This window comes from Aromatoleum toluolicum (assembly GCF_012911005.2).
Lineage (GTDB): Bacteria > Pseudomonadota > Gammaproteobacteria > Burkholderiales > Rhodocyclaceae > Aromatoleum > Aromatoleum toluolicum.
This window is the reverse complement of record NZ_WTVS01000001.1, coordinates 171,838-229,022: the sequence shown is the minus strand read 5'-3', so window position 1 is coordinate 229,022 and position 57,185 is coordinate 171,838. Positions and strand designations below refer to the sequence as shown.

General features: G+C 64.1%; 51 protein-coding genes and 2 pseudogenes (2 of these 53 only partly in view). 39 read left to right on the top strand and 14 right to left on the bottom strand.

What is annotated here, in order from left to right; translation table 11 throughout:
* The 23 genes and pseudogenes from GPA27_RS01035 to GPA27_RS00925 all read left to right on the top strand — a co-directional run.
* Positions 1-1,227: the 3' portion of a long-chain-fatty-acid--CoA ligase gene (locus GPA27_RS01035; RefSeq protein WP_169136894.1), read on the top strand. The gene continues 441 nt to the left of window position 1, outside the view; only the last 1,227 of its 1,668 coding nucleotides appear in the window; the start codon falls outside the window, past its left edge; the stop codon is at positions 1,225-1,227.
* Between the two features lie 266 nt (positions 1,228-1,493).
* Positions 1,494-3,161: an acetolactate synthase large subunit gene (gene ilvB / locus GPA27_RS01030; RefSeq protein ID WP_169136892.1), complete on the top strand. Its 1,668-nt coding sequence runs from the start codon at positions 1,494-1,496 to the stop codon at positions 3,159-3,161.
* A 2-nt stretch (positions 3,162-3,163) separates the two neighbouring features.
* Entirely contained in the window at positions 3,164-3,478 is a 315-nt protein-coding gene (gene ilvN, locus GPA27_RS01025; protein ID WP_169136890.1) for an acetolactate synthase small subunit, read from the top strand.
* 99 nt (positions 3,479-3,577) lie between these two features.
* Entirely contained in the window at positions 3,578-4,711 is a 1,134-nt protein-coding gene (aroC, locus tag GPA27_RS01020) for a chorismate synthase (protein ID WP_169136888.1), read from the top strand.
* A 59-nt stretch (positions 4,712-4,770) separates the two neighbouring features.
* Positions 4,771-5,952: an MFS transporter gene (locus GPA27_RS01015; protein ID WP_169136931.1), complete on the top strand. Its 1,182-nt coding sequence runs from the start codon at positions 4,771-4,773 to the stop codon at positions 5,950-5,952.
* Positions 5,949-6,764 (top strand): M48 family metallopeptidase, encoded by an 816-nt coding sequence (locus GPA27_RS01010; protein WP_169136886.1) that lies wholly within the window; start codon positions 5,949-5,951, stop codon positions 6,762-6,764. Before GPA27_RS01015 ends, GPA27_RS01010 begins: the two co-directional genes overlap by 4 nt.
* A 95-nt stretch (positions 6,765-6,859) precedes the next feature.
* Positions 6,860-8,269, top strand: a complete 1,410-nt coding sequence (leuC, locus tag GPA27_RS01005) for a 3-isopropylmalate dehydratase large subunit (protein WP_169136884.1) — start codon at positions 6,860-6,862, stop codon at positions 8,267-8,269.
* Positions 8,270-8,344: 75 nt separating this feature from the next.
* Positions 8,345-8,983 (top strand): 3-isopropylmalate dehydratase small subunit, encoded by a 639-nt coding sequence (gene leuD, locus GPA27_RS01000; protein WP_169136882.1) that lies wholly within the window; start codon positions 8,345-8,347, stop codon positions 8,981-8,983.
* A gap of 34 nt (positions 8,984-9,017) precedes the next feature.
* Complete coding sequence (gene leuB, locus GPA27_RS00995) at positions 9,018-10,070, top strand: 3-isopropylmalate dehydrogenase (protein ID WP_169136880.1); 1,053 nt, start codon at positions 9,018-9,020, stop codon at positions 10,068-10,070.
* 27 nt (positions 10,071-10,097) lie between these two features.
* Complete coding sequence (gene asd, locus GPA27_RS00990) at positions 10,098-11,231, top strand: aspartate-semialdehyde dehydrogenase (RefSeq protein WP_169136878.1); 1,134 nt, start codon at positions 10,098-10,100, stop codon at positions 11,229-11,231.
* 235 nt (positions 11,232-11,466) lie between these two features.
* Positions 11,467-12,162, top strand: a pseudogene (locus GPA27_RS29400) (type IV pilus assembly protein FimV); the annotation flags it as partial.
* Between the two features lie 946 nt (positions 12,163-13,108).
* Complete coding sequence (locus tag GPA27_RS00980) at positions 13,109-14,263, top strand: FimV C-terminal domain-containing protein (protein WP_256222722.1); 1,155 nt, start codon at positions 13,109-13,111, stop codon at positions 14,261-14,263.
* Positions 14,264-14,272: 9 nt separating this feature from the next.
* Positions 14,273-14,929, top strand: a complete 657-nt coding sequence (locus tag GPA27_RS00975; protein ID WP_246260886.1) for a CbiQ family ECF transporter T component — start codon at positions 14,273-14,275, stop codon at positions 14,927-14,929.
* On the top strand, positions 14,926-15,720 hold the full coding sequence (truA, locus tag GPA27_RS00970; RefSeq protein WP_169136876.1) for a tRNA pseudouridine(38-40) synthase TruA: 795 nt from the start codon (positions 14,926-14,928) through the stop codon (positions 15,718-15,720). The genes GPA27_RS00975 and truA overlap by 4 nt, the downstream gene beginning before the upstream one ends.
* A complete protein-coding gene (locus GPA27_RS00965) occupies positions 15,721-16,344 on the top strand; it encodes a phosphoribosylanthranilate isomerase (RefSeq protein WP_169136874.1) in 624 nt (207 codons plus the stop codon).
* Positions 16,331-17,542 (top strand): tryptophan synthase subunit beta, encoded by a 1,212-nt coding sequence (gene trpB, locus GPA27_RS00960; RefSeq protein ID WP_169136872.1) that lies wholly within the window; start codon positions 16,331-16,333, stop codon positions 17,540-17,542. Before GPA27_RS00965 ends, trpB begins: the two co-directional genes overlap by 14 nt.
* A gap of 41 nt (positions 17,543-17,583) precedes the next feature.
* A complete protein-coding gene (gene trpA / locus GPA27_RS00955; RefSeq protein ID WP_169136870.1) occupies positions 17,584-18,399 on the top strand; it encodes a tryptophan synthase subunit alpha in 816 nt (271 codons plus the stop codon).
* Positions 18,396-19,265 (top strand): acetyl-CoA carboxylase, carboxyltransferase subunit beta, encoded by an 870-nt coding sequence (accD, locus tag GPA27_RS00950; protein ID WP_169136868.1) that lies wholly within the window; start codon positions 18,396-18,398, stop codon positions 19,263-19,265. The genes trpA and accD overlap by 4 nt, the downstream gene beginning before the upstream one ends.
* Positions 19,266-19,280: 15 nt before the next feature.
* On the top strand, positions 19,281-20,558 hold the full coding sequence (gene folC / locus GPA27_RS00945; RefSeq protein WP_169136866.1) for a bifunctional tetrahydrofolate synthase/dihydrofolate synthase: 1,278 nt from the start codon (positions 19,281-19,283) through the stop codon (positions 20,556-20,558).
* 8 nt (positions 20,559-20,566) lie between these two features.
* Complete coding sequence (locus GPA27_RS00940; RefSeq protein WP_169136864.1) at positions 20,567-21,262, top strand: SPOR domain-containing protein; 696 nt, start codon at positions 20,567-20,569, stop codon at positions 21,260-21,262.
* Positions 21,263-21,281: 19 nt separating this feature from the next.
* Positions 21,282-21,773, top strand: coding sequence for a CvpA family protein (locus tag GPA27_RS00935; protein WP_169136862.1), 492 nt, complete (start codon positions 21,282-21,284; stop codon positions 21,771-21,773).
* Between the two features lie 10 nt (positions 21,774-21,783).
* Entirely contained in the window at positions 21,784-23,307 is a 1,524-nt protein-coding gene (gene purF, locus GPA27_RS00930) for an amidophosphoribosyltransferase (protein WP_169136860.1), read from the top strand.
* 19 nt (positions 23,308-23,326) lie between these two features.
* Positions 23,327-24,496 carry an O-succinylhomoserine sulfhydrylase gene (locus GPA27_RS00925; protein ID WP_169136858.1) on the top strand — a complete coding sequence of 390 codons (1,170 nt, stop codon included), beginning with the start codon at positions 23,327-23,329 and terminating at the stop codon, positions 24,494-24,496.
* A gap of 54 nt (positions 24,497-24,550) precedes the next feature.
* On the opposite strand, the gene GPA27_RS00920 is transcribed toward GPA27_RS00925, so the two are convergent.
* From GPA27_RS00920 to GPA27_RS00900, 5 genes are read right to left on the bottom strand one after another with little or no spacing between them, the layout of a single operon-like run.
* On the bottom strand, positions 24,551-25,267 hold the full coding sequence (locus GPA27_RS00920) for a UDP-2,3-diacylglucosamine diphosphatase (RefSeq protein ID WP_169136856.1): 717 nt from the start codon (positions 25,265-25,267) through the stop codon (positions 24,551-24,553).
* A 38-nt stretch (positions 25,268-25,305) separates the two neighbouring features.
* Positions 25,306-25,800, bottom strand: a complete 495-nt coding sequence (locus tag GPA27_RS00915; RefSeq protein WP_169136854.1) for a peptidylprolyl isomerase — start codon at positions 25,798-25,800, stop codon at positions 25,306-25,308.
* Positions 25,801-25,820: 20 nt separating this feature from the next.
* A complete protein-coding gene (locus tag GPA27_RS00910) occupies positions 25,821-26,399 on the bottom strand; it encodes a peptidylprolyl isomerase (RefSeq protein ID WP_169136852.1) in 579 nt (192 codons plus the stop codon).
* 41 nt (positions 26,400-26,440) lie between these two features.
* Entirely contained in the window at positions 26,441-27,610 is a 1,170-nt protein-coding gene (locus tag GPA27_RS00905; RefSeq protein ID WP_246260885.1) for a L,D-transpeptidase family protein, read from the bottom strand.
* A gap of 35 nt (positions 27,611-27,645) precedes the next feature.
* A complete protein-coding gene (locus GPA27_RS00900; protein WP_169136848.1) occupies positions 27,646-28,830 on the bottom strand; it encodes a nuclear transport factor 2 family protein in 1,185 nt (394 codons plus the stop codon).
* A 204-nt stretch (positions 28,831-29,034) separates the two neighbouring features.
* Between GPA27_RS00900 and cysS the strand changes: the two genes are divergently transcribed.
* On the top strand, positions 29,035-30,417 hold the full coding sequence (cysS, locus tag GPA27_RS00895; RefSeq protein WP_169136847.1) for a cysteine--tRNA ligase: 1,383 nt from the start codon (positions 29,035-29,037) through the stop codon (positions 30,415-30,417).
* 113 nt (positions 30,418-30,530) lie between these two features.
* On the opposite strand, the gene dnaJ is transcribed toward cysS, so the two are convergent.
* The 3 genes from dnaJ to grpE all read right to left on the bottom strand — a co-directional run bounded on the left by dnaJ (position 30,531) and on the right by grpE (position 34,414).
* Positions 30,531-31,658 carry a molecular chaperone DnaJ gene (gene dnaJ / locus GPA27_RS00890; protein WP_169136845.1) on the bottom strand — a complete coding sequence of 376 codons (1,128 nt, stop codon included), beginning with the start codon at positions 31,656-31,658 and terminating at the stop codon, positions 30,531-30,533.
* A 116-nt stretch (positions 31,659-31,774) separates the two neighbouring features.
* Positions 31,775-33,706 (bottom strand): molecular chaperone DnaK, encoded by a 1,932-nt coding sequence (gene dnaK, locus GPA27_RS00885; protein ID WP_169136843.1) that lies wholly within the window; start codon positions 33,704-33,706, stop codon positions 31,775-31,777.
* A 129-nt stretch (positions 33,707-33,835) separates the two neighbouring features.
* Positions 33,836-34,414 (bottom strand): nucleotide exchange factor GrpE, encoded by a 579-nt coding sequence (gene grpE, locus GPA27_RS00880; protein WP_169136841.1) that lies wholly within the window; start codon positions 34,412-34,414, stop codon positions 33,836-33,838.
* A 172-nt stretch (positions 34,415-34,586) separates the two neighbouring features.
* Here grpE and GPA27_RS00875 point away from each other — a divergent pair, with 172 nt between their 5' ends.
* A complete protein-coding gene (locus tag GPA27_RS00875) occupies positions 34,587-35,948 on the top strand; it encodes a serine/threonine-protein kinase (RefSeq protein ID WP_169136839.1) in 1,362 nt (453 codons plus the stop codon).
* 19 nt (positions 35,949-35,967) lie between these two features.
* On the opposite strand, the gene GPA27_RS00870 is transcribed toward GPA27_RS00875, so the two are convergent.
* The 4 genes and pseudogenes from GPA27_RS00870 to hrcA all read right to left on the bottom strand — a co-directional run bounded on the left by GPA27_RS00870 (position 35,968) and on the right by hrcA (position 39,685).
* Positions 35,968-37,032, bottom strand: coding sequence for an SPM autocatalytic domain-containing protein (locus tag GPA27_RS00870; RefSeq protein WP_169136837.1), 1,065 nt, complete (start codon positions 37,030-37,032; stop codon positions 35,968-35,970).
* A 144-nt stretch (positions 37,033-37,176) separates the two neighbouring features.
* Complete coding sequence (locus GPA27_RS00865; RefSeq protein ID WP_169136835.1) at positions 37,177-37,527, bottom strand: phage holin family protein; 351 nt, start codon at positions 37,525-37,527, stop codon at positions 37,177-37,179.
* Positions 37,528-37,529: 2 nt separating this feature from the next.
* Positions 37,530-38,627 carry a ferrochelatase gene (gene hemH / locus GPA27_RS00860; protein WP_169136833.1) on the bottom strand — a complete coding sequence of 366 codons (1,098 nt, stop codon included), beginning with the start codon at positions 38,625-38,627 and terminating at the stop codon, positions 37,530-37,532.
* A 30-nt stretch (positions 38,628-38,657) separates the two neighbouring features.
* Positions 38,658-39,685 (bottom strand): annotated as a pseudogene (gene hrcA, locus GPA27_RS00855) (heat-inducible transcriptional repressor HrcA).
* An 84-nt stretch (positions 39,686-39,769) separates the two neighbouring features.
* On the opposite strand from hrcA, the gene GPA27_RS00850 reads away from it, so the two are divergent.
* Entirely contained in the window at positions 39,770-40,654 is an 885-nt protein-coding gene (locus GPA27_RS00850; protein ID WP_169136831.1) for an NAD kinase, read from the top strand.
* A gap of 35 nt (positions 40,655-40,689) precedes the next feature.
* On the top strand, positions 40,690-42,354 hold the full coding sequence (gene recN, locus GPA27_RS00845) for a DNA repair protein RecN (RefSeq protein WP_169136829.1): 1,665 nt from the start codon (positions 40,690-40,692) through the stop codon (positions 42,352-42,354).
* 34 nt (positions 42,355-42,388) lie between these two features.
* Here the strand turns inward: recN and fur are convergent, their stop codons facing one another.
* Positions 42,389-42,826 carry a ferric iron uptake transcriptional regulator gene (fur, locus tag GPA27_RS00840; protein WP_169136827.1) on the bottom strand — a complete coding sequence of 146 codons (438 nt, stop codon included), beginning with the start codon at positions 42,824-42,826 and terminating at the stop codon, positions 42,389-42,391.
* A gap of 120 nt (positions 42,827-42,946) precedes the next feature.
* Between fur and GPA27_RS00835 the strand changes: the two genes are divergently transcribed.
* From GPA27_RS00835 to greA, 5 genes are all read left to right on the top strand, one after another.
* Positions 42,947-43,363 (top strand): outer membrane protein assembly factor BamE, encoded by a 417-nt coding sequence (locus tag GPA27_RS00835; RefSeq protein WP_169136825.1) that lies wholly within the window; start codon positions 42,947-42,949, stop codon positions 43,361-43,363.
* Positions 43,364-43,401: 38 nt separating this feature from the next.
* Complete coding sequence (dapB, locus tag GPA27_RS00830; RefSeq protein WP_169136823.1) at positions 43,402-44,208, top strand: 4-hydroxy-tetrahydrodipicolinate reductase; 807 nt, start codon at positions 43,402-43,404, stop codon at positions 44,206-44,208.
* A 169-nt stretch (positions 44,209-44,377) separates the two neighbouring features.
* Positions 44,378-45,520: a glutamine-hydrolyzing carbamoyl-phosphate synthase small subunit gene (gene carA / locus GPA27_RS00825; RefSeq protein ID WP_169136821.1), complete on the top strand. Its 1,143-nt coding sequence runs from the start codon at positions 44,378-44,380 to the stop codon at positions 45,518-45,520.
* Between the two features lie 54 nt (positions 45,521-45,574).
* Complete coding sequence (gene carB, locus GPA27_RS00820; RefSeq protein WP_169136819.1) at positions 45,575-48,802, top strand: carbamoyl-phosphate synthase large subunit; 3,228 nt, start codon at positions 45,575-45,577, stop codon at positions 48,800-48,802.
* Positions 48,799-49,275, top strand: coding sequence for a transcription elongation factor GreA (gene greA / locus GPA27_RS00815; RefSeq protein ID WP_169136810.1), 477 nt, complete (start codon positions 48,799-48,801; stop codon positions 49,273-49,275). Before carB ends, greA begins: the two co-directional genes overlap by 4 nt.
* A gap of 82 nt (positions 49,276-49,357) precedes the next feature.
* Here the strand turns inward: greA and GPA27_RS00810 are convergent, their stop codons facing one another.
* Positions 49,358-49,825 carry a YhbY family RNA-binding protein gene (locus GPA27_RS00810; RefSeq protein WP_169136808.1) on the bottom strand — a complete coding sequence of 156 codons (468 nt, stop codon included), beginning with the start codon at positions 49,823-49,825 and terminating at the stop codon, positions 49,358-49,360.
* A 39-nt stretch (positions 49,826-49,864) separates the two neighbouring features.
* Between GPA27_RS00810 and GPA27_RS00805 the strand changes: the two genes are divergently transcribed.
* The 7 genes from GPA27_RS00805 to pstA all read left to right on the top strand — a co-directional run.
* Positions 49,865-50,488 (top strand): RlmE family RNA methyltransferase, encoded by a 624-nt coding sequence (locus GPA27_RS00805; protein ID WP_169136806.1) that lies wholly within the window; start codon positions 49,865-49,867, stop codon positions 50,486-50,488.
* A gap of 118 nt (positions 50,489-50,606) precedes the next feature.
* Positions 50,607-52,502: an ATP-dependent zinc metalloprotease FtsH gene (gene ftsH, locus GPA27_RS00800; RefSeq protein ID WP_169136804.1), complete on the top strand. Its 1,896-nt coding sequence runs from the start codon at positions 50,607-50,609 to the stop codon at positions 52,500-52,502.
* Positions 52,503-52,576: 74 nt separating this feature from the next.
* A complete protein-coding gene (gene folP / locus GPA27_RS00795; RefSeq protein ID WP_169136802.1) occupies positions 52,577-53,410 on the top strand; it encodes a dihydropteroate synthase in 834 nt (277 codons plus the stop codon).
* A gap of 63 nt (positions 53,411-53,473) precedes the next feature.
* Positions 53,474-54,835 (top strand): phosphoglucosamine mutase, encoded by a 1,362-nt coding sequence (gene glmM / locus GPA27_RS00790; protein WP_169136800.1) that lies wholly within the window; start codon positions 53,474-53,476, stop codon positions 54,833-54,835.
* A 158-nt stretch (positions 54,836-54,993) separates the two neighbouring features.
* Positions 54,994-55,986: a PstS family phosphate ABC transporter substrate-binding protein gene (locus GPA27_RS00785; protein ID WP_169136798.1), complete on the top strand. Its 993-nt coding sequence runs from the start codon at positions 54,994-54,996 to the stop codon at positions 55,984-55,986.
* A gap of 67 nt (positions 55,987-56,053) precedes the next feature.
* On the top strand, positions 56,054-57,013 hold the full coding sequence (pstC, locus tag GPA27_RS00780; RefSeq protein ID WP_169136796.1) for a phosphate ABC transporter permease subunit PstC: 960 nt from the start codon (positions 56,054-56,056) through the stop codon (positions 57,011-57,013).
* A gap of 10 nt (positions 57,014-57,023) precedes the next feature.
* Positions 57,024-57,185: the 5' portion of a phosphate ABC transporter permease PstA gene (gene pstA / locus GPA27_RS00775; RefSeq protein ID WP_169136794.1), read on the top strand. Its footprint extends 762 nt past the window's final position; only the first 162 of its 924 coding nucleotides appear in the window; its start codon is at positions 57,024-57,026; the stop codon falls past the right edge of the window.

Below are 57,185 nucleotides of genomic sequence, written 5' to 3'. Positions count from 1 at the left end.
GTGGTGACCAGCCTCGGCGAGTTGCTCGGTTTCCCGAAGGGCATGCTGGTCGATTTCGTCGTGCGCCACGTAAAGAAGATGGTGCCGTCATGGAAAATTCCAGGATGCGTGCGCTTTTCCGAGGCGCTGGCGACGGGGGGGCGACATCCATTGCAGACGGTGGAGATCGGTCATGATGACGTCGCCTATCTCCAATATACCGGCGGCACGACAGGCGTGGCGAAGGGCGCAGTCCTGACGCATGGCAACATCATTGCGAACCTGCAGCAGGCGCATGCGTGGATCAAGCCCTACCTGCGCACGGAAGGGGAGATCATCATCACGGCATTGCCCCTGTATCACATCTTCTCGCTGACGGCGAACTGTCTGACGTTTTTCAAGGTCGGTGCGATGAACGTGCTGATTACCAATCCGAGGGATATTCCGGGGTTCGTCAAGGAACTCGGTAAATACCGATTTACCGCGATCACCGGTGTGAACACCCTGTTCAACGCACTTCTGAACAACGAGGACTTCAGCAAGCTCGATTTTTCGTCCCTGCACATCACACTGGGCGGCGGCATGGCCGTGCAACAGGCAGTGGCCGAAAAGTGGCGCCGCGTGACCGGCCGCCCGCTCGTGGAGGCATATGGTCTGACGGAGACGTCTCCGGCGGTGACGATCAATCCACTCGACCTGCCGCAGTTCAATCACTCCATCGGACTGCCGGTCTCGTCGACGGAGGTCAGCGTCCGCGGCGATAGTGGCGAGGAGGTGCCGCTGGGGCAGCCGGGCGAGCTGTGCGTGCGCGGCCCGCAGGTGATGCGGGGCTACTGGCAGCGGCCGGAGGAGACGGCCAATGCCTTCACCGCGGACGGTTTCCTGCGTACCGGCGATGTGGCGACGATCGATGAGCGCGGCTTCGTCCGCATCGTCGATCGCAAGAAGGACATGATTCTCGTGTCGGGCTTCAACGTCTTTCCGAACGAGGTCGAGGATGTCATCGCCAGCCATCCGGGGGTGCTCGAGGTGGCCGCCGTCGGGGTTCCGGACGAACGGACCGGTGAAGCAGTAAAAGTGTTCGTCGTGCGCAAGGATCCTGCGCTGACGAAGGAGGACATCGTCGCGCACTGCCGGACGAATCTGACTGCCTACAAGGTGCCGCATCAGGTCGAGTTCCGCGAGGAGCTGCCGAAGACCAACGTCGGCAAGATCCTGCGACGACTGCTGCGCGACGGGCAGGCGTGAGCAATTGTGCTTGTGTTTCCGTTGGGTCTATGTTTAGATTCATGTGCTAACTGTTTGTTCTTATCCCGATGACCAATCTGGTTCGTGCCCTCGTCGTAGTAGCTCTGTCCGTACGCGTAGTAGTACGCGTAGGCGGTCGCGCGTCTCGAGGGTAAGGGCAGAAGCAAGCAAGAGATTCCAACCCCCGCCGGCGCGCAAGCCCGGCGGGGGTTTTGTTTTTTGCGCCGCCGGTTTTGATGCCCGACACCGAACCGAAGGAGCGCAACATGATGCAGATGACCGGCGCCGAGTTGATCGTGCGCCTGCTTGAACGGCAGGGTATTCGTACCATTGCAGGGATTCCCGGAGGGGCGATCCTGCCCCTGTACGATGCCTTGTCGGGTAGCGACATCATCCGCCACGTGCTCGCGCGTCACGAGCAGGGGGCAGGCTTCATGGCGCAAGGCATGGCGCGGGTGTCGGGGCGTCCCGAGGTGTGTTTCGCGTCCAGTGGTCCAGGTGCGACGAACCTGGTGACGGCGATCGCCGATGCGCGACTCGATTCGATCCCGATGGTCGCGATAACCGGGCAGGTGCCGCTGTCGATGATCGGCACGGATGCCTTCCAGGAAGTCGATATCTACGGCATGACGGTGCCGATCACCAAACACAACTTTCTCGTTCGCTCCGCGGCGGAACTGCTCGAGGTCATCCCGCAGGCGTTCCGCATCGCGATGTCCGGTCGGCCCGGGCCGGTGCTCGTAGACGTTCCGAAGGACGTGCAGAATCAGCTGGTGAGCTTCGAGGCCTACCCCGAGCCAGCAGTGCCGGATCCGGTGCCCGCGCTGGACATGGTTGCGATCGAGTCGGCGGCGAAGATGATCGACGAGGCGGAGCGTCCGGTGCTGTATCTGGGTGGGGGTGTCGTGCATTCGGGGGCCTCGCGGCTCGCCGTCACGCTGGCGGAGCAGGCCGGACTTCCGACTACGATGACGTTGATGGCGCTGGGCACGATGCCGGTCGATCATCCCCTGTCCATCGGCATGCTCGGCATGCACGCCGCGCGCTACACGAATTTCGTTCTCGAGGAGTCGGATCTGCTGATCTGTGTCGGCGCACGCTTCGACGATCGGGCGATCGGCAAGGCGGCACAGTTCTGCCCCAATGCGCAGATCATCCATATCGATATCGATCCGGCCGAACTGCACAAGATCAAGGCCGCTCATGTTGCGATCAACGGCGATGTCGCGACCGCGTTGGAGGCCTTGTTGCCGCGCGTGAAGCACAATCTTCGCAAGCGCTGGCTGTCCCATGTGGATAGCCTGAAGTCACGCTTCCCGATGGCGATGCCGGGGCGCGACGATCCGCGCACCCACTACGGTCTGGTGCATGCGGTTGCCGCCGTGCTCGATGACGAGGCCGTTATCGCGACCGACGTGGGGCAGCACCAGATGTGGGTCGCCCAGGCCTATCCCTTCCGCCGCCCGCGCCAGTGGCTGACCTCGGGCGGCCTCGGGACCATGGGATTCGGCGTGCCGGCGGCGATCGGCGCCGCGCTCTCCGAACCCGATCGTACCGTGGTGTGCTTTACCGGAGATGGCAGCTTCAAGATGAACATCCAGGAGCTTGCGACGCTCGCCGAGGAGGGGCTGAACGTCAAGATCGTGCTGATGAACAACAACTCGCTTGGCCTGGTGTACCAGCAGCAAAACCTGTTCTACGGCAAGCGCGTGTTTGCGTCGAAGTATCGCGGCGAACCCGATTTCCTGAAGATCGCGGAGGGCTTCGGCATCGCGGCAGTGGATCTGGACAGTTCGCCGAATCCGCGTGCGACGCTCGCGCAGGCGCTGCAGAGCCGTGGGCCGTGCCTGATCCATGCATCGATCAGCCGCGAGGAATTTGTTTATCCGATGGTGCCGCCGGGCGCTGCCAATACTGAAATGATCGGAGGTTGAGAATGATCGAACAAGTCGCCGAACCCTTGCAGCAACATGGCTTCGCCAAGGTGGTGCTGGAACTCGAAGTGAATAACCATCCCGGCGTGATGAGCCACATCTGCAACCTGTTTGCCCGCCGGGCATTCAACGTCGAGGGCATCCTGTGCATGCCGATGTCGGACACGAGCCGCAGCCGCATCTGGCTGCTGGTGTTCGAGGATCAGCGTCTGGAGCAGATGGTGCTGCAGGTCGAGAAGTTGGTCGATGTGCGTTCGGTGCGCCGCCACGGTGCCGAGCACGAGGTATTCGAGCGTCTGGAGAGATTCTTCCATTGATGCCGGACCGGGCGGCCCGGTTCGCCTGCCGGAAGGAGCCAAACTGCGCTGTGCTAAACTGCAAGGCTCCTTCCGATTCACGTTCTGGTCGAGATTGCGATGTCCGGCAACACCCTAGGCAAACTCTTTTGTGTCACCTCCTTCGGTGAGTCCCACGGCCCCGCGATCGGCTGTGTCGTGGATGGGTGTCCGCCGGGACTGCCGATTTCGGCCGAAGAGATCCAAATCGAGCTCGATCGCCGCAAGCCGGGCACTTCGCGGCATGTGACTCAGCGTCGTGAGCCGGACGAGGTAGAGATCCTGTCCGGGGTGTTCGAGGGGGTGACGACCGGTACGCCGATCGCGCTCCTGATTCGCAACCAGGATCAGCGTTCGCGCGACTACGGCAACATCGCAGAGACTTTCCGTCCCGGGCACGCGGACTACGAGTATTGGCAGAAGTACGGGATCCGCGACTACCGCGGGGGTGGTCGCTCGTCTGCCCGCGAGACGGCGGTGCGGGTGGCTGCCGGCGCGATCGCGCGGAAATGGCTGCAGGAGCGCTACGGCGTCGTGATCCGCGGCTTCATGTCGCAGCTCGGCCCCATCCGGATCCCCTTCGAGAGCTGGGATGAGGTTTTGCGTAACCCGTTCTTCGCGCCCAACGCCGGGATCGTTCCGCAACTCGAGGCCTACATGGACGAGCTGCGCAAGTCAGGGGATTCGATCGGCGCGCGTATCGACGTCGTCGCCACGGGCGTTCCGGTGGGCTGGGGGGAACCCGTTTATGACCGCCTCGATGCCGACATTGCGTATGCGATGATGGGCATCAACGCCGTGAAGGGGGTCGAGATCGGTGCCGGCTTCGAATGCGTGACACAGCACGGCACCGAACACTCCGACGAGATGACCCCCGAGGGCTACCTGACGAACAACGCAGGCGGCGTGCTCGGCGGCATTTCCAGCGGCCAGGACATCATCGTGAGCATGGCGGTGAAGCCGACCTCCAGCATCCGTCTCGATCGCCGCTCGATCGACAAGCAGGGCAATCCGGTGATCGTGAATACGCACGGGCGGCACGACCCCTGCGTCGGCATCCGTGCGACCCCGATCGCCGAGGCGATGCTGGCGATCGTGCTGATGGATCATGCGTTGCGCCATCGCGCGCAATGCGGAGACGTGACGACCGAAACGCCCCGGATCGAACGGCTGGCGCCGCAGGGCGTGCAGCGCGTCCCGCCGCCGCGCGCGTGAGCGGGCCGGATTCTCGGTGTTGAGTGCCGTCGCGGGCCGCCGGGCTGTGCGGGGCTGAATTGCACCCGGGCGTCGCAGGGGTTCCCTACTGGCGGCTCTCGGCCTACTACTTCTCCTATTTCGCGTTCGTCGGCGCGTTTTCGCCCTATTTCACGCTCTACCTGCAGTCGATCGCGCTCTCGGCGACCGATATCGCGCTGTTGATGTCGTTGATGCAGGTGATGCGCGTGCTTGCGCCGAACATGTGGGGCTGGCTTGCCGAGCATCATGGGCGACGGATCACCATCATCCGCGTGTCGGCGTGGGCGAGCCTCGTCGGATTTAGCGTGTTCTTCTTCACGATGCGTTTCGAAGGGCTGTTCCTGGCCATGGCGCTGATGGCTTTCTTCTGGAGTGCCTCCCTGCCGCTGGTCGAGAGCCTCACGTTTGCCCATCTGGGCGCGCATTCGGGGCGATACGGCAGCATTCGCGTGTGGGGATCGGTCGGGTTCATTGCGGCGGTGCTCGGGCTCGGCTACCTGCTCGATTTCCTCCCGCTCGATTCCGTATTGTGGATGACTGCGGCGATCCTCGCGGCGATCGCCTTGTGTGCGGCAGTGCTGCCTGAGGCTGCGCGACCGCTAGCCCATCGCGAGAGCGCGAGCCTGCATGAGACGCTCCGGCGCCCCGAGGTTCGGGCGCTCCTGGTCGCCTGTTTCCTGATGTCGGCCGCGCATGGGGCGCTATACGTGTTCTATTCGATATTTCTCGTCGATCACGGTTACGACAAGTCCGTGGTGGGCTGGATGTGGTCGCTCGGCGTGATCGCGGAGATCGTGGTCTTCATGTTCATGCCGCGGCTGCTGCGTCGGCATTCGATGCGCGCGATTCTGATCTTTGCCTTTGCGTGCGCGGTTGTGCGGTTCGTGGCGATCGGTTGGGGTGTAGGCTCGTTTGCCGTGTTGGTGTTCGCTCAGTTGCTGCACGGAGCGACTTTCGGTGCTTACCACTCTGCGGCAATCGCGGCGGTGAACCAATGGTTTCGCGGCAAGCTGCAGTCGCGTGGGCAGGCTCTCTACGGAAGCATTTCGTTTGGTGCCGGCGGGATGCTGGGGGGGCTTGTGAGCGGATTCACGTGGGAAACCGTGGGGCCGGCGTGGACCTTTACTCTGGGTTCGCTGTTCGCGCTGGCAGGCCTCGCCTGGCTGTTACTTGGCTGGCGCAGCGGTGCGGAGTCGTTGACGGAAGGAGGGCTCGGATGAAGCATGGATTTGCGACGATGGTGTCGGTTGTAGCGGCCGCGTGGCTCGTGTCCGCCTGCCAGACGGTGCAGACGACCGGCGGCGGCGCCGTTGGCGTCGATCGCGGCCAGATGATGATGGTGTCGGCGGCAGAGGTCGAGCAGGCCTCCGGCAAGCAGTACCAGCAGGTGATCGGCGAGGCGCGTGAGAAGGGCTTGCTCAACCGTGATCCGGCGCAGCTTGCACGCGTGCGTGCGATCTCCAGTCGCCTGATTCCTCAGACCGTCTCGTTCCGCCGGGATGCGGCGCAGTGGCACTGGGAGGTGAACGTGATCCGCTCCGATGAGCTCAACGCCTGGTGCATGGCAGGGGGCAAAATGGCGGTCTACTCCGGCCTCATCGATCAGCTGAAACTCACCGATGACGAACTTGCCGCGGTGATGGGGCATGAGATTGCGCACGCCCTGCGCGAGCATTCGCGTGAGCAGATTTCGAAGGCTATGGTGACCAGCGTGGGGGCGTCCGTCGCCGGTGCGCTCCTCGGCGTCGGACAGCTCGGTACGGATCTGATGGGCATGGTCGGCAAGGTGACCTTTGAGCTGCCGAATTCGCGTCTGCATGAAACCGAGGCTGATCGCATCGGCGTCGAGCTTGCGGCGCGTGCGGGTTACGACCCGCGGGCCGCGGTCAGCCTCTGGGACAAGATGGGCTCGCGCTCGAACGGCGGTCCGCCGCAGTGGCTTTCGACTCACCCCGGGCACGACACGCGGCGCAGGGATCTCGGCGAGTACGCGCAGCGGGTCATGCCGCTCTATGAGCAGGCGCGCCGCTGAGGGTGGCGCCGCAAAGGTCCGGCCCGCCTATCCAGTCGGCGACGCGTGTGAAATAATCGAAGACCCTTTCCTTGTCTTTCCGCGGAATTTATTGGATGGAAGCCCAGACGCTGTACGAAAAGTTGTGGTCCAGTCATGTCGTCCACCAGGAGGCCGACGGTACTGCGCTCATTTATATCGACCGCCACCTGGTACACGAGGTAACCAGCCCGCAGGCCTTCGAGGGGCTCAAGCTCGCCGGACGCAAGCCGTGGCGCGTGAGTTCCATCGTCGCAACCGCCGACCACAACACGCCGACCGATCACTGGGAACGGGGCATCGAGGATCCGGTTTCGCGCCAGCAGGTCGAAACGCTGGACGCCAACATCCGCGAGGTCGGCGCGCTAGCCTATTTCCCGTTCAGGGACTCGCGCCAGGGCATCGTGCATGTGATCGGGCCTGAGAATGGCGTCACGCTGCCCGGCATGACCGTCGTCTGCGGTGATTCGCACACCTCGACGCATGGTGCGTTCGCCTGTCTGGCGCACGGTATCGGCACGTCCGAGGTGGAGCACGTGATGGCGACGCAGTGCCTGCTGCAGAAGAAATCGAAGACCATGTTGGTGAAGGTCGACGGCAAGCTTGGGCGTGGCGTCTACGCGAAGGACATCGCGCTCGCCGTGATCGGCCGGATCGGGACAGCGGGCGGCACGGGTTACGCGATCGAGTTCGGCGGCAGCGCGATTCGCGCGCTGACGATGGAAGGTCGCATGACCCTGTGCAACATGGCGATCGAAGCAGGTGCGCGAGCGGGTTTGGTCGGTGTCGACGACATCACGGTCGACTATCTTCGCGACAAGGCGTTCGCGCCCAAGGGCGAGCTCTTCGACAAGGCGGCAGCCTACTGGCGGACGCTGAAGTCCGATGACGGGGCGCGTTTCGATCGCGTCGTCGAACTCGACGCCGCCGAGATCCTGCCGCAGGTCACCTGGGGCACCTCCCCCGAGATGGTCGAGACGGTGGCCGGCCGCGTGCCGGACCCGGCGAGGATCTCCGATCCGGTCAAACGCGAAGGCGTCGAGCGTGCCCTCAAGTACATGGGCCTTGCGCCGGATACGCCGATCAGCGAGATCCCGGTGGACCAGGTATTCATCGGTTCGTGCACGAACTCGCGCATCGAAGACCTGCGCGAAGCTGCGGCGGTTGCCAAGGGGCGCAAGAAGGCGGCGAGCGTCAAGCGCGTGCTGGTCGTTCCCGGTTCGGGCCTGGTGAAGCAACAGGCTGAGACTGAAGGCCTCGACAAGATCTTCATCGAGGCGGGCTTTGAGTGGCGCGAGCCGGGGTGCTCGATGTGCCTTGCGATGAATGCGGATCGTCTCGAGCCGGGCGAGCATTGCGCTTCGACCTCCAACCGCAATTTCGAAGGCCGCCAGGGCGCGGGCGGCCGCACGCATCTCGTCAGCCCCGCAATGGCAGCCGCCGCGGCCGTGTCCGGGCGCTTCGTGGATGTCCGCGAGCTTTCCTGAACTGATCCGGCGCGGAGCCGCGCCGACGACCGATATTGACAGGGATGGCCAGGCCATCCAGAGGGTAGTGAGAGAATGAAACCGTTTACCACACTCGACGCGCTGGCCGTGCCGCTCGATCGTGCGAACGTCGACACCGACGCAATCATCCCCAAGCAGTTCCTGAAGTCGATCAAACGCAGTGGCTTCGGTCCGAACCTCTTCGACGAATGGCGTTACCTCGATCACGGCGAGCCGGGGCAGGAGTGCAGCGGCCGACCGAAGAATCCGGATTTCGTGCTGAACAAGGCGCGCTATCAGGGCGCGCAGATCCTGCTCACCCGTGACAACTTCGGTTGTGGCAGCTCGCGCGAGCACGCGCCCTGGGCTCTCGAGGACTACGGCTTCCGCGTGCTCATCGGCACGAGTTTCGCCGATATCTTCTTCAACAACTGCTTCAAGAACGGCGTGCTGCCGATCGTGCTGCCGGCCGCGCAGGTCGACGAACTCTTCCGTCGGTGCGAGGCGGCCGAAGGCTACCGCCTCGTAGTCGATCTGGCGGCGCAGACGGTCACCCGTCCGGACGGCACGACCGTCACGTTCGACGTCGATCCGTTCCGCAAGGAATGCCTGCTCAACGGTTGGGACGACATCGGCCTGACGCTGCGCCATGCCGACAAGATCCGCGCGTTCGAGGAAAAGCGCCGCGCCGAACACCCCTATTATTTCGCCTGAGCAGCGCTGCAAGGGCACCAGGAGAAACCTGCTGATGAAGATTTGTGTTCTGCCGGGCGACGGGATCGGTCCGGAAATCATGGCCGAAGCCGTCCGCGTGATCGAAGCGCTGGACCTGAAGGTCGAACTCGAAGAGGCCCTGCTGGGCGGTGCAGCGGTCGATGCGACCGGTGACCCGTATCCGGAGGCTACGCGCAAGCTCGCGCGCGAAGCCGACGCCGTGTTGCTCGGCGCTGTTGGCGGCCCGAAGTGGGACGGCCTGGCGCGCGAGCAACGCCCCGAGCGCGGCCTGCTGGGGATCCGCAAGGATCTTTGCCTGTTCGCCAACCTCCGTCCGGCGATCCTGTATCCCGAACTCGCGAATGCCTCCACGCTCAAGCCCGAGGTCGTGTCGGGCCTGGACATCCTGATCGTGCGCGAACTGACCGGCGACATCTACTTCGGTCAGCCGCGCGGCATCGAGAACCGCAACGGCGAGCGTTACGGCTTCAACACGATGCACTACACCGAGTCCGAGATCCGCCGCATCGGCCGCGTCGCCTTCGAGGCCGCCCGCAAGCGCAACAAGCGCCTGTGCTCGGTCGACAAGATGAACGTGCTGGAAACCACGCAGCTGTGGCGCGACGTGATGACCGAGCTCGCGCCCGAGTACCCGGACGTGGAACTCACCCACATGCTCGTGGACAACGCCGCGATGCAGCTCGTCCGTGCGCCCAAGCAGTTCGATGTGATGGTCACCGGCAACATGTTCGGCGACATCCTGTCGGACGAGGCGTCGATGCTCACCGGCTCGATCGGCATGTTGCCGTCGGCCTCGCTGGACGCGAACAACAAGGGGCTCTATGAGCCCTCGCACGGCTCGGCTCCGGACATCGCCGGCAAGGGCGTGGCGAATCCGCTCGCGACGATTCTGTCGGCTGCGATGATGCTGCGCTATACGTTCAATAACGAGGCCGCCGCTGCCCGCGTCGAGACGGCCGTCAAGAAGGTTCTCGCTCAGGGATATCGCACCGGCGACATCTACGAGCCGGGTACGACGAAGGTGGGTACGAAGCAGATGGGCGACGCCGTGTTGGCGGCGCTCTGAGATTCTTGGCAATCCGAGGTAAAGCAAATGAACAAGGTCGGTCTGGTTGGTTGGCGTGGCATGGTCGGTTCCGTGCTGATGCAGCGCATGGTCGAGGAGGGCGACTTCGCCCACATCGATCCGGTGTATTTCTCGACGTCCGCGGCCGGCGGCAAGCCGCCCGCTTTCGGCGGCAAGCAAGCCTCGCTGCCGCTGCAGGATGCGTCGAACATCGACATGCTCAAGCAGATGGACATCGTGATCACCTGCCAGGGCGGCGACTACACCAAGTCCGTCTATCCGCAGTTGCGTGCCGCCGGCTGGAAGGGGCACTGGATCGATGCCGCGAGCGCCCTGCGCATGGAAGACAATGCGGTGATCATCCTCGATCCGGTCAACATGAACGTGATCAAGGATTCGCTCGTGAAGGGCGGCCGCGACTGGATCGGCGGCAACTGCACCGTCTCCCTGATGCTGATGGGCCTCGGTGGCCTGTTCCAGAATGACCTGGTGGAATGGGTGTCGGCCATGACCTATCAGGCCGCCTCCGGCGCCGGTGCGCAGAACATGCGCGAGCTGCTCGCGCAGATGGGTGCGCTGCACGATGCGGTCAAGACGGAACTGGCCGATCCTGCTTCCGCGATCCTCGATATCGACCGCAAGGTCGCCGCGACCATGCGTTCGGGCGATTTTCCGGTCAAGAACTTCCGCGGCACGGCGCTCGCCGGCAGCCTGATCCCGTGGATCGACGTGCCGGTCGACAACGGCCAGTCGAAGGAGGAGTGGAAGGGCGGCGCCGAATGCAACAAGATCCTCGGTCGTCCCGCGTTCCGTAGCCCTGGCAGCATCCCGATTGATGGTCTGTGCGTTCGCATCGGCGCGATGCGGTGCCACTCGCAAGGCCTCACGATCAAGCTGCGCAAGGATGTACCGCTCGACGAGGTGAGCGACATCATCGCGAAGGCCAACGACTGGGTAAAGGTCGTGCCCAACGAGCGTGAGATCTCGGAGCGCGAACTGACCCCCGCGGCCGTCACCGGCACCCTGACGGTCCCCGTCGGCCGTCTGCACAAGATGGCGATGGGGCCCGAATACCTAGGCGCCTTCACCGTCGGCGACCAGCTGCTGTGGGGGGCTGCCGAACCCCTGCGCCGCATGCTGCGGATCCTTCTCGATCGCTGATCGCCATGACATGAGGAAACGGCGTTCGCCTCGCCGTTTCCCATGTCCTATGCGTTGGTCCTCAAGGCAGGATGCTGGTATTGCGGCAGGGAAAATAGTCTTGGCAATTAAAGAATTGCTGCCAAGATTTAAACAAAATGTTAGATTGCCGGGGCATGACGGATGCCCGGCCGCGTCCGCGACGTCCATATTCCACGCAGTTTGGTACCCAGACTAGGGTGCGGATGATAAGACAATGATGAAGACATCGATCAAGGCTTCCCTGATCGCGACGGCGATCGCCATGCTCCCACTAGGCAGCGATGCAGCCGGACTCGGTTCGATCCATGTTTTCAGCGGCATCGGGCAGCCGCTCAGGGCAGAGGTCGAACTCAACGCGAGCAACGATGAGTTGCAGTCGCTTTCAGCGCGCGTTGCTCCCCCGGAAGCGTTCCGTCAGGCAAGTCTGCAATATACCGCTGCCATGTCGGCGCTGCGCTTCTCGGTGGAGCGCAGGGGCAGCCGCTCCGTTGTCAAGATCACCAGCGACAGGCCCTTCAACGATCCCTTCGTCGATCTCCTGATCGAACTGAACTGGGCGTCCGGACGGCTGCTGCGCGAATACACCTTCCTGCTCGATCCCGTGCCGGCAGGCGCTCCGGCTCCCGCCGTCGGGCGCGGAGCGGCTCCTGTCGCTGCGCCGCTTGCAGCGCCGGCTGCGCCGGTGCAGCGCAGGGCCCCGGTTGCAGGTCAGGCGAGCGCGACCGGCGGTGACCGCCATGAGATCAGGAAGGGCGATACGCTTCATCGTATCGCCGAGGCGAACCGGCCCGAAGGCGCCAGCCTCGATCAGATGCTCATCGCCCTGTTTCGCGAGAATCCCGACGCCTTCGACGGGAACAACATCAATCGTCTGCGCACCGGTTCGATCGTGACCGTTCCGTCCGATGCGCGCGTTCGCGAGATCGATCCCGGACAAGCACGGCGCGAGGTGCAGGCCCAGTCCGCGGATTTTTCCGCTTATCGCAGGAAACTCGCCGGAGCGGTCGCCGCCCGGCCTGCGGCGCCCGAATCGACGCCGTCGCGTAGTGATGCCGGCACGATTGTTCCGAAAGTCGACGAGCCTGCGCGACCCGCGGCGGGCGATCAGGTCAAGGTTTCCGGTGCGCCGGCCGAGCCGGGTGCCGACAAGACCCGCCTCGCCCGCCTTCAGGCGCTCGAGGAAGAACTCGTCGCGCGCGACAAGGCACTCGAGGAGGCGAACAGTCGTGTCGCAGCCCTCGAGGCCAGCGTCAAGCAGATGCAGGAACTGCTGAACCTGCGCAGCGAAAGCATGGCGCAGCTGCAGCAGCAGGCGACCGCAGCACCGTCTGCGCCGGCGCAAGAGCCCGCCGCGGCGCCTTCGGCCCCGGCGCAGCAGCCCCCTGCGGCGGAGTCGCAGCAGGCGGCGCCGGTGCAGGCGCCCGCTCCCACGCCCAAGCCGGCGCCGGTACAAGCACCTGCCCCGGCGCCGGTCGAGGACCCAGGCTTCGTTCAAAGCTTGCTCGGCGATCCGGCAGTCCTGGCCGGTGGCGGCGGCATTCTCGCACTCCTCCTCGCGTATGCCGGCATCAAGGCGCGGCAGCGGCGCAAACAGGACGAGAGTCATGGGGTCGAATCCGTCGCGAGCGCCTTCCCGCCGCCGACCAATTCGGTGTTCGGAGCGACGGGGGGGGCAGAGCGTCAACACGGGCGAGAGCAGCGTACTGCATACGGATTTCAGCCAGTCCGGTCTTTCGGCGATCGACACCGACGAGGGCGTCGATCCCGTTGCCGAGGCCGACGTGTATATGGCATACGGGCGCGACGCACAGGCCGAGGAGATCCTGCTCGATGCCCTGAAGACCGACACCTCGCGGATGGCGATCTACGTCAAGCTGCTGGAGATCTACGCCCAGCGCAAGAATCTCAAGGCATTCGAGAACACCGCGACGGAACTCTATTCGCGGACCGGTGGCGAAGGGGGGGATTGGGAGAAGGCTGCCGAGATGGGGCGTCGCCTCGATCCCGAGAATCCCCTGTACCGTGCCTCGGTGGCCAGCGGTATCCCGACCGCCGGTTTCGCAACGGGTGCCGCGGTCGCAGCGGGTCTCGCGGCGGCGGCCAGCCACGCCGGCGATTCCGGGGGCGCTCCCGCTGCATCGTTCTCGGGGCCTGCGGCTCACGAGTCGCCGTCGACCGAGATGCCGGTGGATGCCGGAATCGAGGCCCTGCCGGAGGTGGATGCGGGCGCGCTCGACTTCGATCTCGATGCCGGCCTCGATTTGGGGGCTGCCGCTGCAGCGGATGCTCCCATGCCGCAGATCGATGCTGTCCCGTCCGCGGAGATCGCGGCGCAATCCCCCGAGGAGGCAGCCTCCTTCGATCTCGACATCGGCGGGGTAACCGGGCCGGCGGTCGATGCGGAACCGGTTGCGACTCCGGTCGCCGATCCGATGCTTGCGACCGTGATTGGTCAGGGGATGGATTTCGCGGCAGCGGACCAGGCCCTCGAGTTCGATCTTGCGCCGGATCTTGATGTAGCCCCCGTGTCGGCGACCGGCGAGGTCAGCCTCAACGAGACCGTAATTTCGTCGGATAGCGCGCCGGCCGCGAGCGGCAATGGCGCGGCGGAGGATCTCGAGAAGACGTCGTTCGACAGCAGTCTGCTGGACTTCGACTTCAATCTCGACGGCGGCGCCAACCAACCCGCCGCGAGTTCGCCGGGACTCGATCTCGCGGGCATCGATCTGAACCTCGAAGCAACTTCCGCGATGCCTTTGACGCCGGCGGCCGACGCGGCGGAAATTCCGACCATCGGCGACGCTGCTGGATCTCCGGCGGAAGCGTCTGCCGGCGGCCTGGCTCCCGACGCGGATGTGATCGAAGAGGTCAATACCAAGCTCGAGCTGGCCCGTGCTTACGAAGAGATGGGCGATACGGAGGGTGCTCGCGATCTTATCCAGGAGGTCTTGCGCGAGGGCTCGGCGGAGCAGCGGGAGGCGGCGGCGCGGCTGGCCGAGCGACTCGGGTAGCGGTCGAGGTTGCAGGCTGCGTATGTCAAGGGGCCGCCGTCGGGCGGCCCGTTCATTTTCATGCATTCCGGATTGGTGATTGCATTGTGGATGGCGTGCGTCGTCGTCCTGCAGGTGATGTCGCCCATTGCTCTGGCGGTTGCGACAGGCGTGTGTGCGATCGCCGGATGGTGGTTCGCGCCATCACGTAGCCTGAAGTTGCTGCGGCGGGTTCGTTTTCTGATCCTCGCGATACTTGTGCTGTTCGCCGGGTTTACACCGGGCGAAGCGCTCTTGCCGGCAACTCCCGAGCTCAGTCCAAGCCGCGAAGGTCTGGTGTTGGCTGCCGAGCATGTTGGGCGCCTGGTCGCGGTGGTGCTGTGCGTGGCGCTGCTGCTGGAGGGGTTGCCTGTGTCGCGTCTCGTCGGCGGTCTGCATGCCCTGCTGCGCCCCTTGGGACGGCTGGGCCTCCCGAGGGAGCGGCTGGCGGTACGTCTGATGCTCGTTCTGCGCTACGTGGATTCGGCACCTGCGGCTGCGTGGCGCGACTGGCTCGAGGATGACGGTATCAATGGCAACAGCGCCGACAGGATCGTGTTTGCCCGCGAAGCCTTCGCGTGGCGGGATCTCGCGGCTTTGCTCGTGGTGTTGGGCGTCGCAGCGTTGTGGTTCGGAGTGACACGATGAGAATTGCGCTTGGCGTCGAATATGCGGGTGACGCTTTTCAGGGCTGGCAGAGCCAGTCCCACGGGCAGACCGTGCAGGACCATCTCGAGGCAGCGCTCTCCGGCATGGCCGGTCACCCGGTGCGACTGCACTGCGCCGGGCGGACCGACGCCGGCGTCCACGCAACGGCCCAAGTGGTGCATTTCGACACTCAATCGGTGCGCTCGCTGCATGGCTGGGTTCGCGGTACCAATGCCCGGATGAGGGCTCCGGTCGCGGTGCGTTGGGCGGTGGAAGTCGGTGACGATTTCCACGCGCGCTTCTGTGCGGTTTCGCGCCGTTACCGCTACATCCTCTACAACTCGGCCGTGCGTCCTGCGCTCCTGGCCGGCCGCGTGGGATGGTTCCATCCACCGCTCGATGAAGCGGCGATGGCGGAGGCCGCCCGTTCCCTCCTGGGCTGGCAGGATTTTTCGGCCTTCCGTGCCGCGGGGTGCCAGGCGAAATCGCCGATCAAACTGATGCATGAGGCGCAGGTGCGGCGCGACGGGGACTACATCGTCTTCGATTTCTGGGCGAATGCCTTCCTGCATCATATGGTGCGCAATTTGGTCGGTTCGCTGGTTTACGTCGGGAAAGGCTGTTACCCGCCAGGGTGGATGGCCGAAGTGCTGCAGTCGCGCGACCGCAGCCGGGCGGCGATGACCTTCTGCCCTGACGGGCTGTATCTCGCGGGTGTCGAGTACCCCTCGCACTGGCCGCTGCCTGATGAAGGGCGTATCATCGCGCTCCCGCGTATCCCTTTCGTCTGAGTGTCCAGAACCCGAATCAAGATCTGCGGCCTGACCCGCGCCGAGGACGTGCATGCCGCCGTCGAGGCTGGCGCGGATGCCATCGGACTGGTCTTCTATCCGCCCAGCCCGCGCTTTGTCGCGTTCGAGCGTGCGGCGGAGCTGGCCGCGCTGGTACCGCCCTTCGTTACCACGGTCGGCCTCTTCGTGAATCCCGATCCGGCGTACGTGCAGCAGGCGCTCGCGCAGGTGCCGTTGCAGCTCCTGCAGTTTCACGGCGACGAGGCCGAAGGCGTGTGTGCGGGCTTCGGTCGTCCCTGGATCAAGGCTGCGCGAGTGCGCCCCGGGGTCGATCTGGTAGAATTCTCGGCTTCCCACCCGTCCGCTTCCGGATTGCTGCTCGACGCGTTTGTCGAAGGCTACGGCGGCGGAGGCAAGGTTTTCGACTGGTCCCTGATTCCCGAGCGCCTCGGGCGGCCGCTCATCCTTTCCGGTGGACTGGATCCCGATAACGTCGCCGAGGCAGTCCGCCGCGTAAGGCCGTGGGCTGTCGATGTGTCCAGCGGCGTCGAGTCGGGAAAGGGTATCAAGGATGCGGCACGGATTGCCGCGTTCGTCGCAGGAGTACGCAATGCAGACGGCTGACAAGCCATACCGGTTTCCTGATGCGCGCGGCCATTTCGGGCCATACGGCGGCGTGTTCGTCGCAGAAACGCTGATTCCTGCGCTGGACGAACTCAATGCCGCCTACGAGGCGTGCCGGAACAACCCGGCCTTCATGGCCGAGTTCGAATACGAGCTCAAGCACTACGTCGGTCGTCCGAGCCCGATCTACCACGCGAGGCGCATGTCGGATGCGCTCGGCGGCGCGCAGATCTACCTCAAGCGCGAGGATCTGAACCACACCGGCGCGCACAAGGTGAACAACTGCATCGGCCAGGCGCTCGTAGCGCGCTACATGGGCAAGCCGCGCGTGATCGCGGAGACCGGCGCGGGTCAGCATGGCGTTGCAACGGCGACGGTGGCTGCACGCTACGGGATGGAGTGCGTGGTGTACATGGGCGCCGAGGACGTGAAGCGCCAGGCTGCCAACGTGTACCGCATGAAGCTCCTGGGGGCGAAGGTCGTTCCCGTAGAGTCGGGCTCCAGGACGCTGAAGGACGCGCTCAACGAAGCGATGCGCGACTGGGTCACGAACATCCATAACACCTTCTATATCATCGGCACGGTCGCCGGGCCACATCCGTACCCGATGATGGTGCGCGACTTTCAGGCAGTCATCGGCAAGGAATGCCTCGTGCAAATGCCGGAGATGACCGGTCGTCAGCCCGATTGTGTGATTGCGTGCGTCGGCGGTGGATCGAACGCGATGGGTATCTTCCATCCCTACATCGACGTTGCGGGGGTCAGGCTGATCGGCGTGGAAGCGTACGGCGAGGGGCTGGAGTCCGGGCGCCATGCGGCCAGCCTCACCGGCGGCACACCCGGCGTTCTGCACGGGAACCGCACCTACCTGCTCCAGAGCGACGACGGCCAGATCATCGAGACCCACTCGATCTCGGCCGGTCTCGACTATCCGGGCGTAGGGCCGGAGCATGCTTGGCTCAAGGACAGCGACCGTGCGGAGTATGTCGGCGTCACCGACGAGGAGGCGCTGGCCGCTTTCCACAACCTGTGCCATCTCGAAGGCATCATCCCCGCGCTCGAGTCGTCCCACGCCCTCGCGTATGCAGCGAAGCTGGCGCCGACCCTGCCGCGAGACAAGATCCTGCTGGTCAATCTCTCCGGTCGCGGCGACAAGGACATGCACACTGTCGCCGAAAAGTCCGGCATTCAGTTCTGACTCCGCGGGCCTTGACGGGCCCGCGCATCCCGATACCGCTTATGTCCAGAATCCAGACAGTTTTTCAGAGCCTGCAGGCCTCGGGGCGGCGGGCGCTGATCCCCTTCATCACCGCGGGCGACCCCGCTCCCGAACTCACCGTGCCGCTGATGCATGCGCTCGTCGATGGCGGGGCGGACATCATTGAACTGGGCGTTCCGTTCTCCGACCCGATGGCGGACGGCCCGACCATCCAGCGCGCGTCCGAGCGTGCGCTCCTCAACGGGATGAGCCTGCGCAAGGTGCTCGCGCTGGTGTCCGACTTCCGCGCAACGAATTCCGACACGCCGGTCGTCCTGATGGGCTATGCGAACCCGATCGAGGCCATGGGCGTCGATCGGTTCGTCGCCGCAGCCGGCGCTGCCGGCGTGGACGGAGCCCTCGTTGTCGATTACCCGCCAGAGGAATGCGAAGCGTTTGCGCGTGCGCTCAAGGCGGGCGGCATGGATCCGATCTTCCTGCTGGCGCCGACTTCCACCGAACAGCGCATCCGTGAGGTCGCGACCATCGGCAGCGGCTACATCTACTACGTGTCGCTCAAAGGGGTAACCGGCTCGGGCGCGCTCGATTTCAACGATGTCGCCGCGCGCATGCCGCAGATTCGCCAGGGCGTCGGTATGCCGGTCGGCGTCGGATTCGGCATCCGCGATGCCGAATCGGCCCGCCGTATCGGCGAGGTTGCCGACGCGGTCGTGATCGGCAGTCGCATCATCGAGGAAATCGAAAACAGTCCGCGCGATCAGGCGGTAGCCCGGGTTAAGAACTTCGTTGAGGGCGTGCGTGCTGCGCTCGACCAGATCCAAGGAGCTCCGCGATGAGTTGGCTTCAGAAACTGCTGCCGCCGAAGATCAAGCGCGCCGAGAGCGCTGCGCGCAAGTCGATTCCGGAAGGCCTGTGGAGCAAGTGCTCGGCATGCGAGGCAGTGCTCTACCGTTCCGATCTCGAAAGCAACCAGAGCGTGTGCCCGAAGTGCGGTCACCACCAGCGCCTGCGCGCACGGGCCCGGCTCGATCAGCTGCTCGATGCGGAAGCGCGTTTCGAGATCGGCAGCGAGGTGGTGCCGGTCGATCCGCTGAAGTTCAAGGACTCGCGGCGCTACACCGAGCGGCTGTCGGCGGCTAACGACGATACCGGCGAAGCCGACGCGATGGTCGTGATGCAGGGTTCCATCCTGACCGTGCCGGTCGTGGTCGCCTGCTTCGAGTTCGATTTTCTCGGCGGATCGATGGGGTCGGTCGTCGGCGAGCGCTTCGTGCGTGGCGCCAAGGCGGCCGTGGAGCAGCGCCTCCCTTTCATCTGCATCACCGCCACCGGCGGCGCCCGGATGCAGGAGGGCCTGTTCTCGCTGATGCAGATGGCCAAGACGACGGCTGCGATCACGCAGCTCGCCGAGCGCAAGCTGCCGTTCCTCACCATCCTCACCGACCCCACGATGGGGGGCGTGTCGGCCAGTTTCGCGTTCATGGGCGACGTCGTGATCGCCGAACCGGGCGCCCTGATCGGTTTTGCGGGGCCGCGCGTGATCGAGCAGACCGTGCGCGAAACCCTGCCCGAGGGATTTCAGCGCTCCGAGTTCCTGCTGGAGAAGGGCGCGATCGACATGATTGTCGATCGGCGCGAGATGCGTTCGAAGGTCGCCGAACTTCTGACCCTGCTGACGCGCCAGCCCGCCATTGGCGTCTGATTCCCGATCCACTTCATGCATCTTCCCGATTCCCTGAGCGGCTGGCTCGAGCTGCTCGAAAGCCGCCATGCAGTCCAGATCCAGCTAGGCCTGGATCGCGTATCCCGCGTGCGCGATGCGCTCGGCGTGCGCAGCGATGCCGTGGTGATCACCGTTGGAGGCACGAACGGCAAGGGCTCGACCTGCGCGATGCTCGAGGCGATCCTGCTCGCCGCCGGATATCGCGTCGGCTGCTACACATCCCCGCACCTGCTGCGTTACAACGAGCGCGTGCGCATCGAAGGACGCGAGGTCGATGACCAGATCCTGATGGACGCCTTTCGCGCCGTCGAGGAGGCGCGCGACGGGACTCCGCTGACCTATTTCGAGCACGGCACGCTTGCCGCCTGGTGGGCATTTTGCCGTGCGCAGCTCGACGTCGTGATCCTCGAAGTCGGCCTCGGTGGGCGCCTCGACGCGGTAAATGTGCTCGAGCCCGACTGCGCCATCGTGACTGGAATCGCGATGGACCATATGGACTGGCTGGGCGACACGCGAGAGAAGATCGGCTTCGAGAAGGCCGGCATTTTCCGCGCGGGGCGTCCGGCGATCTGTTCCGATCCGATGGTCCCCGCCACGCTGGTCGACCATGCGCGTGCGATCGGCGCCGACCTGAAGCTGGTTGGCGAGGATTTTGGATTCAGCGGTGACCGCACCCAATGGACTTGGTGGAGCAAGGGCGGCGCGCGCCGAGGGGGGCTTGCCTATCCTGCGTTGCGCGGGGCCAATCAGCTCCTGAATGCGTCGGCAGTGCTGATGGCGCTGGAAACCCTGCGACAGCGGATTCCCGTATCCATGCAGGCGGTCCGCCAGGGGCTGATGCTCGTCGAGCTGCCCGGGCGCTTCCAGGTGCTGCCCGGACGACCCTCGGTGGTACTCGACGTCGCGCATAATCCGCAGGCCGCGGGCGTGCTGTCCGAGAACCTGTCCAACATGGGCTTCTTCCCGGAGACGTGGGCAGTTCTGGGCATGCTCGCGGACAAGGACGTGGAAGGCGTGGTGAAACTGATCCAGGATCGCGTCGATCACTGGATGCTCGTCAGTCTCCCCGGTGCGCGCGGGCTCAGCGCCGAGCGTCTCGAGCAGCGCCTGCGCAGCGTCGGCGTGCGCGGCGATATCCTGCGTTTCGAGAGCCCCGCGGAGGCCTATGCGGCTGCCCGGAAAACTGCAGGCGAGGGTGATAGAATCGTAGCCTTTGGCTCGTTCCTGACGGTCGCGGATGTGCTGGCAGCCGTCCGCGCCGCTCGTCATTGAGGCTCCGCGTGACCGATAGCGACAACGTCGAACTCAAGAAGCGCGCCAGGCGTCGCTTGGTGGGGGCGGCCGCTCTGGCGTTGCTCGCCGCGATCATCCTCCCCATGGTGATGGATCAGGAGCCGAGCGCCCCGGCTCAGGATATACAGGTCACGATCCCCGACCGCGAGGCCGACAACACGCTCTCGCGCCCCATTGCCAGTCGGCCGGCGCGTGACCCCGATCCGCAACTGGCGCCTCCGCCCGAGGAGCAACCGCCCGCTGCGGGTTCACCCGAGGCGCCGAGGCAGGAAACCAGCGCAAGTGTGCCGCCTGCGCAACGTCCGGCTCCTGCGCCCGCGACACCCGATGTACCACGGGTGTCCGGTTCGGCAAGCGCTGCGGTCGAGCCCGTGAAGCCGGCGGCTAAGGACGCTCTAACCGATAGCGCTCGCGCCCAAGCGATTCTCGAAGGCAAGCAGGCGTTGCCTCCCCCCACGGTGGCGGGAAGTGCCTTTGTCGTCCAGATCGGTGCCTTCGGCGATGGTGGCAAGGCCGCGTCGATTGCGGCAGACCTCAAAAGACGGGGTTTCGCCGCCTACACTGAGAAGGTCGGCGCGATGACGCGCGTGCGGGTCGGGCCGTTCGGCGGACGCGACGACGCCGAAAAGGCTGCCCAGCGGGTCCGGGCGAGCGGAATGGGCGGTTCGGTCGTGCCGAAATGAGCTCGCGCAGATCACTGCGATGACGGTATTCGATTATGTGTTCCTCGGCGTTCTCGCGTTGTCGGCAGCAGTCGGCATGTGGCGCGGATTGGTCAGCGAGGTGATCGCGCTGCTCGCATGGGCGGTTGCCCTCTTTGCGGCATGGCGCTACGCGGGGGATGCGGCAGTGCTGTTCGGCGGCATGATCGTCGATCCGGCCTGGCGCCAGATTGCGGGATTCGCGCTGATCTTCGTCGCGGTCCTGATGCTGGCTGCGTTGTTGCGCTTCCTGCTTCGCGAGCTGCTCAAGGCGGTCGGGTTGGGCACTGCCGACCGGGTGTTCGGAGCATTTTTCGGTGTCGCCCGCGGTATTGCCATCGCCCTCGCGGTGGTGCTGCTCGGCGGTCTGATCGGGATTGCGCGTGAACCGTGGTGGTCCAACGCGATGTTTGCTCCTCCGCTGGAGACGGCGGTCATTGCTGCCAAACCGTGGCTGCCCGATGTGGTGGCTACAAAGATTCGATTCAGATAGGTGCTATTCCATGTGCGGAATCATTGGGGTCGTTGCAAAATCCCCGGTCAATCAGTTGCTCTATGACGGCCTGCAGGTGCTGCAGCACCGCGGACAGGATGCGGCAGGCATCGCGACGTCGGAGGGGGGGCGCTTCCTCATGCACAAGGGGCCAGGGCTCGTGCGCGACGTGTTCCGCACGCGCAACATGCGCAATCTGGAAGGCAATTGGGGTATCGGCCATGTCCGTTACCCGACTGCGGGGTCGGCGTGCAATCCGGCCGAAGCGCAGCCTTTCTACGTCAATTCGCCTTTCGGCCTGCTGCTGGCCCATAACGGCAACCTGACGAATTCCGAGGAACTGAAGCGTGAGATGTTCCTCTCGGACCTTCGCCACATCAATACCAATTCCGATTCGGAGGTGCTGCTGAACGTGCTCGCGCACGAACTGCAGGCCGCTGCGAAGGGCTTCAAGCTCGACGAGGATGCCGTGTTCCGCGCCGTGGCGGGCGTGCATCGTCGCTGCCGTGGCGCTTACGCGGTCGTCGTGATGATCGCCGGCTTCGGCCTGCTGGCGTTCCGCGATCCGTTCGGCATTCGTCCGCTGGTCGTCGGGCGCAATGATGTCGACGGCGGCCAAGAGTGGCTCGTGGCATCCGAGTCGGTGGCGATGGACGTGCTCGGCTTCAAGACACTGCGTGACGTGGCGCCGGGCGAAGCGATCCTCATCGACACGCAGGGCAATTTCCGCAGCCGCCAGTGTGCGGAAAAGACGGTCGAAGCGCCGTGCATGTTCGAGTTCGTGTACCTCGCGCGTCCGGATTCGGTGATCGACGGAGTGTCGGTATACGAGTCGCGCGTGAAAATGGGCGAATTCCTCGCCGACAAGCTCAAGCGCGTCGTACCCCACGCGGACATCGACGTCGTGATCCCCATCCCCGATTCCAGCCGTCCTTCTGCGATGGAGATGGCCCACCGGCTGAACCTTCCGTACCGCGAAGGTTTCGTGAAGAACCGCTATATCGGGCGCACCTTCATCATGCCCGGCCAGGCGACCCGGCGTAAGTCGGTGCGCCAGAAGCTCAATACCATCCCGCAGGAATTCAAGGGCAAGAAGGTGCTGCTGGTCGACGACTCGATCGTGCGCGGTACCACCAGCCGCGAGATCGTCACCATGGCCCGCGACGCCGGCGCCGTGAAGGTGTACCTCGCTTCTGCGGCGCCGCCGGTTCGCTATGCGAACGTCTACGGCATCGACATGCCGACCCGGACCGAACTGATCGCGGCCGACCGCAACGAGGAAGAGATCTGCCGTGTCATCGGAGCGGACGGACTGATCTATCAGGATCTCGCCGATCTCAAGGCTGCCGTGCGGGCTGTCAACCCCGCAATCAAGTTCTTCGAGACGTCCTGTTTCGACGGCACCTACATCACCGGCGACATCACGCCCGAATACCTGAATGGCGTCGAGAACCAGCGCGGCGAGACCAAATCGGGCGACGACGGTGAAGGCGGACAACTCGACTTGAACCTGGTTGCCAATCAGGACAACTGAGCAGGACAACTGAGCGGACATGAGCGACTACGAGTTCGACACCCTGGCGGTGCGCGCGGGCATTGCGCGCAGCCAGTTCAATGAACATAGCGAAGCCCTCTATCTCACGTCGAGCTTCGTCTTCGAGAGCGCCGCGCAGGCCGCGGCCCGCTTCTCGGGCGCGGACGAGGGCAACGTCTACGCGCGCTTCACGAATCCGACCGTGACGGCGATGCAGCAGCGCCTCGCCGCCCTCGAAGGCGGCGAAGCCTGCGTCGCCACCGCATCGGGCATGGCCGCGATCCTGTCGCTCGCCATGGCGACCCTGCAGGCCGGTGACCACGTGGTCGCGTCGATGGGGCTCTTCGGGGCGACGCAGCAGCTCTTCGGGACGATCCTCGCGAAATTCGGCATCGAGACGACCTTTGTGCCCGCGACCGACCTCGATGCCTATCGCGCTGCGATCAAGGCGCGCACGCGGCTGTTCTTCATCGAGACGCCGTCGAACCCCCTCACCGAGGTTATCGACATCGCCGCCGTGGCCGAGATCGCCCATGCTGGCGGCGCAATCCTCGCAGTCGATAACTGTTTCTGCACGCCTGCGCTGCAGCGCCCACTCGAACTGGGCGCCGATGTCGTCGTGCATTCGGCGACGAAATACCTCGACGGGCAGGGGCGGGTGCTGGGTGGGGCAGTTGTCGGCAACAAGGTCATCGTCGACGAAGTGCTGAAGTTCCTGCGCACGGCGGGACCCTCGATTTCGCCGTTCAATGCGTGGGTGATTCTGAAGGGGCTGGAAACCCTGCGCATTCGCATGGAGGCGCAGTCGGCGACGGCGCTCGAACTCGCGCGCTGGCTCGAGCAACAGCCGGGTGTCGAGCGGGTGTACTACCCCGGCCTGTTCTCCCATCCGCAGCACGACCTCGCGATGCGGCAGCAGAAGTCCGGCGGCGCAATTGTCAGCTTCGAGGTTGGCGGCGGGCGCGAGGGGGCATGGCGAGTCGTGGATTCGACGCGCATGATCTCGATCACTGCGAACCTTGGCGATACCAAGACCACCATCACGCATCCGGCGTCCACGACGCATGGGCGGATCAGTGCCGAAGCACGTGCTGCCGCAGGCATTACCGAGGGACTGCTGCGGATCGCTGTCGGTCTGGAGGCGGTTGGGGACTTGCGCGCGGATCTCGCGCGCGGCCTCACGGCCTGACAGTCGGCGCGGCGGCGAGCGGCTGGCGCTCGCCGTGTGGTCTGCGGAATTTACTTAAGGGCCGGGGCGGAAGTCCGTGCCGTCCCAAAGCAGCCAACTCGCCGTTCCGCGCCAATCGGAGAGGACCCAGCGCTCGCAGGCCCGGCCGTCCACCTGATGCAGATGGCGTGCCGGCCGGTGCGTGTGGCCGTGGATGAGCGTCGGGTAGCCGTGGGCACGCAGCAGGGCATCCACTGCTGCCGTGTTAACGTCCATGATTTCCATGGCCTTTTCCTGCTTGGCCGTTTCGCTGTGCCGACGCAGGCCGTCGATCACCTGCTTGCGTTCTTCGAGGGGGCGCGCAAGAAATGCCCTCTGCCACTGCGGGTCGCGGACCTGTTGCCGGAAAGCCTGGTAGGCATGGTCGTCGGTGCAGAGGGTGTCGCCGTGAGTAAGCAGCACCCGACGGCCGTCGAGATCGACGACCGTCGGATCCGAGAGGATGATCAGTCCGGCGCGGCGGGCAAAGTGCTCGCCGACGAGGAAGTCGCGATTTCCGGCGACAAAGCCGATTTGCGTACCCCGCGCCGCGAGTGTCGCAAGGGCGTCGCCGATCTCGCGATTCAGCGGCGAATCGCGATCGTCGTCACCGGCCCAGTACTCGAACAGATCTCCGAGGATGTACAGCGAGCCTACCTCGCGCGCTCGCCCTGCAAGCAAGTCGAGGAACGCGCGGGTATTGTCCGGGCGCTGGTCCGCGAGATGGAGATCCGCGATGAAGAGGGCCGACATGCGCGTTCGCAATGCTGATACAGGTCGGCCCGGCCAAATCAGACGATTTCGGCGCGTTCGATGATGACGTCCTCGACCGGCACGTCCTGGTGGAAACCGCTCGAACCCGTACGCACCGCGCGGATGCTGTTCACGACGTCCATGCCTTCGGTGACGCGCCCGAAAACGCAGTAGCCCCAGCCCTGGATATCCGGCGAGCGGAAATTGAGGAAGTCGTTATCGACGACGTTGATGAAGAACTGGGCCGTGGCGGAGTGGGGCGCCTGGGTCCGGGCCATCGCGATCGTGCCTGTCAGGTTCTTCAGGCCGTTATCGGCCTCATTCTTGATCTCTGCGCGGGTGGGCTTCTGCTTCATGCCGGGCTCGAAACCGCCGCCCTGGATCATGAAATTCTTGATCACGCGATGGAAGACCGTGTTGTCGTAATGACCGGCGCTGACGTAGTCGAGGAAGTTCTTGACCGTCTCGGGTGCCTTGTCGGCGTCGAGTTCGAGGGTGATCGTGCCGTGATTCGTATGAAGCTTGACTGCCATGTTGGGCTCCTTGGGGGGCGTTACTTGGTTTGGCCGGTCTTGGCGGTCTCGACGAGGCGGACCGACTCGATGATCATCGGTTCCGCCGGGACGTCGCGCATGCCGCGAACGAGGCCGGTGCGCGTCTTGCCGATCTTCTGCACGACGTCCATGCCGCTCGTGACCTTGCCGAACACCGCATAGCCCCACCCGTCGCGGGACGGGTAGTCGAGGAAGCTGTTGTCGACGAGGTTGATGAAGAATTGCGCGGTCGCGGAATGCGGGTCGGAGGTCCGTGCCATAGCGAGCGTCCCCGTTTCGTTGCGCAGCCCGTTCTTGGCCTCATTCTCGATCGGTGCGCGCGTGGGCTTCTGATTCAGCGATCCGTCGAAACCTCCGCCCTGGACCATGAAACCGTCGATGACGCGGTGGAAGATCGTGCCGCTGTAGTGCCCGCTCTTCGCGTACTCGAGGAAGTTTTCCACCGACTTGGGTGCCTTGTCAGCAAATAGTTCGAGGAGGATCGTCCCCTGGTTGGTGCGCAGTTCCACAACGGGATTGGCGGCCTGTGCGATGGCGCACCAGAGGAAAAGGAACAGACTTGCGAATAGGCGCTTCATGTCGACCTTCCGTTCGGGAGTAAAAAAATATCTGACGGCCGTCAGGCCTTGCCTTCATAGACGATCTTCCAGCGACCGCCTTCCTTGAGCCAATACTGGCGCTTGCGGACACGGTCGGACAGGTCGTCGCTGCGATAGTCCTGCTCGAAGGTCACGACCACGATATCGTCGCGCCCCGGATTCCGGAACATGCTCAATTTGTCGAGGCGCACCTTGATCCACTGGCGGCTGGCTGCGACCTTGCGCTTCTGCTCCGACCATTCCGCGAGATTCTGGGTATCGCTGCGAAAGTCCTTCGAATAGTGCGAGAGGTACCGGCCCACTTCTCCGGTCTTTTCCCAGTCCCGGCGCCAGTCCTCGATCGCAAGCTGCAGGTTGCGGCGTTCGGCCTGCCAGTCGTCCAGTGACAGCCATTCGATCTCGTTGCTGATGATTACCGGCGTGAGCCCGGGCTCGACGAAGTTCGAAAGCTTGAGAAAGTCCTGGTTCGCGAGCGTGACACAGCCCTCGGACGAGAGCGGCGGGCGGGCGTAGGTGTTGCTCGGTGTCCCGTGCAGCCAGATTCCGTGCCCGGTGCGGCCGAGCCGTCGATCCCACTCGTTGGGGTAATTGATCGGGAAGGCGCCGCTGCCGTACAGATCCGGCAGCTTGGCCTGCTCGATGAAGGAGGTCACCTCATACACGCCAAGCGGCGTCTTGTTGTCGCCCTCGACGCGCTTGTCCGTGCCGGCCTTGCCGTGACTGATGTAATAGTCGGCGACGAAGCGCGGCTTCCCGCCTTCGTTGGCGTATACGTACAGGCGTGCCCGCTTGGTGTCGACGACGACCGCAAAGCGCTGGTCCGGCCCCATCTGCAGGAGGTAGCGCGGGATGTAGCTCGCCGCTGTGGGCCGTTCGCGATACGCGCGCAGTCGGGCGATAGCTTCGTCGCGCAGTTCGTTGACCCGCTCGGCGGGTGCTGGCGCATTGCCGAACGTCGAGATCGGTTTGGAGCGTGCCAGCAGCAGGTCCCCCTTGATCAGATGGGCAAGCCGGAAGTTGGGGTAGACGCGCAGCACTTCCTCGGTTCGTTCGAGTGCCGCGTCCAGCCGGTTTGCTTCGATCTCGGTGAAGACGTAGTCAAGCGATGCATCCGGGCCGGAATCCGAGATGCCGTGTGGAGCGGAAGCAGCGGCCAGCGGCAGGGTTGCCGCGGCCAATGTGACCAGCATGCGGACGAATGCTATTCGTCCGATGGATACTCCCTTCATCCTCCGACGCGCTCCTGGCGGATGCGCCACGAACCGTTACGCTTGACGAGTTCGAGCGTCTTGGTCGTGCTGGAGCTGAAGCCGGCGGACTCGTAGTTCTGGCGAAAACGTACGGTTGCCACCTCGCCGTCCACCTTGGCGGTGGGCTTCTCGATGTCGACGGCAATGCGGCCGGGTTTACCTACGCGCTGTTCGCGTTCGTCTTCCCACGCCTTGCGGGACACGCCGCCCGGGGTGAGGAACTCCTTGTCGTAGAAGCCGAGGTAAGTTTTCACGTCCTTGCGCGCCCATGCCTTGGCCCATGCTTCGACCGTTTGCAGCGCTTCGCGCTCGGCGCTGGCGTCGACTGCAACCGGTTCCGACGTTGCCGCGCGGACGGTTCGTGCCGCAGCGGCCGCAGGTGCGGCGGCCGCAGCAGGTGCGGCGGCCGCAGGTGCGGGCGATGTGGCCGCGGCAGTCGGCGCAGCCGCGGCGGCCGGCGCCGCGACAGGTGCAGCCGGCTTGGCCAAAGGGGCAGGCGCAGCGTTGGTCGGCACGGGCGTGGCGGGTGCTGCGGGAGTTGCAGCAACCGCGGCTGCCGCCGGTGCCGGGGCGGGTGCCGCTGCCGGCGCCACGGCGGCAGTGCGTGTCGGTGCGGCCTGCCCCCCAACGCGCGTCCGCGAACCGGAGGACATCATCTCGCGGATCAACGCGAGCTTGGACTGTGCAGCGGCGTTCGCCGAGTCCAGCTGCAAGGCCTTGTCGTAGGCTTGACTCGCGAGCCGTGCGTAGACGTCGCCGAGGTTCTCGTGTGCGGTCGCGTAGCTCGGGTGGGTGCGAATTGCCATTTCGAGGGCAGAGCGCGCCTTGTCGTACTGGCGCTGCTGAGCGTACAAGACGGCGAGGTTGTTATAGGGCTCCGGCAGTTCCGGGAAGTCCTCGGTGAGCTTCTGGAATACCGCGACGGCTTCGTCCGGGCGGTTGAGTTCGGTCAGTGCGATTCCCTTGAGGAAGCGCGCCTGCGGTTCCTTGGCGTTGCCCGCGAGCACCCGGTCGGCCATTGCCAGCGCCTGCGCATGCTGACCCTGATTCACGAGCGACTGAATCTGGGCGACGTTGTCGGCCGCATGCAGCAGCGGAGCCGAGCCAAGGCTGAGGATGAGGGCCATCACGGCCAAGGCTGAATTGGGACGCATGTTCATTGTGTTAGAATCGCTCGGTTTCCGTTGATCCACGCGGATTTAACGCAACATTCTATCAAATAACGGGAGCCGCATCACGGCGGGGTAGCCGTGCCGGTGCGAACGTGGCGGTCCTCCCCGACGCTTTCCGGATGGCGCTCCTCTCTGGCGCGGAATACCGTCCCGTCGAATGCTGTCTTTCTGTGCCGCCTTGCGGAAAATGCCATGCTTCAGATCCACAACACACTGACGCGAAAGAAAGAAATCTTCGTTCCGATCGAGCCCGGAAAGGTTCGGATGTATGTCTGCGGCATGACCGTGTATGACCTTTGTCATCTGGGTCATGCCCGCGTAATGGTTGTGTTCGACATGGTCGCGCGCTGGCTGCGATCGAGCGGTCTTGATCTCGTTTATGTCAGAAACATTACGGATATCGATGACAAGATCATTCGCCGTGCCGGTGAGAACGGCGAATCGATCCGTTTGCTGACCGACCGATTCATCGCCGCGATGCACGAGGATGCCGACGCGCTCGGCGTGATGCGGCCCGACCATGAGCCGCGTGCGACGGAGTACGTGGGGCAGATGCAATCCCTGATCGAGCGGCTGCGCCACAAGGGGCTCGCTTACGTCGCGGAGAACCGCGACGTGTGCTATTCGGTGCGCAAGTTCGACGGCTACGGCAAGTTGTCGGGCAAGTCGCTCGACGAGTTGCGTGCGGGCGAGCGAGTGGAAATTGCGGGCGAGAAGCAGGATCCGCTGGATTTCGTGCTGTGGAAGCATGCACGTGCCGAAGAGCCGGCGGAGGTGAAATGGGCGTCGCCGTGGGGCGAGGGTCGCCCCGGCTGGCACATCGAATGCTCCGCGATGAGCTCGGACCTGCTCGGCGAGCATTTCGACATCCACGGTGGCGGGCAGGACCTGCAGTTCCCGCACCATGAAAACGAAATCGCGCAGTCGGAAGGTGCCCATGGGCACACCTTCGTGAACTACTGGATGCACAACGGCTTCGTCCGCGTCGATGACGAGAAGATGTCGAAGTCGCTCGGCAATTTCTTCACGATCCGCGACGTGCTGAAGAAATACGACGCCGAGGTGGTGCGCTTCTTCATCCTCCGCGCGCACTATCGCAGCCCGCTCAATTACTCGGACGCGCATCTCGAGGATGCCCGCCAGTCGCTGACGCGCCTGTACACGGCGCTGCGCAACGTCGCGCCGGCGGGTGCGCCGATCGACTGGGAGGAGGTGCACGCGCGGCGCTTCCGCGAAGCCATGGACGACGACTTCAATACCGCCGAGGCGGTCGCAGTGCTGTTCGATCTCGCGAACGAGGCGAATCGTGGCGGATCGGCAGTCATGGCGGCACAGCTGAAGGGCCTGGGTGGGGTGCTGGGCCTGCTCGGACGCGATCCGGTGGCCTTCCTTCAGGGCGGCACTGTGGAAGCGGGGAGTGACGAGGCCGGCGAGATCGAGGTCCTGATCGAACAGCGCGCCGAGGCCAAGAAGGCGAGGAATTTCGCCGAGGCGGACCGGATCCGTGCCGACCTGCTGGCGCGGGGCATCGCGCTCGAGGATACGCCGCAGGGGACCCTCTGGCGGCGCGCATAAGCGTTTGAGTTTGATGGGTTTGCGCCCCGCGACGCGGGGCGCAGTCGGGCAGATTCAGCGGTTGCGGATCGGCTGCACCGCAGTTCCTTGGTGCGGCCAATCCGTGCGCGGTGTCAGCCGCCGAAGAACTCCTTCACCTTGTCCATCCAGGACTTGGCCTTGGGGTTGTGGCGATCGGCATCGCCGCGTGACACTTCCTCGAATTCGCGCAGCAGCTCCTTCTGACGCTCGGTAAGGTTCACCGGGGTCTCGACGACGACGTGGCACAGCAGGTCGCCGTGCGCTTGAGAGCGCACGTTGCGGATGCCTTTGCCGCGCAGGCGGAAGACCCTCCCGCTCTGCGTTTCAGACGGGATCTTGAGGCGTGCCATGCCCTCGAGCGTAGGGATCTCGATCTCTCCACCCAGCGCGGCGGTCGTGAAGCTGATCGGCATCTCGCAGTGCAGGTCATCGTGGTCGCGCTGGAACACCGAGTGCTGCCGGATGTGGATCTCGACGTAGAGGTCGCCCGGGGGGCCGCCATTGACGCCGGGCTCGCCGTGGCCCGCATGGCGCAGTCGCATGCCTTCGTCGATGCCCGCGGGAATCTTCACCTCCAGCGTCTTCTGGCGCTTCACGCGGCCGGCGCCGCCGCAGTCGCGGCAGGGGTCGGGGATGATGCGCCCGGTGCCGTGGCACTTTGGGCAGGTCTGCTGGATCGAGAAGAAGCCTTGCTGGATGCGCACCTGGCCGGCGCCGCCGCAGGTGGGGCAGGGCTTGGGCTGGGTGCCGGGCTTTGCGCCGCTGCCGTGGCAGGTGTCGCACTCTTCCACGGTCGGAATGCGGATCGTCTTTTCCGCCCCGCGTGCGGCTTCTTCCAGCGAAATCTCGAGGTTGTAGCGCAGGTCTGCGCCGCGATAGACATTCGAGCGGCCGCGGCCGCCACCTCCGCCGAAGATGTCGCCGAAGATGTCCGAGAACGCGTCGGCAAAGCCGTCGAAGCCCTGGCCGCCCGGTCCTCCGCCGGCCGACGGATCGACGCCGGCGTGGCCATAGCGGTCGTAGGCGCCGCGCTTCTGTGCGTCGGAGAGGATCTCGTAGGCTTCCTTGGCCTCCTTGAACTTGTCCTCGGCGTCCTTGCTGTCCGGATTGCGGTCCGGATGGTGCTTCATGGCCAGCTTGCGGTAGGCCTTCTTGATTTCGTCGTCCGAGGCGTCGCGATTGACACCCAGTACGTCGTAGTAATCCCGTTTCGTTGCCATTTCCTGTCGCTCAGGCTGGGGTGGCCGCACGGGCCTCCCTGTCATGCAAAGGCCGAGCCTGCCGGAAATGCTGCTCCGGCGTCGGCTCGGCCATCATCTCGCCGCCCGGCGGGCGATCACTTCTTGTCTTTGACTTCCGTGAACTCGGCGTCCACGACGTCGGCGTCGGCCGCCTTCGATCCACTCGACGCGCCGCCTGCGGCACCCGTTGCGCCGGCTTCGGCGCCCTGGGCCTGGGCGTACATCTGTTCGCCCAGCTTCTGACTGGCCATCGCGAGGGCCTGGGTCTTGGCTTCGATCGTGGCCTTGTCGTTGCTCCTCAGCGACTCCTCGGCGTCCTTGATCGCGGCCTCGATCTTGGCCTTCTCGTCGGCATCGATCTTGTCGCCGTACTCGGTGAGCGACTTCTTCACCGAATGCGCCAGCGCGTCGCACTGGTTGCGGGCGTCGACCAGTTCGTGTGCCTTCTTGTCCTCTTCGGCGTGCGCGGCGGCGTCCTGCACCATGCGCTGGATCTCGTCGTCCGACAGACCCGAGTTGGCCTGGATCTTGATCTTGTTTTCCTTGCCGGTGGCCTTGTCCTTCGCCGACACGTGCAGGATGCCGTTCGCGTCGATGTCGAAGGTGACCTCAATCTGCGGCATGCCGCGCGGCGCGGGCGGGATGTCGGACAGGTTGAACTGGCCGAGGCTCTTGTTGCCGCTGGCCATTTCGCGCTCGCCCTGCAGCACGTGGATCGTCACTGCGTTCTGGTTATCGTCCGCGGTCGAGAACACCTGCGAAGCCTTGGTCGGGATCGTGGTGTTCTTCTGGATCAGCTTGGTCATGACGCCGCCGAGGGTTTCGATGCCGAGCGACAGTGGGGTGACGTCGAGCAGCAGCACATCCTTGACTTCGCCCTGCAGAACGCCGCCCTGGATCGATGCGCCTACCGCGACGGCCTCGTCCGGGTTCACGTCCTTGCGCGGCTCCTTGCCAAAGAACTCCTTGACCTTGTCCTGCACCTTGGGCATGCGCGTCTGGCCGCCGACAAGGATCACGTCGTCGATGTCGGAGACCTTCACGCCCGCATCCTTCAGTGCGATGCGGCACGGTTCGATGGTGCGCTCGACGAGGTCGTCCACCAGCGACTCGAACTTCGCGCGGGTGATCTTGATCGCGAGGTGCTTGGGGCCGGTCGCGTCGGCGGTAATGTAGGGCAGGTTCACCTCGGTCTGCTGCGACGACGAAAGCTCGATCTTGGCCTTCTCGGCCGCTTCCTTCAGGCGCTGCAGCGCGAGCACGTCGTTCTTGAGGTCGACGCCCTGTTCCTTCTTGAACTCGGTGACGATGTAGTCGATCAGGCGCTGGTCGAAGTCCTCGCCGCCGAGGAAGGTGTCGCCGTTGGTGGCGAGCACTTCGAACTGGTGTTCGCCGTCGATGTCGGCGATCTCGATGATCGAGATGTCGAAGGTGCCACCGCCGAGGTCATACACGGCAATCTTCGAGTCGCCCGGCTTCTTGTCCATGCCGAACGCGAGCGCCGCGGCGGTCGGCTCGTTGATGATGCGCTTGACTTCAAGACCGGCGATGCGGCCGGCGTCCTTGGTCGCCTGGCGCTGGCTGTCGTTGAAGTACGCCGGCACGGTGATGACGGCTTCGGTGACTTCCTCGCCGAGGTAGTCTTCGGCGGTTTTCTTCATCTTGCGCAGCACCTCGGCGGAGACCTGCGGCGGCGCGATCTTCTTGCCGCGCACCTCGACCCAGGCGTCGCCGTTGTCGGCCTTGCAGATGGTGAAGGGCATCAGGTCGATGTCCTTCTGCACTTCCTTTTCCTCGAAGCGGCGGCCGATGAGACGCTTCACCGCGAACAGGGTGTTCCGTGCGTTGGTGACCGCTTGGCGCTTCGCCGGTGCGCCGGTCAGGATTTCGCCGTCCTCCGCATACGCGACGATCGATGGCGTCGTGCGTGCGCCTTCGGAGTTTTCGATGACCTTGGGCTTGCCGCCTTCCATCACGGAAACGCAGCTGTTGGTGGTGCCCAGGTCGATGCCGATGATCTTGCCCATGTCAGTTCCTTTCGGGTGAGGGGAGAGCCGGGGATGCGGGCGGTTTGGTCCGCTCGGGGCCTCGGCTTGCCGGATTGCGTTGTCAGTTAGTTAGGGGTGTCGTCGCAGATTTCAAGTGGTGCCCCGAACTCAGGCACTCTTGCCCTTGGAGACGGTTACCATTGCCGGACGGAGCACGCGCTCGTGCAGCATGTAGCCCTTTTGCAGCACGCTCACCACGGTGTTCGGTTCGCCATCGGCCTCGATCATTGCGATGGCCTGGTGGCGGTTAGGGTCGAATTTGCTGCCGACCGGGTTCTCGTCGGTCACGCCCGCGGTCTGGAAGGCGGCGGCGAGCTGTTTCAGGGTCAACTCGACACCTTCGCGCAGGCTTTCGATCGTCTGGTTCTCCGTCGCCAGTGCAGCCTCGAGGCTGTCCTTGACGGGCAGCATGGCATTTGCGAACTTTTCCGCTGCGAACTTCGACGCCTTGGCGATGTCTTCCTGCGCGCGCCGCCGGATGTTTTCGCCCTCGGCCTTGGCCCGCAGCCAGGCATCGTGGTGCTCGGCGGCCTTCAGTTCGGCCTGGCGCAGCGATTCCTCGAGGCTGGGCATCCTGTCGCCCGTGGGCTCGGCGGCCGTTTCACTCTGGGGGGCGTTGCCGGATTGTTCCGCAGTGGCCTGCAGCAGCACTTCGGGGGCCTCGGCGTAGGGCTTGTTTTCCTGCATGGGGTGGAACTCCCTGTGTTCGTTCGACGGGCGTGAGATTGGGCCGGCTGGTCCAGTTTCAAGGGGGCGGTTACAAAAAATTGTCGGGTTGCCCGTGCGCGCCCGCATATGTCAGGATTAAAGTCCGAACGGCGATTCGAATGTCGCGCGAGAGGCTGGGTCCGGATCACACATGAGCGAGATGCCGCTGACAATCGGGAAGTACCGCATCGTGAAGGAGGTGGGTCGCGGTGCGACGGCGGTCGTCTATATGGCGGAGTCCGTCGATTGGCCGGTGCCGGTCGCCGTCAAGCTGATCCGTTTCAACGACAAGTCGAAGGACGAGTCGAAGTGGAACCGGCGCCTGCTGAAGCTGCTCAAGGCGGAGAGGGCGGTTTCGACGCGCCTCGATCATCCGCACATCATCCACGTGCACGACGTCGTGATCGAAGCCGAGCAGGCTTACGTCGTCATGGAGTATTTCCCGGGAGAATCGCTCGAGCGCTATTGCAGCTTCGAGCGCATGCTGCCGGTACACCGAGCGATCGGGATCGTGTTCAAGTGCTGCATGGCGCTCGACTACGCCTATCGGCAGGGCATCGTCCATCGCGACATCAAGCCGGCGAACATCCTCGTCGATGATCAGGATAACGTGAAGATCACCGACTTCGGTCTCGCGCTGAACATCAGCAAGAAGGTGGAGTCGGACTCGACCTTCATCATGGGGGTCGGTTCGCCGGCCTACATGAGTCCCGAGCAGATCAAGGGCTATCAGCTCAATCAGAAGACCGATCTTTATTCGCTCGGGGTCGTGCTGTTCAATCTCCTCACCGGACGACTGCCTTTCCGGGCGAGCAATCCGGCGCAGCTGATCTACAAGATCATCAATGCCGATCCGCCGCGGGTCTCGCAGCTCAATCCCGAGTTGCCCGACCAGATCGATGCCGTAATCCGCAAGGCGCTCGAAAAGGACCTGTATTCGCGCTACAAGAACGGTGCAGAGTTTGCGAAGGAGCTGTCGGCGGTGCGCTATCAGTTGGTCGACGATACCTATGTGCCGCCCGACACCAGCCGCTTTTCGCTGCTGCGCAAGCTGGCTTTCTTCACCGAGTTCGATGACATCGAGCTGTGGGAGGTGTTGCGCATTTCGTCCTGGCGTGTCGTCGACGGCGGGACGACTCTGATTCGCGAGGGCGATGCGGATCAGCGCTTTGGCGTTGTCGTCGATGGCGAGGTCGAGGTGTCGATCGATGGCCGGCGTGTGAGTCGCCGCGGCGTGGGAGAGGTGTTCGGCGAGATCGCGTGGCTCGACAGCGTCCAGCATCGTCACATGACGACGGTCACCTCGGTGAATTCGACGATCTATCTCGAGGTCAACCCTTCCGCGTTGGCGCTTGCAACCGACGAATTGCGCGAGTTGTTCCGCACGATGCTGGCGACTATCGCCGTTCGGCGCCTCGGCGAAGCACTGCGCGAACTCTCGGCAAATGGCGAGCCCGCAATGGCCGGCAAGTTCACGGCCTCCGGGCTCGACCTGCGGCTGGTCGAGGACTGAAGCCCCGCTTACCGCAGGCCTACACGCTCAGGTCGATCTGGCTGACGGTGCCGGTGGTGCCGTCTTCCCGCAGATAGAGGCTGGTGGAGCGCATCACGCCGAGCGTGTCGTTCGCTGCTCCGCGCAACTCGAACGGCGTGGTGACCTTCCCCAGGTAGAGTGCACCGACGCCGGCTTCCGTCGCCGTCACGGCACTGCCGGTGCCGTCGGCACTCGGCGTCCAGATGCGGAGATCCGCGAATTTCGCGTCGGATTCATCGATCCAGCCACTGCCGTCAGCATCGAGCGCTGCCAGTTCGGCAAACCCGTTGCCGGTCGTCGGGCCGAAAAGTTCGCTGCCGTCGTCGATGCTGCCGTTCTGATTGCGGTCGATGGCGAGGTAGCCGCGACCACCCGCGAGCATCGGCACGTCCTCGGTCTGGCCGTCGGCATCGAGGTCAAAGGCGAAACGCACGTCTGAAAGCTGGGCGGACGTGCCGGCAAAATCGAGTACCAGCGGGTCTTTTACGCGTGCATCGCCAAGCCGCACGTGGACGCTGGAAGTCTCGGCATAAGCGCGTTCCATCTCCAGTTCCAGATTGAAGCGGATTTCCTGGCCGTCAGCGGTCCTGACAACGCCCGCGGCCTCGAAGCTCGTGTATTCGTATTCCTGAGACACTGAGCGGAAGTCGTACTCGATACCGAATCCCGCGCGTCGCGAGGCTTCCGCGCGGCGGCCTTCGGCGGGCGGCTGCTCGAGGACTGCCGGCGCAGCCTGATCGACGTGGAAATCGCTTGACTGCAGGGTGTGGATCGCGCGTCCCGTCAGCGCCTCGATCAGGTGCTTGAGGAAGCGGAAGCGCGGGTCGAGGCCGTCTTCCCCTGAGTCGTTCTCCGTCGCCTCGGCCTCCTGGGCCGCGAGGGCAGCCCTGGAAATCTCCACCTCGGGTCGAACGCCCGCGCTTGCGGCGGTGCCGATGCCGTTGTTCCGCCCCGCGCCGGCGGGACGTTCGCCGACCCACATCTCGAGCCGCTCCGAAACCTCGCGGCGACTGAAGGACAGGTGCGAAGCCTGAAGCTGAATGTCTGCCGATGCAATTTTCATGACGGTTCCCTGCGACCCACTCAAGCGCAGGTTTTAACGGCAGATTTCGGCAAAACTTCAGGCCGGCCGCGACACTTTCCGTGCATGCTCCTCGCGCCGTCAGTCGCGGTGATGCCGGAACGGCACCCGGCTGCGGGCATCCCCCTAGTCGGCGAGCACGATATTGACGAGCGAAGAGAGCAGGCTGTAGAGCAGGGCGCTCCAGAATGCGGTCCAGAAATCGGCGACATGCACGCCGCTGACGAGCCCTGCGACCGCCCAGAAGAGGAATGCGTTGATGATCAGCGTGAACAGACCAAGGGTCAGGAGTGTGATCGGCAGCGTGATGAGGATCAGCAGCGGCCGGATCAGTGCGTTGATCAGGGCGAGCAGCAGCGCGGTCACGAGTGCGGCCGTGTAGCTCTCCACCCGTAGGCCGTCGATGATCTCGGGCAGGAGCATCAGTGCGAGCGCGTTCAGCAGCCAGCGCAGCGCGAGTTTGAGTCGCGGATCCATTGTCAGCACGTCGCTCCCGCAATGCGCGCGCGCTGGGCGCTGGCGGCGAGGTCCTGTGGTCCCGCGGACGGGCGCGTCAACCAGTTGCCGAGGTTGTCGCGCACGATCTCGGTCAGCGCAGTGATCCAGTCGTCACGCTCGTTCAGGCACGGAATGTAGTGGAATTCCTTCCCGCCGCACGACAGGAACGCATGGCGGCATTCCATCGCGATCTCCTCGAGCGTCTCCAGGCAGTCCGCCGGAAAGCCCGGGCACATGACGTCTACGCGCGCCGTGCCTTGACGCGCCATCGCTTCGAGCGTTGGCTGGGTGTAGGGTTTGAGCCATTCGGCCTTGCCGAAGCGTGACTGGAAGGTCAGTTGCCAGCGGTCGTTCGCCAGCCCGAGTTCCTTGGCGAGAAGGCGTGCCGTCACGTGGCATTCGCAGTGATAGGGGTCGCCGAGGTCGAGCGATCGCCGCGGGATGCCGTGAAAGCTCATGACCAGCTTGTCGCCCTCGCCATTCTTCATCCAGTGGTCGCGCACGCTCTGAGCGAGCGCCGCGATATAGCCCGGGTGGTCGTGGAAGCTGCGCACGTAGCGGATTTCCGGCTGATTGCGCCAATGCGCGAAGCAGTCCGCGACTTCGTCCAGTACGCTTGCGGTCGTGCTGGCGGCATATTGCGGATACATCGGCACGATCAGGATGCGGCTGCAGCCGTCGGCCTTCATGCGGTTCAGCACGTCCGGCACCGAGGGCGAACCGTAGCGCATCGCCCATTCGACCTGCAGGCCTGCGATACTGCGATGACCAAGGTAGCCTGCAAGCAGCTTCGTCTGACGCTCGGTATGCACCTTCAGCGGCGAGCCTTCGTCCATCCAGATCGTCGCGTACTTCGCGGCGGACTTCCGCGGGCGGGTGTTCAGGATGATGCCGTTGAGGATGGGCCACCAGACCGGGGCGGGGATCTCGACAACCCGCGGGTCGGACAGGAATTGCTTCAGGTATGGTCGGACGGCAGCGGCCGTGGGGGCCTCGGGGGAGCCGAGGTTGACGAGCAATACGCCCGTACGCGCAGGCGTGCCATGCGTCCAGACGGGTTCGGGCCAGTAACGGGCCATGCTGATCCTTGTGTGATTGCGGCGCGCCGCTCAGTTCGCGTTCGACAGCGCGTTCGAGAGCAGGCGAGCGGTGATGTCGACGATGGGAATCACGCGATCATAAGCCATGCGCGTTGGTCCGATCACACCGACCGAGCCGACGATGCGGCCGTTGACCTCGTAACCGGCGGTCACGACGCTGCAGCCGTCGAGCTGCGCCAGTCCCGATTCGTCGCCGATGAAGATCTGCACCCCTTGGGCGCGATTGGATAGGTCGAGAAGCTGGATGAGTCCGGTCTTCTGCTCGAACAGCTTGAACAGTTCGCGCAACCGCGCCATGTTCGACGAAAGATCTTCGATGTCGAGAAGGTTGGTCTCGCCCGACAGCACGTAGCGGGAGCTGTCATCCTCGGCTGCGGCGCTGCCGGTTTCGACCGCCGCATTCATCAGTTCGCTCATGTCGCTGCGCAACTGCTTCAGCTCGGCCCGGATGCGCGTGCGAATGTCGTCGAACCCCAGTCCGGCGCAGTGTTCGGTGAGATAGTTTGCCGCTTCGACCAGCTCGGAGGGCGAGTACGAGCGCCGGGTATGGATGATGCGGTTCTGCACGTCGCCTGCCGTGGTGACGATGATCAGCAGGATGCGGTTTTCCGACAGGCTGATGAATTCGATCTGGCGGATCGTGATCAGGTCGCGATGCGGCGAAACGACGACCCCCGCAAACTGTGTCAGCTCGGACAGCAGGTGCGACGCGGAGCTGATCAGGCGCTGGGGCTGGTCGGGTTGCAGATGCCCCTTGAGTTCGCGCAATTGCGCCTGCTCCAGCGGCTGCACGGTCAGCAGTGAGTCGACGAAGAAGCGGTAGCCGAGTGCCGTCGGAATGCGCCCGGCCGAAGTGTGCGGCTCGCGATGAAACCCATCTCTTCGAGGTCGCTCATCACGTTGCGGACTGTCGCGGGCGACAGCTCGAGCCCCGAGTAGCGCGACAGGGCGCGCGAGCCCACCGGCTGCCCTTCCACGATGTAGCGTTCGATTAGGGTCTTGAGCAGGATCTGGGAGCGCGGGTCGAGCGATTTCATGACGGTAAGAAGTTATTTCCCAGATTCTATGGAAGTGCCGGCGCCTCTGCCAAGGTTCTCGGCGATTGTGGTTTAATCCGCGGCATGAGCCACAGCTTTAATACCATTGCCCTGATCGGCAAGTACCAGAGCCCGGACGTTGCCGGCGCGGTCCTTTCGATCGCCAGTTTCCTTCGTGAAAGGGGGCTGACCGTATGGATCGAGCAGGGTACGGCAAGTTCCATCGGGCTTGTCGGGGAATTTGCCACCGTGACCTATGACGAGATCGGCGCACAGGCCGATCTTGCAGTGGTACTCGGGGGGGACGGCACGATGCTGAACACCGCCCGCCGGTTGTCCGAACATGCTGTTCCGCTGGTCGGCATCAACCAGGGCAGGCTGGGCTTTCTGACCGACATCCCGCGCAAGGAAGCCTTGAGCAAGCTCGCCGAAATCCTCGACGGCCGCTACGTGGAAGAGGCGCGCACAATGCTCGACGCCGAAGTCGTCCGCGGCGGGCAGCGGGTGTTTCACACGCTCGCGTTCAACGATGTCGTCGTGAACAAGGGCGATCTCGGCCGCATGATCGAGTTCGATCTGTCGATCGACGGCGAATATGTGTATACGCAGCGTTCGGACGGCATGATCATCACGACCCCGACAGGGTCCACCGCATATGCCCTGTCCGCCAACGGACCGATCCTGCATCCGACGGTCGGCGGCATCGCCCTCGTGCCCCTGTGTCCGCACGCCCTTACCGCCCGGCCGATCACGCTGCCAGACAGCTGCCGGATCGAGATCGAGCTGCTTTCCCCGCACGACGCGCGCATCCATTTCGACGGCCAGACACGTTTCGATGCGCATGCCGGCGACGTCGTCCGGCTCACGCGTTCGCCCAAGGTGGTGCGCTTTATGCACCCCGAAGGCTACAGTTACTTCGCCATGCTGCGCGGAAAGCTCCACTGGAGCGCGACGCCGCGATTGCCCTGACGGGCTTCCCTCTTGAGTCTTCATCTGCGACGCCTATGCTCCGCCGCCTGACCATCCGTGATTTCGTGATCGTCGACCGCCTCGAACTCGAATTCCAGACGGGCTTCGGGGCGCTTACCGGGGAGACGGGCGCGGGCAAGTCCATCCTGCTGGACGCACTGGGCCTGGCGCTCGGTGGTCGTGCCGATGCCGGTGCGGTGCGCACCGGTCGCGACAAGGCCGACATCGCTGCCGAATTCGATCTTCCGGCAGATGGCAGTCTGTCGGGCTGGCTCGCCGCGCAGGATCTGCCGGCCGATGAGGACATGGCGATCCTGCGGCGCGTGGTCGAGGCGGGGGGGCGATCGCGTGCCTGGATCAACGGCGTGCCGGTGACGCAGGCACAGTTGCGCGAGGCGGGGGACCGGCTGGCAGACATCCACGGCCAGCATGCGCACCATGCCCTGCTCAGGGGCGATGCCCAGCGTGCCCTGATCGATGCCCACGCCGGTGCCGGCGCCCTTGCGAGCGAGGTCGCCGAGCGCTTTCGCGGGTGGCAGCGGCTGGTCGAGCTGCGACGGACGGCCGAGCAGGATTCCGCCGCCTCCGAGCGCGAGCGCGAACTGTTTGCGTGGCAGATCGACGAATTGCGCAACCTGGCGTTCGATGCCGACGAATGGTCCGAGATCAATCACGAGCACGCGCGGCTGGCCCACGCGGCGGGCCTCATGGAAGGGGCGGACGAGGCCCTTGCAACGCTGGGCGAGGGGGAGGCAGCAGTTGCGTCCCTGCTACGGCACATCAGCGTGCGCGTCGATGCAATGACCGAGATCGATCCGGGCCTGGGCGACGTGCGCGAGCTGCTCTCCGGAGCGGCGATTCAGGCGGACGAGGCACTGCATGCGCTGCGCCGCTATCGCGACCGGCTGGACCTCGATCCGCAGCGCCTTGCCGAAATCGAGCGCCGCATCGGCGCCGTGACCGATCTCGCGCGCAAGTATCGAGTCGATCCCGAGGGCTTGCCGGACCTGCTCGACGACTGGACGCGGAAGCTCGACGAACTGGTCGCGCGTGCGGATCCCGTTCATCTCGCGGAGCAGGAAGCGCAGGCCAGGGCGGCGTACGAGCAGGCTGCATCACGCCTCTCGGTGGCGCGTCGCCCGGCCGCCGAGCGCCTGTCGCACGAGGTCAGCGAGGCAATGCAGACGCTCGCGATGGCGGGCGGCCAGTTTGGTGTAGCGCTCGAACCTTGTGCGCCCTCGGTGCATGGTGTCGAGACAGTCGAGTTTCGCGTCGCGGCCAACCCGAGTCAGCCCCTGCGCCCCTTGGCCAAGGTCGCCTCGGGTGGTGAGCTGTCGCGCATCGGCCTGGCGATCCAGGTCATGACAAGCCGCGATTCCGCGACGCCGACACTGATCTTCGACGAAGTCGATGTCGGTATCGGCGGCGGTGTGGCGGAAATCGTCGGCAAGCTCCTGCATCGGCTGGGCCGGGAGCGACAGGTGCTGTGCGTCACCCATCTTCCCCAGGTCGCCGCATGTGCCGACTGGCAATGGAACATCGCCAAGTCGAATCGCGGCAACGAGGTTGTCAGTGCCGTCACGCCGCTCGAACCCGCCGGCCGGATCGAGGAGATCGCCCGCATGCTCGGGGGTGTCAACATCACGGACACCACCCGCCGCCACGCGGCGGAAATGCTCGGGGTAATCGCGGCTTCCTAGCCCCCGGGGCTCCGGGAGCCTTGTCGGGAGGGGGTCAGCCCCCCTGCTTGCGATTCGGGCAGTCTTTCCTGAGGCAATCGACGTAGAGGTACAGCGCGTGTTCGCGGACCGCAAAACCGCGCTCCTGCGCGATCTGGTTCTGCCGCCGCTCGATCTCCGCGTCGAAGAATTCTTCCACCTTGCCGCACTGCACGCAGACCAGATGGTCGTGGTGCCCGCTTTCCTTCAGCTCGAAGACCGCCTTGCCGGACTCGAAATAATGCCGCTCCAGCAGGCCCGCCTGCTCGAACTGCGTCAGGACGCGGTAGACGGTGGCAAGCCCGATATCCATGCCTTCTGCCATCAGCAGTCGATACACGTCCTCGGCAGTGAGGTGCCGCAGATCCGATGTCTGGAAGAGATCGAGGATCTTCAGGCGCGGATAGGTGGCCTTGAGGCCTATATTTTTTAGGTTTTGCGAATTCTCTGACATGGTCGCTCTGTTGGCTTGCAGTTCGCGCGGCAGCGTGGCTGCTGGCTACGTATGATATATTTTTTCGCCTTTGTCTGAAAAAGATACGCCGTTCGGCGCCAACGACCAAGATCCCCATCCATGCGCGTATTGATTCTTCCGGCGGTCGTCGCCGTCGCGGGCCTCGTGGCCGGTTGTTCCCTTACCCCTCTGACCGATCGGCTGAATCCTCATCGCGTCGACGTGCGCCAGGGTAATTACGTCGATCAGGAAATGGTCGCGCGCCTCAAGAAGGGTATGACGCGGGAGCAGGTGCGCTTCGCCCTCGGCACGCCCCTTGTGACCGACGTCTTCCATGCCGACCGCTGGGATTACGTTTATACCTTCCGCCCTGGGCGCGGCGAACCTCAGCACCGCGTGCTCAGCGTCTTCTTCGATGGCGACAAGCTCGACCGGGTTTCCGGTGACGTGCAGTCCGGTGACGCTCCGGCCGCAGCCGCTGCCGCGCAGACCGAGCGTTCCCGCGTGATCGAGATTTCGCCCGCAGACAAGCAGTAGTAAGACATTCTCTTGCTGCGCACTCAGGACCTGACTGAATGAATCCCTTACGTATTGCAATTGCAGGCGCATCCGGGCGCATGGGGCGGATGCTGATCGAGGCTGTGCTCAATGACTGCGAGGTTGTACTCGCCGCAGCATTCGACAGGGCGGGTGCGCCCTTTGTCGGTCGGGATGCCGGCGAGCTGGTCGGTAGCGCCTGCGGCGTCGTGGTGACGGACGACGTCCGTGCCGCAATCGCCGCGGCCGACTGCGTGATCGATTTCACGCGTCCGGAAGGTACGCTCGTCCATCTCGGCATCGCGCGCGAACTCGGCAAGGCGATGGTGATCGGCACGACCGGCTTCTCTGCGGCGGAAAAGGAGACCATCGCCACGGTGGCGAAGGATGTGCCTGTGGTGTTTGCCCCGAACATGGCCGTCGGCGTCAATGCCGTTTTCAAGCTCCTCGAGGTGGCCGCCCGTATCCTCGACGAAGGCTACGACGTGGAAGTCATCGAGGCCCATCATCGCTTCAAGGTCGACGCCCCCTCCGGCACGGCGCTGCGCATGGGTGAGGTCGTCGCCCGCGAACTCGGGCGGAATCTCGACGAGTGCGCCATCTATGGGCGCGAAGGCGTCACGGGCGAGCGCAAGCCCGAGACGATCGGGTTTTCCACGATCCGCGGTGGCGATGTCGTGGGCGACCATACCGTCCTCTTCGCCGGCATCGGCGAGCGTATCGAAATTACGCACAAGTCCGGCAGCCGTATGCCCTACGCGCTCGGTTCCGTCCGCGCGGCGCGTTTCCTGGCCGGGCGGAAAAACGGCTTGTTCGACATGCAGGACGTTCTCGGCCTGCGCTGAGTCGCCGCGGCCGTCCGTCACCGTCGTTGCCTCGGGCGGCGCCAAACGATACAATTCAGCGGTTTAGATAAGCGGGATTGGCCGATCAGCGGCTCGTCCCGTTTTTTTCACGTTCGGGCAGGCCCATTGCGCCTGTCCCTGTCTTTTCGGCTGAACTCAGGAGTTTGTCGTGACTGCTTCCCCGCCCGCCCTACTAGCACTCGCCGATGGGACGGTATTTTTCGGCAAGGGAATCGGTGCGGCCGGCAGCACGGTTGGTGAGGTGGTGTTCAACACCTCGATGTCCGGTTATCAGGAAATCCTTACCGACCCGAGCTACTGCCGCCAGATCGTAACGCTGACTTATCCGCACATCGGCAATACCGGCGTGAACCGCGAGGACGTCGAGTCCGGACGAGTGCACGCCGCCGGTCTCGTCATTCGCGACCTGCCCATCCTTCCGTCCAACTTCCGCATGGACCAGACCCTCGACGCCTACCTCAAGGCCGAGAACGTCGTCGCCATCGCCGGCCTCGATACCCGCAAGCTGACGCGCGTGCTGCGCGAGAAGGGGGCCCAGGCTGGCTGCATCGTCACCGCTGCCGACGGCGCATCGCTCAACGTGGAAGCTGCGATCGCCCAGGCGCGCGCCTTTCCCGGCCTCGCCGGCATGGACCTGGCAAAGGTCGTGAGTGCAGAGCGCACCGTCGAGTGGACCGAAGGCGAATGGACGCTCGGCGAGGGTTATCAGGCCGAACGGAAGACCCGATTCCACGTCGTCGCGTATGACTTCGGCGTCAAGCGCAACATCCTGCGCATGCTGGCGAGCCGCGGCTGCAGACTCACCGTCGTGCCCGCGCAGACACCCGCAGCGGAAGTCCTCGCCCTCAATCCGGACGGCATTTTCCTGTCGAACGGCCCCGGCGACCCCGAGCCCTGCGACTACGCGATCGCCGCGATCCGCGAATTCCTCGCCCGCGGCATCCCGACCTTCGGCATTTGCCTCGGTCATCAGCTCATGGCGCTCGCGTCCGGCGCGAAGACGGTGAAGATGAAGTTCGGCCATCATGGCGCGAACCACCCGGTGAAGGACCTCGATACCGGGCAGGTGCTCATCACCAGCCAGAACCACGGCTTTGCCGTCGACGCCGAAACGCTGCCAGCGAACCTGCGGCCGACCCACGTCTCGCTGTTCGACGGCAGTCTGCAGGGCATGGAGCGCACGGATGTGCCGGCGTTCTGCTTCCAGGGGCACCCCGAGGCGAGCCCCGGTCCGCACGACGTCGCCTACCTGTTCGACCGCTTCATCAAGTTGCTCGAAGCGCGCAGATGATTCGCAAGCGGCAGCCCGCGCTGCCGCTCCCCAACGCAAGACCGAGGTTAGGCAATGCCTAAGCGCACAGACATTCAAAGCATTCTCATCATCGGCGCTGGCCCGATCATCATCGGGCAGGCGTGCGAATTCGACTACTCCGGTGCCCAGGCCTGCAAGGCGCTGCGCGAGGAGGGTTACAAGGTCGTCCTGGTGAACTCGAACCCGGCCACGATCATGACCGACCCGGGTACCGCCGACGTCACCTACATCGAGCCCATCACCTGGCAGGTGGTCGAGCGCATCATCGAAAAGGAGCGCCCCGACGCGCTGCTTCCCACAATGGGCGGCCAGACCGCGCTCAACTGCGCGCTCGATCTCGCCAAGCATGGCGTGCTGGAGAAGTATGGCGTGGAGCTCATCGGCGCCTCGCGCGAGGCGATCGACAAGGCCGAAGATCGCTTGAAGTTCAAGGACGCGATGACCAAGATCGGTCTCGGTTCGGCGCGCTCGGGCATCGCCCACAGCATGGAAGAGGCGCTGCAGGTTCAAGGCGGCATTGGCTTTCCGGCGATCATCCGTCCGAGCTTCACGCTCGGCGGCACCGGCGGTGGTATTGCCTACAACATGGAAGAGTTCCAGGAGATCTGCAAGCGCGGCCTCGAGGCGAGCCCGACCAACGAGCTGTTGATCGAAGAGTCGCTGCTCGGCTGGAAAGAGTACGAGATGGAAGTCGTCCGCGACCGCGCGGACAACTGCATTATCGTCTGCTCGATCGAAAACCTCGACCCGATGGGCGTGCATACCGGCGACTCGATCACCGTCGCGCCGGCGCAGACGCTTACCGACAAGGAATACCAGATCCTGCGCAACGCCTCGATCGCGGTGTTGCGCGAGATCGGCGTGGATACCGGCGGTTCGAACGTTCAGTTCGCGATCAACCCCAAGGACGGTCGCATGATCGTCATCGAGATGAACCCGCGCGTGTCGCGTTCATCCGCGCTCGCATCGAAGGCCACTGGTTTTCCCATCGCCAAGGTCGCGGCGAAGCTCGCCGTCGGCTACACGCTCGACGAGCTCAAGAACGACATCACGGGCGGTGCGACGCCGGCTTCGTTCGAGCCCTCGATCGACTACGTGGTCACCAAGATTCCGCGTTTTGCCTTCGAGAAGTTCCCGCAGGCGAACGACCGACTTACCACGCAGATGAAATCGGTCGGCGAAGTCATGGCGATGGGCCGTACCTTCCAGGAGTCCTTCCAGAAGGCCCTGCGCGGGCTGGAAGTGGGTGTCTACGGTCTCGACGAGGTCGAGGCCGATCGTGCCGACCTCGAGCACGAACTCGCGAATCCCGGTGCACAGCGCATCTGGTACGTCGGCCAGGCTTTCCGCGAAGGCTACACGCAGGAGCAGGTGTTCAACCTGACCAAGATCGATTCCTGGTTCCTCGCGCAGATCGAGGATATCGTCCTGACGGAGAAGGCCATCACCGGTCGTTCGCTGAAGGCGATACAGGCGCCCGAACTGCGTGGACTCAAGCGCAAGGGCTTCTCCGATCGCCGCATTGCGAAGCTGCTCGGCGTGGATGAAACTGCCGTGCGCCTGCACCGTCACGCCAACGGTGTGCGCCCCGTGTTCAAGCGCGTAGATACCTGCGCCGCCGAATTCGCGACCTCGACCGCCTACATGTACTCCTCCTATGAGGAAGAGTGCGAAGCGCGTCCGACGGACAAGAAGAAGATCATGGTCCTCGGCGGCGGTCCCAACCGCATCGGCCAGGGTATCGAGTTCGACTACTGTTGCGTCCACGCCGCGCTCGCCCTGCGCGAAGACGGTTACGAGACCATCATGGTCAACTGCAACCCCGAGACCGTCTCGACCGACTACGACACGTCCGATCGCCTGTATTTCGAGCCGATCACGCTCGAGGACATCCTCGAGATCGTGCATATCGAGAAGCCCGTGGGCGTCATCGTCCAGTTCGGTGGCCAGACGCCGCTCAAGCGTGCGCAGGCCCTGGAAGAGAACGGCGTGCCCATCATCGGCACGAGCCCCGACATGATCGATGCGGCCGAGGACCGCGAGCGCTTCCAGAAGTTGCTCAACGATCTCGGCCTCAAGCAGCCGCCCAACCGTACCGCCCGAACCCCCGAGGCGGCCGTGCGGCTCGCGGCGGAAATCGGCTATCCGCTCGTCGTGCGTCCCAGCTACGTGCTCGGCGGCCGCGCGATGGAAATCGTGCATGAGCAGAAGGATCTCGAGCGCTACATGCGCGAGGCCGTGAAGGTCTCCAACGAGTCGCCGGTGCTCCTCGATCGCTTCCTCAATGACGCCACCGAGGTGGACGTCGATGCGCTGTCCGATGGCGAGCAGATCATCATCGGCGGCATCATGGAACACATTGAACAGGCTGGCGTTCACTCCGGTGATTCGGCGTGCTCCCTGCCGCCGTACACGCTTTCGGCCCGACTGCAGGACGAACTGCGCCGGCAGACCGAGGCGATGGCGCGAGCGCTCAACGTCTGCGGTCTCATGAACGTCCAGTTCGCCATCCAGGGCGAAGGTGACGATGCGACCGTCTACGTCCTCGAAGTCAACCCGCGTGCTTCACGCACCGTGCCCTTCGTCTCCAAAGCCTGCGGGCTGCAGCTCGCGAAGGTCGCCGCTCGCTGCATGGCAGGGCAGAGCCTTGCCAGCCAGGGTGTCACCGGCGAAATCGTTCCGCCGTACTTCTCGGTCAAGGAAGCGGTATTCCCGTTCGTCAAGTTCCCGGGTGTGGATACCATCCTCGGACCCGAGATGAAGTCCACCGGCGAAGTCATGGGGGTCGGCCGCAGTTTCGCGGAAGCGTTCGTGAAGTCGCAACTCGCCGCGGGCGTGCGGCTGCCGCAATCGGGCACGGCATTCATCAGCGTGAAGCCCACCGACCGCGGTGGTGCCGTCGAAGTGGCGCGCGAACTGAATGAACTCGGTTTCCGTATCGTCGCCACGCGGGGAACGGCTTCGGCGATCGAAGCAGCGGGAATTCCCGTGAACGTAGTCAACAAGGTCACCGAGGGACGTCCGCACATCGTGGACATGATCAAGAACAACGAAGTCAGCATGGTCATCAACACCGTCGAGGAGAAGCGCCAGGCGATCGTCGACTCGCGGTCCATCCGTACGAGCGCGCTTGCTGCCAAGCTCACGGTGTTCACGACCATCGAGGGTGCCCGCGCCGCCTGCATGGGCATGCGCCACCTTGAAGGACTCGAGGTCTACGGCCTGCAGTCCCTGCACGCGGAATTGAACAAGCAATCATGAACAAGACTCCCCTTACCGTGAACGGTGCGGAAAAGCTGCGCATCGAACTGCATCGCCTCAAGACCGTCGATCGTCCGAGCGTGATCGCGGCCATCGCCGAGGCGCGGTCGCACGGCGACCTCTCCGAAAACGCGGAATACGACGCGGCAAAGGAGCGTCAGGGCTTCATCGAGGGCCGGATCAAGGAAGTCGAGGGAAAGATTGCGAACGCGCAGATTATCGATCCGCGCCTTCTCGATGCCGACGGGCGCTGTGTGTTCGGTGCGACCGTAAACCTCGAGGACATGGAGTCCGGGAAGACCGTCACCTACCAGATCGTCGGTGACGACGAGGCCGACATCAAGGAGAACAAGATTTCCATCAGTTCTCCAATTGCCCGCGCGCTGATCGGCAAGTACGCCGGCGACATCGCCGAGGTGCAGGCACCGGGCGGCGTGCGCGAGTACGAGATTATCGAAGTACTCTACATCTGAAAGCAAACGGGCCGGGAGTAATGCCCCGGCCCGCTATGCGATTCCGTGAGGGGCGGCATTTGCCCCGTGCAGCGATTCGTGATCACTTGTTGCCGAGCGGCCCGGACTTGCGAGCGGGGCTTCTGGTGCGCTTTTCTGCCAGCCGTTTCTTGTCCGCGGCGGCCTTGATGAGCGCGGTGCGTCGCGCAGCGGCGGCGAATGCTCGGGCCGACTTGGCCTTGGCGGCGCGCGGCGCATTCACCGCAGAGGCAGGTTTCGACGACGCTGCCGCTTCCTCTTCGCGACGTTCGCGCCACATGACCAGGATCGTTCCGATGTGCTGCACCGGGGCGGCGTCGAGTTCCGCACAGATTGCCTGCATCAGCGCATCGCGGTCGGAGCGCTCGGTACCATGAACCTTGATCTTGATAAGCTCATGTGCCTGCAGGGAACGGTCGATCTCGCCCAGCACGGCCGGCGTGAGCCCGTTGCCCGCGACGCTGACAACCGGGTTCAGATGGTGGGCCGCGGCCCGCAATTCGCGGCGACGGGCAGGGGATAGTTCGATCATCGTTTTCTCAAATCTTTCAGGGGCATGGATTCTACTCCCATGACTAGGACCAAGACCAGCAAGGCATGGATGCACGAGCACGTGAACGACTCCTATGTGCAGCGTGCGAAGAGTGAAGGCTACCGTTCGCGTGCCGCGTACAAGCTGATGGAGATCGATGACAAGGACCACCTGCTGCGGCCCGGCATGGTCGTTGTCGACCTCGGAGCCGCTCCCGGCTCGTGGGCTCAGGTCGCGCTGCAACGCGTCGGCAGGGCCGGGCGTGTGTTCGCGCTCGACCTGCTCCCCGTCGAGCCATTGCCCGGCATGGAGTTCATTCAGGGCGACTTTCAGGAGGATGCCGTGCTGGGGGACCTCGAAAGCCGGCTCGCGGGTGAGCCGGTCGACCTTGTACTTTCGGACATGGCCCCCAATATGTCGGGTATCGACATGGTGGACCAGGCGCGTTCCATCCATCTTGGCGAGCTGGCCCTCGATTTCGCGGCACGGCATCTGAAACCTGGCGGAAACTTTCTTATCAAGGTGTTTCAGGGCATCGGCTTCATGGAGTTCCGTAGCGAGATCCAGCGCCATTTCGCCTCGCTTCAGGTGCGCAAGCCGAAGGCCTCGCGCGACCGCAGCGCCGAGGTCTATCTCCTGGGGCTGAGGCGCAGGCCCGGCTGAGTTGAACCTGCTGCGTCGATTGACTGTTTCGATCGTGACCATTGGTTTACGCAGTGGAACGTTCGCCACTAGAATGGGTCAATGTTTCGCTGCCCCCATGGGCTCATAAGGAAAGAAGTTGAATAATCTCTTCAAGAATCTCGCGATCTGGATGGTCATCGGCGTCGTCCTGATGACGGTGTTCAACCAGTTCAATTCGCGTCAGGTCTCTACCAACACGATGGAATATTCCCAGTTCCTCGAGGAGGCGAAGGCCGGGCGCATCGCGAAGGCGACGGTTGACGGTCGGCTCGTGCGTGCAACCACGCAGGAAGGGCGCCAGATCACGGTCTACACACCCGGGGTGCAGGACATCTGGATGGTGTCGGACCTGATCCGTGCCGGTGTTGCCGTCAATGCGAGCAAGCCCGAGGAAGAGCAGTCCTTCCTGATGAGCATCTTCGTGTCGTGGTTCCCGATGCTCCTGCTCATCGGCGTCTGGGTGTTCTTCATGCGCCAGATGCAGGGGGGCGGCCGTGGCGGCGCGTTCTCGTTCGGCAAGTCGAAGGCCCGCATGCTCGACGAGTCGGCGAATTCGCTGAGCTTCGCGGACGTTGCCGGCTGTGACGAGGCTAAGGAGGAGGTGGCGGAACTCGTGGATTTCCTCCGTGATCCGTCCAAATTCCAGAAGCTCGGCGGACACATCCCGAAGGGTGTCCTGATGGTCGGCTCCCCCGGTACCGGCAAGACCCTGCTCGCGAAGGCCATCGCCGGCGAGGCGAAGGTTCCGTTCTTCTCCATCTCCGGCTCGGATTTCGTCGAGATGTTCGTCGGCGTCGGTGCAGCGCGTGTGCGCGACATGTTCGAGCAGGCCAAGAAGCACGCCCCGTGCATCATCTTCATCGACGAGATCGATGCCGTCGGGCGCCAGCGTGGCGCCGGCATGGGTGGCGGCAACGACGAGCGCGAACAGACGCTCAACCAGCTGCTGGTCGAAATGGACGGCTTCGAGGGGCAAACCGGCGTGATCGTGATCGCGGCCACCAACCGACCCGACGTGCTCGACCCGGCCCTCCTTCGTCCGGGGCGCTTCGACCGCCAGGTCGTCGTGCCGCTGCCGGACATCCGCGGCCGCGAGCAGATCCTCAAGGTGCACATGCGCAAGGTGCCGATCGCGCCGGACGTCGAGCCGGTCGTTCTGGCGCGCGGTACGCCTGGCTTCTCGGGTGCCGACCTTGCAAACCTCGTCAATGAGGCGGCACTTTTCGCCGCGCGCGGCAGCAAGCGTCTGGTCGATATGGAAGACTTCGAGCGCGCCAAGGACAAGATCATGATGGGCTCGGAGCGTCGCTCAATGGTCATGCCCGAAGAAGAGCGCCGCAACACCGCCTACCACGAGTCGGGTCATGCAGTGGTCGCCAAGCTGCTCGACAAGACCGACCCGGTGCACAAGGTCACGATCATTCCGCGTGGTCGCGCCTTGGGCGTGACGATGCAACTGCCGGAGACCGATCGCTACAGCCAGGATCGCGAGCGCTTGTTGCAGACGATCGCCGTGTTGTTCGGCGGCCGGATCTGCGAAGAGATCTTCATGAAGCAGATGACCACCGGGGCATCGAACGACTTCCAGCGCGCGACCGATCTCGCGCGGCGGATGGTGACGCAGTGGGGCATGTCGGACAACCTCGGCCCGATGGTATACGGCGAGGAAGAAGGCGAGATCTTCCTCGGACGGCAGGTGACCACTCACCGTAACGTATCGGAAGCCACGATGCAGAAGGTGGATGCGGAGATCCGTCGCATCATTGACCAGCAGTACGCTCTGGCGCGCCGCCTGATTGAGGAAAACAGCGACAAGATCGAGGCGATGACCAAGGCGCTCCTCGAGTGGGAAACTCTGGATGCGGACCAGATCAGCGACATCATGGCCGGTCAGCCCCCGCGCGCGCCAAAGCCCACCTCGCAGGCCATCCGGCGCTCGCGGGATGACGATGCGCCCGGTGCAGCACCGACGGCGGCAGCGCCGGTCGCCTGATCCGATCAGATTTTGACGCAATCAGAATCGGGCCGACGTGAGTCGGCCCGATTCTTTTTCAGGAGAATGAAGACATGGCGGTTCTAAAGTGTGGCCGGTTCGACATCGATCTCGAGCGCCCGCGCATCATGGCCATCATCAACACCACGCCTGACTCGTTCAGCGGAGATGGGCTCGGCCATGACATCGATGCCGCCCTGCGGCGCTGCGAAAGCGCAGTCGCGGCCGGCGCGCACATCCTCGATATCGGCGGCGAGTCGACCCGCCCGGGGTCCGATTCCGTGTCAGAGCAGGAGGAGCTCGACCGCGTGGTTCCCCTTGTCGAACGGCTTGCCGACTGGCCGGTTCCTGTCTCCATCGACACGGTCAAGCCCGCGGTGATGCGCGCGTCCCTGGCTGCGGGTGCGAGTCTGATCAACGACATCAACGGATTCCGCGCGCCGGGGGCGATCGAGGCGGTGAGCGATTCCGATGCCGCTTTGTGCGTGATGCACATGCAGGGCGAACCGCGCAGCATGCAGGCGGCCCCTCACTACGATGATGTGGTAGGCGAGGTGATCGATTTTCTTGATCGACAGGTGCGTGTGCTGGAGGGGCAGGGGGTCGCCAGGGAGCGCATCGTCCTCGATCCCGGTTTCGGCTTCGGCAAGACGCTGGAGCACAATCTCGCGCTGATGCGCGCGCTCGACCGCTTCCTCGGGACGGGTTATCCACTGCTCATCGGTGTGTCGCGCAAGTCGATGTTGGGTGCAATTACCGGACGTGCTGTTGCAGACCGGACCGTCGCAAGCGTCGCGGCCGCCCTGATCGCCATCGAACGCGGGGCGCGCATCGTCCGCGTTCATGATGTGGCGCAGACGCGCGATGCCGTTGCCGTCTGGGAGGCGGTACGGTTCGGCGCGTCCTGATCGGCAGCTGTCGCCGCGACCGCTGAGAATGCGATAATTGGAGTTTTGCAATCGGAAGCAGTCATGGCACGCAAATATTTCGGTACCGACGGAGTCCGCGGCAAGGTCGGCGACTCCGCGATCACGCCTGATTTCGTCATGCGGCTCGGCTACGCCGCGGGCGTGACGATCATCGGGCGGGAGCAATTGCCGCGTGGCGAGCGGCCTGCGGTACTGATCGGCAAGGACACGCGGATTTCCGGCTACATGCTCGAGGCGGCCTTGGAGGCGGGTCTCGCTGCCGCCGGAGTCGACGTGCTGCTCGCGGGGCCGATTCCGACCCCGGCCGTGGCCTACCTCACCCGCGCCCTGCGCTTGCAGGCCGGTGTGGTGATCTCCGCTTCGCACAACCCGTATTTCGATAACGGCATCAAGTTCTTCTCGGCCAACGGCAGCAAGTTGCCGGATGCCGTCGAGATGGAAATCGAAGCGCGCGTGGATCAGCCGATGGGCTGTGCGGAGTCTGCCAGGCTCGGGAAGGCTCGGCGCATCGATGACGCGGCAGGCCGTTATGTGGAATTCTGCAAGAGCACCTTCCCGAACGAGCTGGATCTGCGAGAGCTCAGGATCGTCCTCGACTGTGCCAATGGAGCGGCGTACCACATCGCACCGAGCGTGTTCCACGAACTCGGGGCCGAAGTGGTGTCGGTCGGCGTCGAGCCCAACGGGCTCAACATCAACGAGCGTTGCGGAGCGACTTCGCCGGAGCATCTGCGTGCGGCAGTACTGGCCAACAAGGCAGATCTCGGGATCGCGCTCGATGGCGACGGCGACCGTGTGATGATGGTCGACGCGCGCGGCGAACTCTATGATGGCGACAAGCTTCTTTACGTGATCGCATCGGCGCAAAGAGGTCAGGAACGTCTCGATGGCGTCGTGGGCACCCTCATGAGCAATCTCGGCTTCGAACATGCGATCGGGAGGCTTGGGGTTCCCTTCGCGCGGGCGAAGGTGGGAGACCGCTATGTGCTCGAGATGCTGCAGGAGAAGGGCTGGAAGCTGGGTGGAGAGAACTCGGGCCACATCATCTGTCTCGATCGGCACACCACGGGAGACGGCATCATCTCCGCCCTGCAGGTGCTCGCCGCCCTGCAGCAGACGGGAAAGAGCCTTGCCGAAGCGTGCGCGGATCTCGTCTTCTATCCACAGAAGTTGATCAACGTAAAGCTTCCGGCCGGATTCGACTGGCAGGCGCATACGGGCATTGCCTCGGCTGCCAAGGATGCCGCGTCGCGGTTGGGGAGCCGTGGCCGTGTGCTGCTTCGTCCGTCGGGTACCGAACCGCTGCTGCGGGTCATGGTGGAAGGGCAGGACGGCGCCGAGGTGGAAGGCCTTGCGCGTGAAATCGCCGATTGCATCGAGAGAGCAACGACCGGCCACTGTTGATCCCCGTATATGAACTGTCACATTCCTGAAATGTGCTGCATCTAAAGTGTGCGCACTTCGGAATGCGTCCGCGTGGTGATGCGACTTGCCCTGCCTCCGGGCTCTGTGCGATGCATCCGGTTCGGACAACGATTGAGTTCATTCACTGGAGATTCACTATGTCGGGTTTCAAGCAGACTGCCCTCGCAGCCGCCGCCCTCGTACTGGGAGCGCAGGTCGCGCATGCCCAGTCCGTGGTCAAGATCGACGGTTCGAGCACGGTGTTCCCCGTCACCGAGGCAGTCGCCGAGGACTTCCAGTCCGCGAAGAAAGGTGCAGTGAAGGTTACGGTCGGCATCTCCGGAACCGGCGGTGGTTTCAAGAAGTTCTGCCGCGGCGAAATCGACATTGCCGACGCCTCGCGGCCCATCCTGAAAAAGGAAATGGAAGCCTGCTCGCAAGCCGGCATCAAGTACATCGAGCTGCCGGTCGCTTTCGATGCCTTGACCGTCGTCGCGAATCCCAAGAATGCCTTCATCAAGCAGCTGTCGGTCGAGCAGCTGAAGAAGATGTGGGAGCCGGGGGCTCAGGGCACCGTCACCAACTGGAAGCAGGTGGATCCGTCCTTCCCTGATGCACCGCTCAAGCTGTTTGGTGCGGGCTCCGATTCGGGTACCTTCGATTACTTCACGGAAGCGGTCGTCGGCAAAGCGAAGGCCTCGCGCGGCGACTACACGGCCTCCGAGGACGACAACGTGCTGGTGCAGGGTGTCTCCCGCGACATCAATGCCATCGGCTACTTCGGTTATGCCTATTACGCGGAGAACCAGGGCAAGCTCAAGGCTGTGCCGATCGTGAATAAGGAAGGCAAGCCAGTTCAGCCCGGTCCGGCAGCGGTGCTTGATGGTTCGTACAATCCGCTGTCGCGTCCGATCTTCATCTACGTCGCGGAAAAGTCGCTGGAAAAGGCTGAAGTCCGCGACTTCGTGACCTACTATCTGAAGAATGCGAGCAAGCTCGCGGCTGAGGTGAAATACGTACCGCTTCCGCCCAAGGCCTACGAGATCGCCCTTGACCACGTCAACAAGAAGAAGCTCGGCACCGTCTTCAGTGGCGAAGCAGAGGTCGGTGTGACGATCGATGCGCTGCTGGCTCGCGAAGCCAAGCTCTGATCGTATCTGAAGGTTGCGGTGCCCGGGCGTTCCGCCTGGGTACCCTTTTGTCGTCTGTAGGCGTCCAATGCAAGAAACCAATTCCGGCGGTGCCGCCGCACTCGTGCCTCACGGTCCGCTGTCCGTCAGCGACCGGCTTGCGAAGAAGGCGCTGCGCCACTTCAAGGAGCGCCTGATCGAGCTCCTGCTTCTGGGCGCTGCGTTCGTCTCGGTCCTCACGACGGTCGGCATCATCTGGGTGCTGGTAAGCGAGTCTGTGAATTTCTTCGGCACCGTGTCGATCTGGTCCTTTCTCACTGACACGATGTGGACGCCGCTGTTCGCCGAGCCGCGCTACGGGATCCTGCCATTGCTTGCGGGCACGCTGACCACCTCTGCCGTAGCGCTCATCGTGGCGATACCGCTGGGAACAACGATCGCGATCTATCTTTCCGAATTCGCCCGCCCGACGGTGCGTGAATTGGTCAAGCCCTTCCTCGAACTGCTCGGGGGCATTCCCACCATCGTGTACGGGTACTTTGCCCTGATGGTAGTCATTCCGATGCTGCAACTGCTCATGCCGGAACTGTCGGGATTCAACATGCTCGGCGCCGGCATCGTCATGGGGATCGCCATCATTCCATACGTGAGCTCACTCGCCGAGGACGCCATGCGCGCGGTCCCGATGAGCATGCGCGAAGGTTCGTATGCCATGGGGGCGACTAGGCTGCAGACGGCGTTTCGGGTGGTCTTCCCCGCGGCTTTGTCGGGCATCCTGTCTGCATACATCCTCGGAATTTCGCGTGCCGTGGGAGAAACCATGATCGTGGCGGTGGCGGCGGGCATGCAGCCCAACTTCACGGTGAATCCGCTCGAGCCGGCGCAGACGATCTCCGCCTACATCGTGCAGGTCGCACTGGGCGATCTCCCGCATGGTTCCATCGGCTACCAGTCGATCTTCGCGGCCGGCCTGAGCCTGATGCTCATGACGCTTGCCCTGAATCTCGTCGGGCACGTCGTGCGGCGGCGGTACCGCGAAGCGTATTGAGAAGAACAGCATGAAAGCAGAAGACATTCCCCTGATCAGAAAGATCATCCGGCGCAACAAGCGCCTCGAACTGCTGTTCGCGGTTGCCGGCCTCGTTGCCCTGCTTATCGGTGTTCTGACCTTCGTTGCGCTGTTCGCGCAGATGGCCTTCGCCGGTTGGGAGCGCATCACC

What these genes read in the sequence shown, in the direction of transcription:
- ilvB (WP_169136892.1), top strand. Translation starts at nt 1,494, where the DNA reads ATGATGCAGATGACCGGCGCCGAGTTGATCGTGCGCCTGCTTGAACGG.
- ilvN (WP_169136890.1), top strand. Translation starts at nt 3,164, where the DNA reads ATGATCGAACAAGTCGCCGAACCCTTGCAGCAACATGGCTTCGCCAAG.
- aroC (WP_169136888.1), top strand. Translation starts at nt 3,578, where the DNA reads ATGTCCGGCAACACCCTAGGCAAACTCTTTTGTGTCACCTCCTTCGGT.
- GPA27_RS01010 (WP_169136886.1), top strand. Translation starts at nt 5,949, where the DNA reads ATGAAGCATGGATTTGCGACGATGGTGTCGGTTGTAGCGGCCGCGTGG.
- leuC (WP_169136884.1), top strand. Translation starts at nt 6,860, where the DNA reads ATGGAAGCCCAGACGCTGTACGAAAAGTTGTGGTCCAGTCATGTCGTC.
- leuD (WP_169136882.1), top strand. Translation starts at nt 8,345, where the DNA reads ATGAAACCGTTTACCACACTCGACGCGCTGGCCGTGCCGCTCGATCGT.
- leuB (WP_169136880.1), top strand. Translation starts at nt 9,018, where the DNA reads ATGAAGATTTGTGTTCTGCCGGGCGACGGGATCGGTCCGGAAATCATG.
- asd (WP_169136878.1), top strand. Translation starts at nt 10,098, where the DNA reads ATGAACAAGGTCGGTCTGGTTGGTTGGCGTGGCATGGTCGGTTCCGTG.
- GPA27_RS00980 (WP_256222722.1), top strand. Translation starts at nt 13,109, where the DNA reads ATGGCGATCTACGTCAAGCTGCTGGAGATCTACGCCCAGCGCAAGAAT.
- truA (WP_169136876.1), top strand. Translation starts at nt 14,926, where the DNA reads ATGAGAATTGCGCTTGGCGTCGAATATGCGGGTGACGCTTTTCAGGGC.
- trpB (WP_169136872.1), top strand. Translation starts at nt 16,331, where the DNA reads ATGCAGACGGCTGACAAGCCATACCGGTTTCCTGATGCGCGCGGCCAT.
- trpA (WP_169136870.1), top strand. Translation starts at nt 17,584, where the DNA reads ATGTCCAGAATCCAGACAGTTTTTCAGAGCCTGCAGGCCTCGGGGCGG.
- accD (WP_169136868.1), top strand. Translation starts at nt 18,396, where the DNA reads ATGAGTTGGCTTCAGAAACTGCTGCCGCCGAAGATCAAGCGCGCCGAG.
- folC (WP_169136866.1), top strand. Translation starts at nt 19,281, where the DNA reads ATGCATCTTCCCGATTCCCTGAGCGGCTGGCTCGAGCTGCTCGAAAGC.
- GPA27_RS00935 (WP_169136862.1), top strand. Translation starts at nt 21,282, where the DNA reads ATGACGGTATTCGATTATGTGTTCCTCGGCGTTCTCGCGTTGTCGGCA.
- purF (WP_169136860.1), top strand. Translation starts at nt 21,784, where the DNA reads ATGTGCGGAATCATTGGGGTCGTTGCAAAATCCCCGGTCAATCAGTTG.
- GPA27_RS00925 (WP_169136858.1), top strand. Translation starts at nt 23,327, where the DNA reads ATGAGCGACTACGAGTTCGACACCCTGGCGGTGCGCGCGGGCATTGCG.
- GPA27_RS00920 (WP_169136856.1), bottom strand. Translation starts at nt 25,267, where the DNA reads ATGTCGGCCCTCTTCATCGCGGATCTCCATCTCGCGGACCAGCGCCCG.
- GPA27_RS00915 (WP_169136854.1), bottom strand. Translation starts at nt 25,800, where the DNA reads ATGGCAGTCAAGCTTCATACGAATCACGGCACGATCACCCTCGAACTC.
- GPA27_RS00910 (WP_169136852.1), bottom strand. Translation starts at nt 26,399, where the DNA reads ATGAAGCGCCTATTCGCAAGTCTGTTCCTTTTCCTCTGGTGCGCCATC.
- GPA27_RS00905 (WP_246260885.1), bottom strand. Translation starts at nt 27,610, where the DNA reads ATGCTGGTCACATTGGCCGCGGCAACCCTGCCGCTGGCCGCTGCTTCC.
- GPA27_RS00900 (WP_169136848.1), bottom strand. Translation starts at nt 28,830, where the DNA reads ATGAACATGCGTCCCAATTCAGCCTTGGCCGTGATGGCCCTCATCCTC.
- cysS (WP_169136847.1), top strand. Translation starts at nt 29,035, where the DNA reads ATGCTTCAGATCCACAACACACTGACGCGAAAGAAAGAAATCTTCGTT.
- dnaJ (WP_169136845.1), bottom strand. Translation starts at nt 31,658, where the DNA reads ATGGCAACGAAACGGGATTACTACGACGTACTGGGTGTCAATCGCGAC.
- dnaK (WP_169136843.1), bottom strand. Translation starts at nt 33,706, where the DNA reads ATGGGCAAGATCATCGGCATCGACCTGGGCACCACCAACAGCTGCGTT.
- grpE (WP_169136841.1), bottom strand. Translation starts at nt 34,414, where the DNA reads ATGCAGGAAAACAAGCCCTACGCCGAGGCCCCCGAAGTGCTGCTGCAG.
- GPA27_RS00875 (WP_169136839.1), top strand. Translation starts at nt 34,587, where the DNA reads ATGAGCGAGATGCCGCTGACAATCGGGAAGTACCGCATCGTGAAGGAG.
- GPA27_RS00870 (WP_169136837.1), bottom strand. Translation starts at nt 37,032, where the DNA reads ATGAAAATTGCATCGGCAGACATTCAGCTTCAGGCTTCGCACCTGTCC.
- GPA27_RS00865 (WP_169136835.1), bottom strand. Translation starts at nt 37,527, where the DNA reads ATGGATCCGCGACTCAAACTCGCGCTGCGCTGGCTGCTGAACGCGCTC.
- hemH (WP_169136833.1), bottom strand. Translation starts at nt 38,627, where the DNA reads ATGGCCCGTTACTGGCCCGAACCCGTCTGGACGCATGGCACGCCTGCG.
- GPA27_RS00850 (WP_169136831.1), top strand. Translation starts at nt 39,770, where the DNA reads ATGAGCCACAGCTTTAATACCATTGCCCTGATCGGCAAGTACCAGAGC.
- recN (WP_169136829.1), top strand. Translation starts at nt 40,690, where the DNA reads ATGCTCCGCCGCCTGACCATCCGTGATTTCGTGATCGTCGACCGCCTC.
- fur (WP_169136827.1), bottom strand. Translation starts at nt 42,826, where the DNA reads ATGTCAGAGAATTCGCAAAACCTAAAAAATATAGGCCTCAAGGCCACC.
- GPA27_RS00835 (WP_169136825.1), top strand. Translation starts at nt 42,947, where the DNA reads ATGCGCGTATTGATTCTTCCGGCGGTCGTCGCCGTCGCGGGCCTCGTG.
- dapB (WP_169136823.1), top strand. Translation starts at nt 43,402, where the DNA reads ATGAATCCCTTACGTATTGCAATTGCAGGCGCATCCGGGCGCATGGGG.
- carB (WP_169136819.1), top strand. Translation starts at nt 45,575, where the DNA reads ATGCCTAAGCGCACAGACATTCAAAGCATTCTCATCATCGGCGCTGGC.
- greA (WP_169136810.1), top strand. Translation starts at nt 48,799, where the DNA reads ATGAACAAGACTCCCCTTACCGTGAACGGTGCGGAAAAGCTGCGCATC.
- GPA27_RS00810 (WP_169136808.1), bottom strand. Translation starts at nt 49,825, where the DNA reads ATGATCGAACTATCCCCTGCCCGTCGCCGCGAATTGCGGGCCGCGGCC.
- GPA27_RS00805 (WP_169136806.1), top strand. Translation starts at nt 49,865, where the DNA reads ATGACTAGGACCAAGACCAGCAAGGCATGGATGCACGAGCACGTGAAC.
- folP (WP_169136802.1), top strand. Translation starts at nt 52,577, where the DNA reads ATGGCGGTTCTAAAGTGTGGCCGGTTCGACATCGATCTCGAGCGCCCG.
- glmM (WP_169136800.1), top strand. Translation starts at nt 53,474, where the DNA reads ATGGCACGCAAATATTTCGGTACCGACGGAGTCCGCGGCAAGGTCGGC.
- GPA27_RS00785 (WP_169136798.1), top strand. Translation starts at nt 54,994, where the DNA reads ATGTCGGGTTTCAAGCAGACTGCCCTCGCAGCCGCCGCCCTCGTACTG.
- pstC (WP_169136796.1), top strand. Translation starts at nt 56,054, where the DNA reads ATGCAAGAAACCAATTCCGGCGGTGCCGCCGCACTCGTGCCTCACGGT.